Below are 57,671 nucleotides of genomic sequence, written 5' to 3'. Positions count from 1 at the left end.
AAAGTTTACTCTCACCCGCAAGCCCTAGCTCAGTGTCAATTGTGGTTGGCGGAGTTTATCCCACAGGCTCAGTTGATTCCGGCTAATTCAACGACGGAAGCGTTGCACTATCTAGAAGATAGCAGTATAGCGGCAATCTCTTCGCCAAGAGCCGCCGAACTCTACAAATTGCCAGTGCTAGCGAGCCCGATTAATGATTATCCCGACAATTACACTCGATTTTGGGTACTTGGCTCCGATGCAGGAAAATTAGGAAACTTCGCAGAATCCCACGAGTCATCAATGACATCCGGCGCCACACTAGCGGCTAACTCGCACCTAGATTCAACTTCGGCGAATTGTACTCACACGTCACTAGCTTTTAGCGTACCTGCTAATATGCCTGGAACACTGGTAAAACCTTTGCAAGTATTTGCCAGTCGGGGTATTAATTTAAGTCGCATTGAATCTCGGCCGACTAAGCGATCGCTCGGAGAATATATTTTCTTTATGGACGTGGAAGCCGATGTTTGTTCTACATTAGTGCGATCGGCACTAGAAGAGTTAAAAAAACACACGGAAACTTTAAAAATCTTTGGTTGCTACACTGTACTGTCAGTAGTATGATTGTATTAATACTTAGGGGGCTAGCGAGATGAATGCTGATGAACTTCTCAAGCGATATGCAGCCGGAGAAAGAGATTTTCACGAATGCAACTTAATAGGTGCTTCCCTGTCACAAGCTTCCCTCCTTCATATTTGCCTCGCCTGTGCCAACTTAAAAGACATAATCCTAGCTGAAGCAGACCTAAGTGGGGCTAACTTAATTGGTGCAAACCTCGAAAATGCTTGTCTGCTCATGGCGGATCTGAATGGGGCAGATCTCAGGGGATCGAAGCTAACTCGTGCCAGATTAACAGGGGCAGAGCTGATTAATGCAAACCTGGCAAATGCCAACTTGGGAGACACGAAAATGATTGGTGTCAACTTAACCGGGGCAAACTTGTATAAAGCCAACCTGATGGAAGCCAACCTCATAGATGCTTGCTTGGATGAAGCCAATCTTGAAGGAGCAAATCTCAGTGAGGTAAAACTGCGGGGAGCAAGTCTCAGAAGAGCCAACTTGAGAGGAGCATTTTTGTCTGAAAGTAACCTTCAGGATGCTGATTTGAGAGAAGCTGATTTGCGCGGTGCTAATTTTAGCGGGGCATTTTTGTGCGGAGCTAACCGCGAAGGCGCTAAGTTAGATGACACGACAAATTTAAGCGGGGCGATTCAGTTTTGCATCAGACAAGTCTGAAATCAGGCAATATATCCGCACACAGTCCGACAGCTAAGGACTAAAAAATATAGTATTCATTTGGCTGAAAGTGCAGTTAATTTGCTCCTGTACCTTAGAAAAATGAACCTGCATCTTGAGTATTTCTTTCTTAGAATTAGCTTCGGCAATCTTACTTTCCAAAGCTAGTAAGTTGCGGTTGAGAGTTTCTACTCGTACAGTTTGGTCGTCTAAATCAATCTTCACTTTTGCTACCTTATCCAACTCTATTTGCTTGCGAACCCAGGCTTGTCGAACAGAGTTCTCATCGCCTTTCTGAAGAGCTAGCAAAGCTCGCTGCTGCCATTGATTGGCTTGGGATTCCGCTTGATTGTACTGCCACTGAATGCGGAGTTGGGCTGAAATCGCGCTGCCAACAGCCTGACGGAGTTCTTTGAGAGGTTCCTGAATTTCTAAAATTAATAAATCCCAAAAATTCATCAGTTCGCTGGTAAAGCCTTCGCGTTCTACAGAGGCTACTAATGCTTCTAAGAGCAGCAAATTGGGTTCCATCTGCTGCACAGTTGTCTCAAATATTAACTGTGCTTCTGATAACTGCCGATCGCCTTTTTCTGAGACTTTACTGGCTGAGTTCTTTAAGATTTTTTGAGTTCTGTCTGCCGCTGTTTCTGAATCTAAGCTTGCAGGTACGAAGGCTTGTAATTTTTCGAGGGCGATCGCGCTTAGCTTTTCTCGCAGCAAATCGCAGGCCACCCGCTGCACGGGCCCTGTTTCGCTTTGACAAATTTTGATGACTATTTTTAAGCCTGCATCGCCGTAATTCAAGGCTTCCTTTAGCGCTGCAATCCGATGTTCGCTGACTGAACTAGACAGTCGGTGTCTGACTCCTGCTAGTCCGCCGAGTACCACACCGCCCACCGGAGGCGGCATTTGACCGCCTCTAACTGCATCGTATGGTTTCGGTTGGTCGAGATTTTCTAACACAAGCACTTATAGCAGTTGACAGTTGACGGTTGACAGTTGACAGTTATAGCACTGTCGGCTGCTAACATTTCCCAGCCCTTCCCTTTGCTTTTGGGAACAACAAGTTTAAAATCGGCGTTTTTGCGATCGCACAATGTTTGGGACTCTCGCCTCGGAAAGAGTTGTTATCCGAGGCAGAACTGAGGATGCTTCAGTTCTATGAAAATTGACTACTTGAGGGTATCTTTCAGTACAGTCCTTGCGGCCAAGTGATTGCGAGTGGAAGTTAAAATTTCGGTTTCGCGTTCCAATCTCGCAGCAGTATCTTGCAATTCTAAGAGAGTTTGCTGTTCTGTCGCTGCACCGTAGAGGTAGCTGGCTACCCAGTAGGATAGTTCTGTGGGCAAACTGGGAATGTCTTCGGGTAGGTCGATCGGCTGATCCATCAATTTGCTAGACAGGCGAACTACATCTCTCAGCAGTTGTTCGACTTCTTTGCCCAAAGATCGGAGATCTTGTTGCGGCGGTTCGTCTTCAATCCATTCTACTAAACCGACTAAATAGGGTTTTTCCCGAACGGCGTCGAGGACTCGGAACCGTTGCTGTCCGAGAGTCATGATTTTCATGCGATCGTCCGGGAGGCGCTGACAGTGAATGACTTCGGCGCAACAGCCAACGGCAGAGACTTTGTTTTGGTTCGGGTCCCACATGAGCACACCGAAACGGCGATCGCCCTCCAGAATCGTGTTCATCATAATTCGATAGCGAAACTCGAAAATTTGCAGCGGCAGGGGTCTACCTGGAAATAGAACCACTTCCGGCAAGGGAAATAAGGGGAGTTCGCGAACTGCTACAGAGGAGGAGGATGCCATTGTCGCTCAAAGGTGACGGTACTTGCGCTTCTTTTTCTTACTTTAACTGATTTGAGCAATTCCGGGGCAGGAGCGATCGGCGGAAAATGCAGTGCGGGCGATCGGGCAGTTTGTAGTGCAGTTTGTAGTGCGGACTTCAGTCCGCTGAGATTTTGCAGTTTGTAGTGCAGTTTGTAGTGCGGACTTCAGTCCGCTGAAATTTTACGGACTAAAGTCCGCACTACGAACTTACCTCAAACCTAATTTACCGCGCCCAAGGTACTTGAATTTCAATACCTACTTTTTCACCAAGGTCGATCGCACTATTAGCCAAATCAACAGCACCTGCAATCCCAACTCCGATCGCGGCCGCCCCTGCTGCAATACCTTTTAAACATTTCTTTAATCTCGGTCTATCCCATTGATCTTTCTGTTTATTAACTTCAGTTTCGACATCTTGAATATCGATAATTATATCATCTCGACTATCTTCAGGAAACTGCATTGCGGTTTCGCGCATTGATGAAATTAGTTTGAAAATTTCTGCCGTATCGGCGTTATTAATTTGAATGCCGCCAGATGCTGTTTGTTGGGCGCTGTCTTTGACTTCATTGGCGATAGCTACGCTGCCGATTTGTGCGCCGGAAAAGTTGTTATTTTGAGGAGAAGTTTGAGTCATTTTTTTACCGTCGATGCTGATATTCAGCATAACATTAGTAGCAGAATCTACAGGTTCAGGTTGCTTAATTCCAGAAATTCGCTCTGTTTCTTTCCATCGTTCCAAATTATCGGGGAAATCTGCCATTAAGCGGCGCACCTGAACCATTTGATAAGATTTTTCGCATTCGACTTCGTAGCGGTGGTTTGCCAAACGGCGGCGCAGCTTTTCAAAATCGTAGAGGTGAGGGTCTTGGCTGCCTTGGCATTGGTGACAATTGCAGGGGATGAATTCTTGGTATTTTAGGCGTTTATCGTAAGTAGCATGAATTTTCCAGAGTTCGTGGCGGATGCGGTCTAAAAGAGATTTTTTATGGTTGCCGGAAACTCGAATGCGGATTTCTCGTTGGTGGTAATTTTCGATAACTTCGGCTTTGGCGTAATTGTCGGCGAGGATGACTCCATCACGCCAGACAATATCCCCCTTACCCTTTGGTAAATCGGATTGAGGGCGGTAGATTAACAAGTGCATTTCTACGATGAAGCGGGTAATAATGCCTTTGGGCATGAAGTCGTATTCGTAGCGCAAAATCAGGTTATCGGTATCGTCCCAGTCGTAGTTGGGCGTTTCGAGGGGGAGAAGTTGCGGGGCGATGTATTGTCCGGGTTTGCAGGGGATTTCGTAACACAATTTGAAGTGTTTCATCAAGTGCAGCAGTTCGTCGTGCAAGTCTTGGTATTCTCTGTCGCGCCAGATTTGCTTGAGATTTTCTCGGGTGAAATACCCGCAGTTAGCGATGATTTCTGCGTTATCTGTGACTTCTCCATTGTCGGTGACTTTTTTGTTGCCGATGAGTTTGTAAACAGCGTTGGTTGCCAATTCGGGACGCAGGATGACTATGTTTTTGAGGATGGGGTCTTTTTGGAAGTGGAGGATAATACCCAAGTCGTGGAGGTATTTACTGAGACTCAGCATGGCGGGTTTATCCAACTTTTTGAAGCCTTGGCTAACGCAGATGTTGAAAAATTCACCGACTTCGATATGAGTTTGGCGTTGGGAATAGTTTTCCAAAACATAGCGGACATTTGCCCAGCGTTTAGGGATGGGCGTACTGATGTGGTCGAGGGTGGCGATGCGGTTTTGCAGGGCCCGTTGGAGGGCTTCAAGTCCGCGATTGGTGGCGAGATTGGTAGCGAAATCTTTTTCTAGGTTGGGAAAGTCCCGCCGCTGTTGGGAGAGGTTGATTTCGCAGCGGATGTCTTGTTTTTCGTTGTGGACGAGGAAGACGGGACTGCCGTTGCTGAGGAGTTCGATGATTCTCAGCCAGTAGCAGAGGTTGGGGTTTTGGCGGCGGTTATCGACGAGGAGGACGTACAGAGAACGTTCGGTGAGGAAAAATTGGTGGGTGGCGTGGTAGATTTCCTGTCCGCCAAAGTCCCAGAGGTGAACGCGGAAAGGTTTGCCGTTGGGTTGTGGGAATTCCCAGGATAGGACATCGATGCCTTCGGTGGTGGGTTCTCGTTCTTTGAGTTGGTAGTCGGGGTTGAGGAGTTTGTTTGCTAGGGTGGTTTTGCCTGCTTCGCCTTCGCCGACAATCAAAAGTTTGGCTTCGTTGAGTTCTTCGGTAGCATTGGGATCCCGAGTTTGGAAGTAGAAATCGAGAATGGTACGCAAATCGCCTGGTTGATAGAATTTTTCGCCTAGGATTTCGGGAGGAATGGGGAGCGGATTTCCTTGCAAGTAGAGTTGTTTCAGCTTTTCCATGTCGCGAATCGCCTCTGGGATGACGGTAATCTGATTATTACTGAGGGAAAGCTGTGTCAGATTGGACAGTTGGCCGAGGGCCTCTGGGATTTGTGTTATCTGATTGTCATTGAGGTAAAGCCCTGTTAGATTGGACAGTTGCCCGATCGCCTCTGGGATGACGGTAATCTGATTATCACTGAGGTAAAGCCCTGTCAGATTGGACAGTTGGCCGATTGCCTCTGGAATTTCGGTAATCTGATTCATACTGAGATCAAGCTGTGTCAGATTTGACAGTTGGCCGATCGCCTCTAGGATAACGGTAATCTGATTCTCCAAGAGGTCAAGCAATGACAGATTCGATAGTTGGGCGATCGCATCGGGGATGGAGCTAATCTGATTCTTATAGAGGTGAAGTAGTGTCAGATTCGACAGTTGACCGAGAGCCTCTGGAATTTCCCTAATCTGGTTGATACGGAGGTCAAGCTTTGTCAGATTGAATAGTTGCCCGAGGGCCTCCGGGATGACGGTAATCTGATTGAAATTGAGGTCTAGCTGTGTCAGATTCGACAGTTGGGCGATCGCCTCTGGGATGACGGTAATCTGATTGTTACTGAGGTTAAGTTCTCTCAGATTCGACAGTTGGGCGAGATCCTCTGGTATGACGGTAATCTGATTCTTAGATAAGTTAAGTATTTTTAAATTGGTTAATTGAAGAACAACATCAGGAAACTCAGTTAGTTTATTCCCAATAAATTGGCCTTTCTCCTCATCCAACTTCCCCAAAATCAAACGCTGAAGCTGCGTGCACTTGCCAATCTCCGGCGGCAATTCCTCCAACCCCAACCCCGCCAAATCCAGTTGAGTCAATTTTTCCGCCGCCGCTATGTCAATTCGCCGGACTGCTTCTTCTCGCGTCATACCCTTTGTTTCTCGGTAGTCTTCATATTATTACGCATCACAACCACAGCAACCCGCGCACGACAATCCAAGAAACCGGGTTTTTTGGAGTTTCTACGACTGTAACGAAATATTCTCGCAAAAACCCGGTTTCTAGCCACCCGCGCGTCACATATCAAATAAATTACCGCGCGTATTCTTGAACCACAAAAACCGGATGACTCAACCCACGCTGATTCTGCTTTTTGATCCGAATTAGACGATCGCACAGCGAATCAATCTCTTGCAGATAGGAATGAAGAATAGTAACTTGTCCCAAGTAATCTCGATCGTCTTTACAGACAATAATTCCTGCGTGGCGATAACCACCACGGTGTAGCGCCACAAAATCATCGCGATTGAAGCTAATTACCGCCCGATTTTGTGCAGTCGCAAAGCGCAGAACCTCGTCATCAGGAATTCCTTGATTTGATTGATCGGCATCATAAGAAGTTAAAACATCACTGTCAAGAGTACGCAAATGCTCGACCATTGCGATCGGGAAATTTTCATTGGAATAAAGCCTTACCCTTTCAATCATCGGTTTGATGAGACATAATAATACGATCGATTTCTTCGCGGTGGCGATCGTAATAACGCCAAGCATTCTCTAGATCGCGATCGTCCAAGACTGGATAATTCCGAAGTAATTCAGCCTCATCAGCCCCCTGTTGGTGAAGTGAAACGAGCGTCCAAACAGGAATGCGGGTGTTCCGAATCCGGGCATTTCCTCCACAGACTCCAGGTGTACTCTGAATCGCCCTAGCTAAGAGTTTTTCTTGGAACAACAAACTCTCTTCATGTGTCAGGGATTCAATGACTTGAATTAAGGAGTCAACCAACTGAATGTTCATAGCTGGTAATTGAAGGAATATCGAATAGCGATCGCTTAAACTATCATAGCAAATTTCTTCAAAAAGAAAACAATCTTATCAACCATAACATTACCAGCAAAACAGCTTACAACACCTCGATCGTCTTTTCAACTTTAGAACTGGTTTCTGACTATCCTTGCGTCCAGGGATAAAAAAAAGGAACAATGTATTTTTCCATTGTTCCTTCTCTTGTTATTTCCTAATCCATCAATCTACAGCTTGACTTCAATATCTACGCCGGCTGGCAAATCCAGTTTCATCAAAGCGTCAATTGTTTTAGCCGAGGGCTGGTGAATGTCGATGATGCGGCGGTGCGTGCGGGTTTCAAAGTGTTCGCGAGAATCTTTGTCTACGTGGGGCGATCGCAGCAAGCAATAAATCCGTCGTTTTGTCGGTAGGGGAATCGGGCCGATCGCAGTGGCTGCTGTCCGATTTGCTGTATCTACAATCTTTTCGCAGGATGCGTCGAGAATTCGGCGATCGAAAGCTTTGAGGCGAATGCGAATTTTTTGTTGTTGGATAGCTGCCATTTTGGTTTCTTTAATTTTCTAGGTTCTGTTTATTTTTTGTTCTTTGTTATTTGTTCTTTGTTACTTGTTATTTGTTCTTTGTTACTTGTTCTTTGTTCTTTGTTATCGAATATTTAATCAATAACTACCAACCAATAACTACTAACCACTAACTACTAACCAATAACTACTAACCAATAACTACTAACTACTCACTAAATAGCAGAAAAGCCTATTGACTTTTGTCGGCTTTTCTGCTATCACGGCTGTTAGCGGATTCCTACTTGAGGATTTTGGAAACAACGCCGGCGCCGACGGTGCGGCCGCCTTCACGGATTGCAAAGCGCATTCCTTGTTCGATCGCGATCGGGTGAATCAGATCGACAGTCATTTTGATCCGGTCACCTGGCATCACCATTTCAGCTTCCGAACCGTCATCAGCAGTGAACTGCATGATTGTACCGGTTACGTCAGTTGTACGGACGTAGAATTGAGGACGGTAGCCAGAGAAAAATGGCGTGTGACGGCCGCCTTCTTCCTTCTTCAGAATGTAAACTTCAGATTCAAACTGAGTGTGAGGACTGATGGATTTTGGCTTGGCAATTACCATGCCTCTTTCAATATCAGCCTTCAAAATACCCCGGAGAAGTAGACCCACGTTGTCGCCGGCCAAGCCTTCATCCAAGGACTTGGTGAACATTTCCACACCAGTCACTGTAGTGCTGCGAGTGTCCTTAAGACCAATCACTTCGACTGTTTCGCCGACTTTGACACTGCCGCGCTCAATCCGACCAGTAGCCACAGTACCCCGACCAGTAATCGAGAATACGTCTTCTACAGCCATCAAGAAAGGCTTGTCAATTTCGCGTTCTGGAGTAGGGATGTAAGCATCTACTTCTTCCATCAGCTTGTAAATCTTGTCAACCCACTCATTTTCGCCCTTGACAGTCTTCGGATTAGCAAGCATTGCTTCGAGAGCTTTCAAGCCCGAACCAGTCACGATGGGGATGTCATCGCCAGGAAAATCGTAAGAGCTCAAAAGTTCGCGAACTTCCAGTTCTACCAATTCCAAAAGTTCAGCGTCATCCACCATGTCTTCTTTGTTCAAGAAGACAACCAAGCTGGGAACGCCAACTTGCTTAGCTAGCAGGATGTGTTCGCGAGTTTGAGGCATGGGGCCGTCTGCCGCTGACACTACCAGGATGCCGCCGTCCATTTGAGCAGCACCGGTGATCATGTTTTTCACATAGTCAGCGTGTCCGGGGCAATCCACGTGGGCGTAGTGACGACCTGTGGTTTCGTATTCTACGTGAGCGGTATTAATCGTAATACCCCGTGCTTTTTCTTCGGGCGCAGCGTCGATATCGGCGTAGTTCTTAGCCTTTGCTTGACCCAGTGCAGATAGAGTCATCGTAATCGCCGCGGTCAAAGTTGTTTTGCCGTGGTCAACGTGACCGATTGTGCCGATGTTTACGTGGGGTTTAGTCCGTTCAAATTTTGCGCGTGCCATTCTCGATCTGTTCCTTGTTTTTTTTAGCGATTTTAGACTTGAGATTTTAGATTCTAGATTTTGGATTCAATCCAAAATCCAAAATCTAAAACCTTAAATCATTAGTTCCCTTTGTTCTTAGCGATAATGGCTTCAGCCACATTTCGCGGCACTTCTTCGTAATGGCTGAATTCCATTGTGAAGATGCCTCGACCTTGGGTTTTTGAGCGGATGTCAGTAGCGTAACCGAACATTTCTGCTAGTGGAACTTTTACAGAAACTTTGGCAATTCCCTGATCCGTCTCTTGACCTTCGATCTGACCCCGACGCGAGTTGAGGTCTCCGATGACGTTCCCGATGTAATCTTCGGGAACTTCAACCTCTACCTTCATCATAGGCTCTAGCAGCACTGGCGACGCCTTCATCACGGCTTCTTTGATTGCCATTGAACCGGCGATCTTAAATGCCATTTCTGAAGAGTCTACATCGTGGAAAGACCCGTCTACCATAGTAGCTCTGAGGTCGATCACGGGATATCCTGCTAGAATACCTGATTCGCAGGCTTCTTTCATCCCTTGTGCTGCCGGATTGATGTACTCTTTCGGTACAGTGCCACCGACAATTTTGGAGACAAATTCAAAGCCGGTTCCCTCTTCAGCAGGTTCTAGTTCGATCACCACGTGACCGTACTGACCTTTACCGCCGCTTTGGCGGATAAATTTGCCTTCGGCGCGGACGGCTTTGCGAACGGTTTCCCGGTAGGCTACTTGCGGCTGACCGACGTTGGCTTCTACTTTGAATTCGCGCAGCATCCTGTCTACCAAAATTTCCAAGTGCAGTTCGCCCATGCCGGCGATGACTGTCTGATTGGTTTCTGGGTCAACATTGACTCGGAAGGTGGGGTCTTCTTCCGAGAGGGACTGGAGGGCTTTGGAGAGCTTCTCCATGTCTTGTTTGGTTTTGGGTTCCACCGCCACCGAAATGACCGGTTCTGGAATAAACAGGGACTCCAGAATCACTTCCGAGCCTTCTTCACAGATGGTATCGCCTGTGAAGGTGTCTTTCAGACCCAAGGCTGCTCCCAAGTCTCCGGCGCGGAGTTCTTCTACGTCTATCCGATCGTCCGCTTTGAGTACAATTAGGCGAGAAACCCGCTCTTTTTTGTCTTTGGTGGAGTTGAGGACGTAGCTACCTTTTTTGAGGACACCGGAGTAAACGCGGAGGAAGGTCAGGCGACCGTAGGGGTCTGCCATGATTTTGAATGCCAGGGCTGACAGCGGGGCGTTGTCGTCGGCAAAGCGCTCTGCTGTCTCGCCGTTGGGTAGGAGTCCTTGAATTGGGGGAACTTCCAAGGGCGACGGCAGATAGTCGATGACTGCATCCAACAACAACTGAACGCCTTTGTTTTTGAATGCCGAACCGCATAGCATGGGGACGATCGTACCTTGGACAGTACCGTGGCGCAGGGCCAAACGGATTTCGTCTTCGGTTAGTTCTACACCTTCGAGGTATTTCTCGGTAAGGGCGTCGCTGGTTTCTGCTACGGATTCGATCAGCTTCGTGCGATATTGGGCGGCCAGCTCTTTGACTTCATCGGGGATTTCTACTTCCTCGATATCAGTGCCCGTGTTGTTCTTGTAGATATAGGCTTTCATTTGCACTATGTCTACAATTCCCCGGAAGTTTTCCTCACTGCCGATCGGGATTTGGATGGGTACAGCGTTCGCTCTCATCCGATCGCAAATTTGAGCATAGACTTTGTAGAAGTTCGCGCCCATTCGATCCATTTTGTTGACAAACACGATTCGCGGTACTTTATACCGATCGGCTTGCCGCCAAACTGTTTCCGATTGTGGTTGCACTCCGCCTACCGAGCAGAATACTGCGATCACTCCGTCAAGCACTCGCATGGAACGTTCTACTTCGATAGTGAAGTCTACGTGTCCGGGAGTGTCGATGATGTTGATTTTGTGCTCTTTCCAAGTGGTGGTGATAGCGGCAGCAGTAATCGTAATTCCCCGCTCTCGCTCTTGCGCCATCGTGTCCATAATTGTTGTTCCATCGTGCACTTCACCCATTTTGTGAACCATGCCAGAATAGAACAGAATTCTTTCTGTTGTTGTTGTTTTGCCCGCGTCAATGTGGGCGGCGATGCCGATGTTGCGAGTTTTTTCTAGCGGGACGATACGTACCACAGCTACCTCCTTAATCTTGTGTTGCTGTTATAATACTATTATACTACACAGTAACCTTATTTTGCACTCCCAATCGACTTACAACATAAGTTTATTGAGCTTATTGTTACATTTTAATATTGTTTGCAACATTTGTTTACAAAAATATTAAGGATGCGACATGGAGGATTCAGAGACAGGGTGAATTTTTACTTTGGGAGTTTTGAGTTTGCTTCACGAATGGCCGGCAGCATTGTCCCTGGAGAAGCAATCTCAATACTCAAAATTTACACTTTTTAATTGATCGCCCGATGCTTTTATGCTGCGCGATCGACCTTTTCTCCATGCCCTAGTTGGCAATTAGTAACGGTAGTGAGCAAAAGCCTTGTTAGCTTCTGCCATACGGTGTGTTTCTTCGCGCTTGCGAATTGCACTGCCGGTTTCGTTAGCTGCATCCATCAGTTCGTTAGCCAGCTTGGCAGCCATCGAGCGGCCTGTGCGGGCGCGGGCAAATCTGATCAGCCAACGGAGGGCGAGGGTAGTTCCGCGATCGGAACGTACTTCCATCGGCACTTGGTATGTAGCGCCACCTACCCGGCGGGCTTTGACTTCTACCAGGGGTGTAGCGTTTTTGACTGCTTTTTCAAACAAGTCTAACGGTTCGGCTCCTGTGCGTTCCTGGATGGTTTTGAGGGCGTCGTAGACTATGCTGGAGGCCACGGATTTTTTGCCGTGCTGCATGATCCGTCTCACCATCATGCTTACCAACCGGCTGTTGTAGGTTGGATCTGGCGGAACTGGACGTTTTTGAATAACTGTGCGGCGAGACATAGTTCTATTTGCGATTTTTGATTTTGATTGATTGAATTTGGAGTTTCTAGCTCAAATCTCGATCGACGATCGAAACTTATTTTTGCTTTTTAACTCTGGCGATCGGGCGAAATCCGCGTTATTTTTTCTCTTTAGGACGCTTGGCCCCGTACTTGGAACGACCTTGCTTGCGGTCTTTCACTCCGGCGGTGTCTAATGTACCGCGAATGATGTGGTATCTAACTCCGGGTAAATCTTTTACCCTACCGCCCCGGATCATTACTACCGAGTGTTCTTGCAAGTTGTGACCGATCCCGGGGATGTAGGCTGTCACTTCAAAACCAGAAGTCAGCCGTACCCGAGCCACTTTCCGCAGCGCCGAGTTGGGTTTTTTCGGGGTGGTCGTGTACACTCTGGTGCAAACTCCGCGGCGCTGGGGGCAACTCTTGAGAGCTGGCGATTTGGTTTTTTTCTGCGTTTGTTCCCGTGCTGAACGGATGAGTTGCTGAATAGTGGGCATGAGTTACGGCATTTCTAGCTTTTTGCTGAATATAGTGATTTGGCGGCATCCGCACTGAAAGTCCCTTCCCCTGTGGGGGGACGGGATAAATGAAAATAATTATGGGTAAGTGAGGATACCAGACTCTATATAGTACACGACTCGAGTTTTTTTGGCAAGAAATTTCCACGGCGGGCGAACTTTCTTGCTTGTTTGCTGGAAGTTGGGATGCGGCGATCGCCCGTCGTACCAATACATATGTGGCATTATATATTGAAGCCCAACTTTGAAGAGGGTCACAGCAGTGGTGCAAAATCGATCGCGATCGAAATATCGAACCACCATTTTTCCGAGACGCCCATCAACTCTACCGTGCGATCGCATCACAGCCGCTCGCATCACAGCCTCAGAGAGATCGACATCACATAAAGTTATATAAAATTACCTGATAATAAGCAATATACATTTAGTTGAGCGCAGATGAAAACCAAAACTTATATTCCTGAAAGTACAATTTCCGAACTTTACTTGAATATTTGGAAATCCGGTAAGATAGATCGGACGGTGTTCCACCAAATTCAATACGAAATTAATTCTGAAACTTTAAAAAGTTCAGACGAGCTAAAAATTGTTAGCAGACTGCTCTATGCAGTCCGACGGGGATGGCTTTTAGTCATGGACTAAGTGGCGTTTGGAGTGTTGATATTACCTCCAAAGGCAAGCGCCAACAACGCAGGTGAGTGAGTTTTGAGTTTTGAGTTAAAATCTCATCCATAAAATCATATATAAATTATATTATATAGAAGAGACTCAAATAAGACTCATCACACTTGACAGGCAATATTAAAGGAAAAGGACAGGGTATGTTTAATTCTACAGAACTGCTGATCGAGGCTTTCATCAAACAACTAGAGAACGGATACAGCCGCACTTACGGAGGCTACAAATCCGACTATGCCGACATTATTGCCTGGGTGGGGGCAATGGCGTTAGAAAACATTGCCAGCAGCGACGCTCTTTATCACAATACAGAACACGCCATTTGTATTACCTTGGTCGGTCAAGAAATTTTGCGGGGAAAACACATTCGCAAGGGCGGAGTCTCCTGTGAAAATTGGCTGCACTTCATCATTTCTTTGCTGTGCCAAGATATCGGATATGTCAAAGGAGTTTGCCGAGAAGACCAAGCATCAGCAGGATTGTATGCTACCGGAAAAGATGGCATGAGAATTGCACTTGCTCCTGGTGCAACAGCGGCTAGTTTATCTCCTTATCGAGTTGACAGAGCAAAACTATTCATTGACGAGCGCTTCGGCAACCACAAGCTAATTAATGCTGAGATAATTAAGCAGAACATAGAACAGACTCGTTTCTCGGTGCTTGACGGCAACATTGACGAAGATGCAGGTAATTATTCTAGTTTAGTTCGCGGTGCTGACTTAATAGGTCAGCTCAGCAACCCACAATATTTACAGAAAATTGGCGCGCTGTTTTACGAGTTGGAAGAAAGCGGTGCTACTAAAGTTTTGGGATACCGACATCCGGGCGACTTGCTGCAAAGCTACTCTAAGTTTTACTGGAGTGGAATTTATCCTCATATCAGCGAATCTCTCGGTTATTTGCAGTTGACGCAGGAAGGCAAACAGATTGTTGCTAGTTTGTACGCTAACGTATTTCGGATGGAACACCAACGTTTCGATTCAGAGGTTGCTTGAGTACAACTTAATTCATTAGTGACTTGGCAGTTGGCAGTAGTCATGAGTATTCGTAGGGTGTGTCGCTTGCGAACAATCCGTAAATTTAACCTATAATCTCATAGCGACGCACCTTGCACATTAGGTGGACGAAACAAACCCAGCAAATCTCTTGTTGATTTTTTTCAAAACGGTATAACTAACAAGAAATTATCAATTATCAATGACCAATAACCAATTCCCGTGGTTTATTTCATCCAACTTAACTAACCTTATCCTCAAGTTCTGAATGATATCTCGGACACGACCAATTGCTCGGCAACAAAGAAGGCCATCCCTCCCGCAAGGCTTCCAAACAAACAGCACGCACAGTTAATTGACAGTCTAGCAGTTCTACACCAGCTTTTTCAACTTGTTTCTTACCAATCTTTAAAATCGATTCATCGCTAAACTCAAAAGTCTTGTGACACTGAATGCAAACCAGGTGATGGTGGTGGTGCAATTCAGGCAAATTTAGTTCGTAGTGTTTGTGTCCTTCTGCTAATTCTAGTTCGCGCAAAATTCCAATTCTGGCTAATAAATGCAGTGTTCTATAAACAGTAGATAAGCCAATTCCTTCTCCTTGATTCTGTAAAGTTTTATATAACTCTTCGGCACTCAAATGATTGCCTTGCCGCAGATTTTGAAAGACGCTCAAAATAGTTTCTCGCTGGGGTGTCAAGCGGCAACCCCTCTGGTTTAGTTCGAGTTTAAGTGAGTTAGGACTGTATAAATTCATATTTGTGAAGGAAGAAGTTCGGCAACGGATTCTGTAATGGATTTAACGGATGTCAGGAAGTTCGGCAATGGATTCTGTAACGGATTTAACGGATGTTAGGAAGAAAGAATTTCGGCAGATGTAATTGGAGAATTAGTTGTCGGTATTTCTGTATAAGCTTTGTGAAGTCTGGAGCAATGTCGCTGACAGGAATTGGCAAAACAAGTTTTCGGTTCAAAGTCAGTACAGCCGATGGCATCTTCAGTACAGGCAACAGACGGCCGCACGGTACACTTGAGACGGTAGTCATTAGTAAAAAACTCGCAATCCGAACACGGAATTTGATGCAGTCGCCGAATTTGGTGGAATCCTTCTCGCAGCGCTACCGAAATACTGCACAAAAACAGAACCATCACAGTCCCGATACAGAAACAGCAAATAAAAACAGTCATAGGGTGATTTTCTCAACAGTACATACAAATCCAGAAATGAGCCAATTTAAGCAAGAAACAAAGTTCTAATTTCTTGCTTAAATTGGATTCAGATTCTATTTTGAACTCAGTTCACAACTCCTCGGAAAATTGCATCAATGCCAGCAAAATTATCTAGCAGCAAATAAGCAAGGAAAGCTCCGCTCGTACCTCCGAGCAAAAAACCGCCCCGGAATAAACTCCAATCTTCCGAGGTTTTGTGCCAGTAAAGAACTTTACCTGCTTCGATGTTCCGATTCTCGTAAATCGAGAGGCCCATTGCCAAAATCAAGACTAATGCCAGAGTTGCCAGCAATGCTGCCAGAGGTGCTAAACCTTTTTCTTGCAAAGGCAGCAATACTGCAAAAGCTCCTACCAGGAAATAGCCGTGAGCCAAGCTAACTTCTAATCCCCTAACTATGGGAGACAATCCCTTGCGGTAAATCGGCAAATTCCGCAAAAAAGTTACAGTCGTGTCAGAAAAACTTACGGTTGTCGTTGCACTTGCAACTGGAACCATAGCAGGAGTTGCCGTTACAAATTCGCCCGATCGAAAATCAAACCCCGCCGCTTTTGTACGAACGCGCAGGGCGTGCCAAATATGACCGGAAAGCGCCAAAATCGCTAACACAAAGTGGCTTGTTGCCAGCCAAGTCCGCGAAGAAACTAGTGTGGCTTCCGGGCCGGTTAAACCCACAGGGCCGTAGAAAATCTCTGGATAAACAGTGTCGTTTACTGTCACAAAGTAGGCAGTCAAAAAGCCCATGTAAGCCAAAGCGCCCAAACTGTAAGAAAGGTAAGCTTCTCCCGACCAAAACAACACTCGCTTGGCCCAAGCAAAAGGCTTGGTGAAGATATGCCAGAAACCGCCAATGATGCACAGCAAGCCAACATAAATGTGACCGCCGACAACATCTTCTAAGTTGTCAACTGCTGCCATTCCTTCCGGGCCGTGTACGGGCAAGAGATAGCTAAAGATGCGGGCGGGATTGAGGGTTGGTTCGCTAATTATCCGTACATCCGCGACGTGGGGATCGTAAAGACCTCCCCAAAATAAAGCTTTTGCGACTAGCAGCCAAGCACCAGCACCTAATAGTAATAGGTGAATGCCGATGATGCTGGTCATCTTATCTTTGTCTTCCCAGTCGTAGCCGAAGGAACCAAAGAAAGTGTTGTTTTGTGGCAATACTTTCGGGCCGAGCAAGGAATGGTAAAGGCCGCCGGCACCAAGAACTGCGGAGCTAATTAAATGCACAACTCCGATCGCAAAATAGGGATAGGTATCAACAATTTGACCGCCTTTTCCTACTCCCAAACCCAAAGTTGCCAAATGCGGCAGTAGGATTAAACCTTGGTCGTACATAGGCTGCTGCGGGTTGAAATTGGAAATTTCAAACAGGGTCATCGCCCCGGCCCAGAGTACAATCAAACCTGCGTGAGCGACGTGAGCTCCTAAAATACGTCCTGAAAATTCTGTGAAACGGGCGTTACCAGCCCACCAGCCGTACTCGCTTTCTGGCTTTTCCGGCTCTAGTTGTAAATTCGGTTCAGCTATTGCTTGCATTTTCGCTTTCCTCTAATTTCGGTGAATTGGAGTTGCCCAAAAAACCCGGTTTCTCGCAAAAGTTGTCGCTTTTTTCGAGAAATGTTGGTGCAGAAACCGGGTTTTTGACCCCCGCGCGTAAATTCTGATTAACTGGCCGCATTCGCTGCAACTTGGTTCGCGACTTCGCCTTTGCGGAAGTCAAATCCTGCTGATCGTAAAGCGTGCCAAATATGTCCTTGCAAAAAGAAGAAGGCTAACCAGAAGTGGGAATTTGCCAGCCAAGCGCGAGAAGTCAAAACTTCTCCGCTATCGAAATAGGGATATTGCTGGATGCCAATTTTTAAAGCTGGGCCGAAGAATTCAACTGGGTAAACCAGGGTATTGACTGAAACAAAGTAGGCGGCAATGAAGCCCATTAAAGCTAAAGCGCCGAGACTGTAAGAGAGATAAGCTTCTCCTGACCAGACGAACAGGTTTTCTGTCCAGGCAAAAGGCTTGGTGCGAATGTGCCACAACCCGCCGACTATGCAGAGAATTCCTACCCAGATATGGCCGCCGACAACATCTTCGAGGTTGTTAACAGAGGCAATCCAGTTTTTGCCGCCTGCACCGAACAGGTAGCCAAAAATCACAGTCGGGTTGAAAGTCGGTTCCGAAATAACGCGCACTTGCCCGATCGTGGTATCATACAAACCACCGAAATACATTGCTTTGGCCACCAACAAGAAGGCTCCAATACCTAACAAAACTAGGTGGATGCCTAAGATGGTGGTCATTTTGTCTTTGTCTTCCCATCTGTAGCCGAAGAAAGGAGTTTTTTCTTCGAGGGTGGCTGGCCCTTTGAGGGAGTGGAAGATGCCGCCGAAGCCGAGAAAGGCTGAGCTGATGAGGTGTACGACACCAATTTGAAAGTACGGATAAGTATCGACAATTTTGCCTCCGGCTCCGACACCTAAGCCGAGTCTGGCTAGGTTTGGTAGCAGAATCAAGCCTTGTTCGTACATGGGTAATTCTGGGTTGAATCGCGAAAGCTCAAACAGGCTATAGGCTCCCGCCCAGAGGACGATGAGGCCGGCTTGGGCGACGTGAGCGCCCAGCAAGCGACCGGAAAGGTTGATTAAGCGGGCGTTGCCGGCCCACCAGGGAAAGGTTTCTCCTTCGGCTGGGAAGGATTTTTTGGCCATGCTTGTCACGGCGAGTTACCTCTTGAGAACAGTGTCAATTGAGTCTTAAGCTTGTGGAGCTTATTGATATAGATAATCAACAATTTTGCTGGCTGAGTCAAGTCTTTTTGATAAAGTTTTTCATTAAGTTTGGTTTAGATATGTAACAAGGCTGCGGAAAAGACTGTTTTATAAGGGTTTCATGGAGTCGGAGGGATCGATAACCAGAGTTTTTCTGATTGGTATGGATTTAGCGATCGTGAAATATATCTAGATTTATTGATAAAGAATTTTACTAAGGTGTTGCAATTGACCAAAAACCTCCAGGGTACAAAGCCCTCGGTACAGGCATAGGGCTGTTTCATTCTTTGTAGGGGCAATCCCCCCGTGGTTGCCCTCGTGGGCGGGGGGTAGGCACGGGGCACTACCCTACAAAATTCTGGTTTTCCTGAGAATCAAACAGCCCAGCCGATACAAGTTCTTCCCTCTTTCCTCTTGCCTCTTCCTTCTTCCTTCTTCTTTCTTCCTTCCTTTCAAATCAAAAGCCTGAGAACACTTGCTCTCAGGCTTTTTTAGCTAGATTTTTAATTGCTCGTCGCATCTGGGGCGCTAGCTCAAGCAGAGGATTTGCTTTCCTCGGCGACTTGCTCGTTGCTCGGCAATTCCAGACAATAACCCGCGCCGTATACGGTTTTGATGTACCGAGGATGGCGGGGATCTGGTTCCATCTTGGTTCTCAGATGTCTGATGTGTACGCGAATTGTTTCGATGTCGTCGTCGGGGTCGTAGCCCCAGACTTCTTTGAGAATTTCGCTGGGAGAGACTGTCTGACCGTGGCGCTGGAGCAAGCAGTGCAGCAACTCGAACTCTAGGTGAGTCAGTTTGACGGTATTAACGTACCAAACAGCTTCAAACCTTTCGGGGACAAGAGTTAGCGGGCCGTAATTCAGGATTTCTGAGTGTTTGGCAGCTTGGGGGATGCGGTCTGTGCGCCTCAGCAAGGCTCGCACTCGCGCCAGCATTTCTTCTAGTTCAAAGGGTTTGGTCAGGTAATCGTCGGCGCCGGAGTTGAAGCCTTCTACTTTATCTTGAGTTTGACTTAAGGCTGTCAACATCAAGACGGGTATGTCGGCTGTGCGATCGTCACGCCGCAATCGCTGACACACTGTGAATCCGTCTACTCTAGGCAGCATCAGGTCTAGCATGATCAGGTCGGGGAGCATTTGTATTGCTAGTGCCTGACCTTTGATGCCGTCTTCTGCCTGGGTGACTTCGTAGCCAGCCATTTCTAGGTTGACGGCTACGAGTTCGGCGATCGCCGCGTCATCATCAATAACAAGTATCCGAGGCATCATCATTTATCTCACCGCTAACCAGATGGCGGAGGCTACAGCCTTCTGGGGGTTCCAGGTAACTTTAAGGAGCAATTTTTTAATTTTAAGCTGCATTAAGGATTATAAGGTTCATTAAGAACTTTTAGGGTTCTGTAAATATTCTTGTACTAATTATAAGCCCTCTTGAGCGCATATCAGAAAACTGTTCGCCAAAAATCTTCCTGGGAGTCGATTTTTTGCCGACAAGAACAGTTTCCGGTTTATTCTGGGTTTGCCTGGGACTTCAGGCAATGGCGCTAAGGGTAAGCTGCTGCGGGTGTCAGAGATTGTCTGTGGCGATCGACCCATATAGGGGAATTCGGATAGAGGATTTGGCGACTCGATAACGGGTCATTGAAATATACTGCTTAAATGCTGTAACACTTAAGCCCGGTTTTTGAGACATCTGTTAACCGCTCGTTGTTAACTTTTAAAATTTTGTTAGGTTTAGTTAAAAAATTTTCTTTTTTTTGAAGATTGCCACTTGCTTTTTGTCGCTATTGACGGTATTATTAAATAATAGAAATATAAGTATTTATCCAAAAAATAAACTATATTGCCATTATTAAATAGTATCATACATAATTCAAATAATCAATCCCCGAACCTGAAAATTGGAGGGGATTTTTTGATGGGAATTTTTTACCAGAAATAATTGGTTGAAAGCCTCTCGGTTTGGCGTATAAATTAAAATCAGACGATTCATTACTCCCCTACTCGGACTTCCAGGTAGAGGTTGCCCTCAAGCGGTCAACTGTCAACTGTCAATTGTCAACTGTCAACTGAATGAACATCGCCCTTGGAGCAGCCAAGCAAAGGATAAAAACTGCTAGCAAGGCTAAGGCTACTGAGGGCGAGCAGGCTGAGTATTTTTGGTAGGAAGAGTCGCTTGAGGGGTTAATTTTTGGAAGTAAAGACCGCCGACTGTTAGTAAGAATATTGTATAACCAACAGCTTGCAAAAGATAGATTCGATCGCGGTATCCAAAGAGCGCTTTGAGAATCACTCCCGGAAATTGTCGATCGGGCAAAACTCCGGCTGCATTCCACAGCATCGGGCCTAAAATACAGGAGTGGATTGGTGCCGTGCGATCGTAAAAAACACAAATTGCTGCATACTGGCTATCCGTCTGGGACAAAATGGCAGCGGAGGCGTCAAAATGTTTGAGTGCAGAGACTGCTAAACCGGCGACGATTAGCAATAATAAGATTCCCATAAATTTGAAAAACTGGCGGATATCTATTTTGACACCCCATTTAAAAATTAGGGAACCAATGATTGCAGCCCCAAGCAAACCGCCCACAGCACCTAAAGCTGGAGTTAAACCTTGTTGAAATTGAGCGCTGATAAATATAACTGTTTCAAAACCTTCGCGAAGTACGGCGATAAAAATTAAGCCGAATACGCCCCAGCCAGCATTCGTGTTTGATTTTAAAGCTGCGGTAAGTGCGCCTTCAACTTCGGCTTTGAGAAAGCGGGCTTGCTGAGTCATCCAAATTAGCATCCAGCTTAGCATGGCGATCGCAAAAATTCCCAATACGCCTTCTAATAGCTGTTTAATTACGGGTGCATAAGGCTGATTTGATGTTGATAGTGCTGCGAGCAATCCATTGAATAAAACACCGACAAAACCGCTAGCAGCAATGCCTGCTGCGATACCTGCATAAACCCAAGAATTGAGGTGAGTTTGGTCGGCTTTTTTCAAGCAAGCTAGGACAATTCCGACGACTAAGGCGGCTTCTACGCCTTCACGGAGAGTAATTACAAAGGTTGGGATGGCTTCAGTAAAGTTCATTATATGGTTATTGGTTATTGGTTATTAGTTATTGGTTATTAGTTATTGGTTATTAGTTATTGGTTATTAGTTATTTGCAGTACCGTGAGCGGAGTCGAAGGGTTATTGGTGATTAGTCAAATAGTCATAGGTTATTCAGAAGCTGCTATCTATCGCAATCAATAACAACTAACAATCAATAGTCCGGACAGTTTTCAATGACCAAGGGTAGAATGGGGGTTCTGGGCTCCAGCCTCTGTGAAATATTAACGGTAGAATGAGGCTTTGGGTCGCTGCTCAAAAAACAGTCCGGGGTATTGAACAATAGCAAGGTGCGTCGCTCCGAGATCATCTATTTTTTTAAGGGATTCAAGGTAGCCACGCACCCTACCCTTAATGACTAATGACTAATGACTAATGACTAAATCAACTATAATCCCGCAGCATTTTTTTTAGTTCCACTTGGTGCAATTCTTCTTGTCCAATTAGGGTGCGGGCGTATTCTTCGAGATAAACGCTGGAGTCTGTGACGACTTCAAGTAAGGATTTATACTTTTTGAGCGCTTTTTTCTCGTGATTTAAACTTTCTTCCAACAAGTCTTTGATGGAGTGTTTGTATGTTTCTTCGATGGGGGCAATTTTTTGGCTGGGATGTCCGTCTAAACCTGTTAAAATTTCTCCGGCTTGTTGGGCGTGGAGTAGGGATTCGGTTGCTTGTGCTTGAAAAAACTGCACGATGGGAATTCGGTTTGGCCCTGTCACCATGAGTGCATAGTGGGTGTAGCGCACTACTCCTGCTAGTTCCCATTCCATGATGGTGCATAGCAGTTCTTGGGTTTTTTTCTCGTCAAGTTCTTTCATTTGTTGTCTGAGAGGTAGAATGCTTAACAGGGTGGTGTTTATAATATCACATTTTAGTTAACAAGCAAAAGTAAGGTGCAAATTATGCACCTTACGGGATGGATGTTGTATCTGAGTTAGGGGTTAACTTCTAAGGTTCCAGTAGGTGCAAATACTACTGTCAATTTAGCTACGGGTATTGCACTGCTGCTGGTAGTTTGGGCAGATTTGAGCAGATTTGGCAGGGGGGTTTCTTGGGTGTAATCCTTGGCTGGTTGGTTGAGGGGCTCGAAGTTGCCGATCGCCCCGTCTTGACTTGCAGTGACTCGATAGACTAGATTTTGAGTGAATGTGGGGTTAGCTTGCCAAGTCTGATTGATGCGATCGTACACTTTTAGAGCTAACTCATCTAGTTTGGTGCGATCGGTAATTTCCGCTGTCTGATTAGTGACCTCAACCGCCTGAACTTCCTGCTTGCCCGCTGACACAGGCAATGCTTGGACAGTCTTATCTGTAGGGCTACTTGCAATAGCCGTTTCAGGAGACTTATTTGTGAAAGGTGCAATTTCAGGAGACTTTTCAGGCAGTTTTTTTGTGCTATCAACCACTAAAGCCGAAGGTGCTGGGCTACTGGCAATAGCTGGTTCCGCTACCTTAGCAACAATGCTAGCATCTGCCACCTTCTTCGCGGGTTCTTTGCCCTCAATTGTCAAAGATTTGACATAAATACCGCGAAACTTTTCCATTTGGGTGACGCGCCACATAGCAATGGGATAAGTCACGCATACAAGAGTAAAAAGTCCTACACCAACCCAAACGAATTTGTGCATCTCCCTCGCCGGGAGTGGCTTACTTTTTGTTTCCATCATCAAACCTCGTATTACTTAAGTTAACGGCAAATAGGGGAACAAAGGATGCCAAGACATAGCTGTGGAAGCCATTAACAAAGCAAACATCCAGAAAAATATGGTGCGACTTTTAACACTTTTATTCTTCCAAATTGCATACAGTATTGGCCAACTGACTAGCCAACCGATAAGCAACATAGTTTCCTTACCGGTATAGCTGCCGATATTGCCCCACATTTCGTTACCAGTCTTGCTTCCGGGAATCCAAGTGCCGAGATTCCAAAGCATTTCGTTTATCTCTTTGGATGTGTCCCCTAAGTGGTGACTCACCATCATTGTGAAACAACCAATGCCAGCACTAATTAATGCAGCAGCAGCCGGGCCAGAATTACTCGGCGGAGTTGCTGCTCCCTCAGCTAATCCTTGTGGAAATTCTTTGAGATTGCTCCAGATTTTGCCGTAAATAGGTTCATTGGTCGCTGATTTGTCGCGGGATAACTGTCGAGTCATTTCAGGATTTCCTAGATTGAGTTGTTAGTTGCTAGTCATTAGTTAATCTAAAAACTAACTAAAGAGCGTGAATTTTAGCAACACCAAGTCCGGTAACCATGCCGCCCATTGCAAAAAACATGATTCCCATCAAAGCTACAGAAGTAGCTGCTAAAACGGGGCGATTTTTTTTCTCTAAAATTGAGTCGCCGTAGTACCACAAAATCCAGGTGCAAGCTGCTGCTAATGGCAAAGTAAATAGCACGGTAAATTCGTGGTATTCCATCAAAACATACTGGACTAAAGGCGAGTTTGATTTCAGCCAAGCGCGAGCTCCACCGAAATCTGCACCTGCTCGATAGCGCATATATGATAAGTTGCCGGTAGCAATGGCTAAAAAACTCAAAAGAGTTGACCAAAAGGCTAATGTACGCATTTGTGGCAAGATTTTACCGACTCCCCGTAGCAAGGGAAATGCTAAGTGTCCGGTATAAGCCATGACTACTAATGCCAACATTGAACCCATGCCGTGAATGGTTCCCATCCATCGCTGCCAAGGGCTGGGATGGAGTACGTTAACGAAAGGCATAAACAGAAATAAACCAGCGGATAAAATGCTCAGCCCGTAGACAGAAACTTGAGCAATATCTAATTGTCTGGGAAATTCAGATGGAACTAAATCGGTAGTTGATTTTTCGATTGAATTTTGCACCGCTATCGGGCCTCATTGAGTTTGGATTGTTCGGGAACGTATTTGAGAATAGTTGCATTAGTATTTTGAGTTTCTTGAGAATACAAGCCGTGCGGAGGAGTCGATCGCACATTCACGCGATCGATCGCCTTAAAATACTGCTAAAAGGACATTAACTAGCAATAGAATCCGGCTTTTTAGTTTTTAGAGCACCCAAAACTTTTAGTTTTACTAGCTAATGAGCATTTTTGCTGCTTCTTTTAAAAAGCTAGTAATGCAACTTATTCTCAAAAACAGATAATAAAACCAATTATTGACTTTCAGTCTTTTGTTAATTTTATTTTAAGATTTATATAAAAGCCTTACTGTTCAGGGATTTTACTACCCAGTCGATCGAGAATTATTGATAATAGTTATCAAAAAGCCGATAATACGTGGCTTCTGAAACCAAAATCGGCAAAAATCCCCCCAGAGGGGATTGTAAAGTTTTGTAAAAAAGAGTTGACTAAAAGGTTGAGAGTTCTCATGTTTTGGAGATATCGATGCACATACCTGATGGTTTTCTTTCACCGCCCGTAGCAATTGCCACGGGCATAGCAAGCGCAGCAGTTATTGCAGTTGCCCTAAATCGAACCCGCGCCAGTCTTGGGTTGCGACAAGCTCCAGTCATGGGTTTAACCACGGCTTTTGTGTTTGCCGCCCAGATGATTAACTTTCCTGTAGCAGGTGGCACCAGCGGGCACTTGTTGGGAGGCGCGCTAGCTTCCGTGGTTTTGGGTAGCCCTTGGGCGGCAACTCTGGCGATGAGTACGGTTTTTATAATTCAGAGCGTCTTGTTTGCGGATGGGGGCATCACCGCACTGGGAGCGAATATTTTTAATATGGGGCTAGTCGGAATTTGGGTGGGTTGGTGGCTGTTGCAGCCATTGCAGCAACTATTGGGAGGTTCCAGAAATCGCTTGCCGCTAGCTGCGGGGATTGCGGCCGCTCTCAGTGTTGTGTCCGCTTCGATTTGTGTGGCTATTGAATTGGCAATTTCTGGTACAGTACCGCTGAATATCGCATTGCCAGCAATGGTAGGCATACATATTTTAATTGGCATTGGTGAAGGGCTAATTACAGGCGGCGTTTTAACTTATCTCGTGAAAGTACGGCCGGATTTGTTACCAGGAGAACAGCCACAATTACAGAAATGGCTAGTGCCAGTAATTGGAGTTTTATTAATTAGTGGCGTGCTTTCTCTGTTCGCTTCAAGTTGGCCTGATGGGTTAGAAGCGGTAGCAGAACAATACGGTTTTAAAGATAAAGAAGCTGTGGCGATTGAGATTCCAACTCCTCTAGCTGGTTACGGTGTTAAAGGATTAGAAGAACAACCAATAGGTACTAGCATTGCTGGAGTTTTAGGCTCTGCTATTTGTTTCGGTACGGCTTTTGGGATTGCTCAGTTGGTGAAATCTAAAGATGCTTAAATTATCAATACCTTTTCGATTGCGACTGTCTCTCACGATTGTGATTGGGATTGGTTTTATGAAAATGGGTGCTTGGCTGTGGCTGGGCATCTATGGGGCGATCGCACTTTTTTGGTCACTTTGGCTGAAAGCACCGCTGCGAACCCTGCTGCAACTATTAGGAGCAGAATTAATTTTCCTCTCCTTATTAGTGCTACCCCAAGGTTGGGAACGAGCGAGTTTTCTGTTGCTGCGTTCCCTCATTTGCCTGCTAATTATGAACAGTTTTCTGCTAACTTTGCCGCCCCACAGTTTCGGAATTGCCCTGAAAGGATTGCCCCTACCAGCAGGCTTACAAGAGATTGTGCTTTTAGCTGGACAATACTTAGAAATATTGCTCGCAGAAGTCAACCGGATGAAACGATCCGCTCAACTGCGAGGTTTGTCGGGTAGCGTAGGATGGCTGAGATACGCCAGTGCTTCAATGATAGGAGCTCTTTATTTGCGAAGTCTCGATCGCGCCGAGAGAGTCCACGCAGCCATGCTAATTCGCGGCTACAAAGGAACTTTACCCACCGAGTCAAAATCAACATCAAAAGAGCGATTCTGGCTCACAGTCACGATTTTAACCGCAGTCGGATTAACAATAGCTTCTTATGGGAATTGGGCATAGGGCATTGGGAATTGATTAATTCGTGCATCTATATTTTAACTTTTTACCTTTTACCTTCTCAATTCCTCTCTCTGCGCTCTCTGCGCCCTCTGCGGTTAAAAACTCTTAATCCGAAAATCGAGGTAAACAAAAATTGACTAATCTCAAAATGACGCCAACAATCGAAGTGCAAGACTTAGTATTCGGATATCCGCAGCAAAAACCTGTATTGCAAGGAATTTCCTTCACCTTACAACCGGGAGAAAGAGTTGCTCTACTTGGTTTAACAGGTGCTGGCAAAAGCACTTTACTGGAAAATTTAATCGGCTTGAAAATGCCTCAATCTGGCGAGGTTAGAGTGCAGGGAATTAAGCTAGAACAGGCAACTTTATCGGAAGCGCGGAGGCAGATTGGGTTTTGCTTTCAAGATGCTAACGATCAGCTATTTATGCCAACTATTTTAGAGGATGTGATGTTCGGGCCGCGCAATTATGGGGTATCTTTGGAGATGGCGCGCGATCGGGCTTTAAGCTTATTAGACGAATTCCGTTTGGTAGAATTTGCTAACCGTTCGGCCCACGAGCTTTCTGGGGGTCAAAGAAGGTTAGCAGCATTAGCGGCTATTTTAGCATTAGAGCCGGCAATTTTAATTTTAGACGAGCCAACAAATGGACTAGATCCATCGTGGCGTAGGCATTTGGCTAAGGTTTTGTCGCAATTGCCGATCGAGGTAATTTTGATCGCTTCCCACGATTTGAACTGGATTGGGAAAACGACTCAAAGGGCGTTAATCTTGGCTGATGGTCAGATTCGGGTGGATGAACAAACTCAAGAATTGCTCAAAGATCGATCGACTCTTGAATATTACAATTTACCGCCAGATTGGTAATTAGTCATTGGTTCGTAGTGAGGACTTCAGTCCTTCAGGAATGCGGACTAAAGTCCTCACTACGAACCTGTAATCGATAGATAATATTTAGCTTCGATTAAAGCTGGAATTTGCGAACAGTTTCGTTGTACAGATGAATAGCTAAATCCCGAAGAACTTCTTCATTCTCAATATGACTTCCTAGCTTCTGTTTCGCTGAGTTGATGCACATTTGCATTAAGTCGGCGGAACTTTCGACGTAAAGCGCGATCGCCCTTTGCTGTTGTTCAAAACCAATCTCGACTTCTCCGAGCATTTGTACCGATTGACAATTAGCAGATTGGTCTAAATTTGCCCCAATTCTTTCCTGTTTTCTCCTTTGCACTTCCTCGGAAAAACCAGAAGCAATTATCCCAGCCGGCAGTGCAAAAATTCCTATACCTAAAAATGCTAACATTGCTCCTAACAATTTACCTAAAGGAGTGATAGGATAAATATCGCCGTAGCCGACAGTCGTCAATGTCACAACTCCCCACCACATTGAATCGAGGATACTTCCAAAAGCTTTTGGATGCGCTTCGTATTCAACAAAATACATGACGCTAGATGCAAATATTAACAGAATGAAAACGGCAAATGCAGTGGCGATTAACTCCTCTTTTTTTGCATACAATACTGCTCCTAGAGTTCTTACAGACTCTGAATAACGGCTCATTTTTAGCAAGCGCAACAAACGGAGGAGTCGAATTAAATTAACGAAGCTTAAATTCGGAAACAATAGCAAGGCGTAAAATGGCAAAATTGAGATTAAATCGATTATGCTTAGCGGTGTCAGACTGTATCTAAATCTTCCCCAAAGTGGGTGGCTGTATCTGCGATCTACTGTACATACCCACAACCTCAAAACATATTCTATTGTAAACACTAAGGATGAAATAATTTCGATGTGTTCCAACAATACTTTGTGTTCGTGCAACAAGTGAGGCGAAGTAGAAGCAATAAAAGCTGCGACGTTGATCAAAATCAAACAGGTGATAAAAATGTCATCTGCTAAGCTGTAGAAATTGCTGCTTTCTGAGGATTCTAAGATTTCATGAATTATTGTTTTGAGTTGTTTTCGCATCTGAGTTTCTCCTAAATAATTAGTAAGTGAAGGCTCGTGCTTTACTATAGTTTAAGCAGTTTTTTTTCTAACGTCACCAGGATTTGCGATCGGGCTAAAAATCGGGTTGCTTCAGAAATGCTATCGTCACGAAACCCCATATTTCTCAGGGAAGCCAAGTTTTTTGAGGGAATGGGGTGGTGGTAAGGAAAGAGAGTTAATCTGGAAGGAATCGCCAACTATTACTGGATTTGCAGGCAAAAATCATGAAGGTAGCCGTATTCAGCACCAAATCCTACGATCGCACTTTTCTGACAGCAGCCAACGCCGACAAACACGAGTTGGTGTTTTTTGAACCGCGCCTGAACTTGGAAACTAGCGTTCTGACTGCTGGATTTCCGGCAGTCTGCGCCTTCGTTAACGACTCTTTGGACGCAAAAACGCTCCGGGCGATCGCCCAAAATGGCGTTCGGTTGTTGGCTTTGCGATCGGCCGGATTCAATCACGTCGATTTAGCAGCAGCCCGCGATTTAGGCTTAACTCTTGTCCGAGTTCCCGCTTATTCTCCCTACGCCGTCGCCGAACACGCAGTCGCAATGATTTTGTCCCTCAACCGCAAAATCCACCGGGCCTACAACCGAGTCCGCGAAGGCAATTTTGCCCTAGACGGCTTGTTGGGATTTGACCTCCACGGTAAAACGGTGGGAATCGTCGGAACTGGCAAAATAGGCGCGCTAACTGCCAAAATTCTGCACGGATTCGGCTGTCGCTTGCTGGGATACGATGTTTCCCCAAACCCTGATTGCTTAGCCTTGGGGATGGAATACGTGGCGCTGGCCCAACTGTTCGCCAACTCTGATATTGTCAGCCTCCACTGTCCGCTGATACCAGAAACTTATCATTTAATCGGTGCAGAGGCGATCGGGCAAATGAAACCGGGGATGATGTTGATCAATACCAGTCGCGGTCAGTTGATCGACACTAAAGCTGTTACCAAAGGACTGAAGTCTGGTAGAATTGGCTACCTCGGCTTAGATGTTTACGAACAAGAGACGGATCTGTTTTTTGAGGATTTGTCAAATCAGGTGATTCAAGACGACGTATTTCAGCGCTTGCTGACTTTCCCCAACGTCCTGATTACCGGACATCAAGCTTTTTTCACCGAGGAAGCGTTGCAAAATATCGCTGAAACCACGATCGGCAATATCACCGATTTTGAACAAGGACGCACTTGTGCCAATCAAATCGACCTCAGGGAAGTCAAAAAATGAGTCAAAAGAGCGATTTGTCAACAGTGGCAATTGTTTAGAATCAACACATATCGTTATTTTTGCTTGCAATTGGTGAAGCTCTGCCTTAATCTCATCAATTAGCCCCAGTAGCATTAATGCTGTGCTAATTGCCGGATAATCATACTGGCAGTAACTCAAAGCGTGCAATTTTACTTGACAACGGAGGAACTATCCCATGACCCAAGCTAACTTTTCTGACGACACGCAAACTATCACTGAAGTTGTGACAGTAGACCTAGTGAGTGACCAGCCGGGGGTCATTACTACAATGACCTCAGAAACTCCAGGGAGCCACTCCCAAGATATTAAAGATCAAATTCTCACAATTTTGTCCGAGCTTCCAGCTTATCTCTCAACCTTTTTTGTTGAATATCAAAAACCTCTGGTAACTATTGGTTTAATCCTGGCAGGCGCTATTAGTATTAAGGTAACGCTGGGAGTTTTAGATGCTCTTAATGATGTCCCTTTGGTAGCTCCCTTTTTTGAGTTGATTGGTATCGGATATACGGGTTGGTTTGTCTACCGCTATTTGCTCAATGCTACTAGCCGCAAAGAGTTGTTAACGGAAATTGATTCTTTAAAAGAACAAGTTGTCGGTCGAGATTCTTAGACGAAGTCATCAGTCATTAGTCATCAGTGCATTAGTCAGTGGTTATTTGTGAGGGTATACCAATAACCGATAACAAGTAACCAGCAACCAATGCCCAATCCCTCCGCTACGCTCCGCCCAATGCCCAATGCCCACTATCAATTAGGATGGCAAACTTGTTGCAAAGTGGCGGTAAAGTCAGGGTAGGAAATGGCAGCGGCTTCGGCCCGGTGAATGTTAGTAACGCCTGTGGCGCTGAGGGCTGCGATCGCCAAACTCATCGCTATTCTGTGATCGGTGTAGCTGTCAACATCCGCGCCAGTTAACGGAGTTCCCCCGGTAATTTCCAAACCGTCTGGTAACTCGGTAATTTTGGCTCCCATGCGGTTGAGTTCCGCAGCAGTCACGGCCAGCCGATCGCTCTCTTTGACTCGCAACTCGGCCGCATCTCGAATGATGGTAGTACCCGACGCAAAGGCTGCGGCTACTGCCAAAATCGGGATTTCGTCAATCAGTCGGGGAATTAAGTCGCCAGCAATGGTGCATCCCCGCAACTGTGGGGAAAAGCGAACCAAGATATCTGCTACCGGTTCCCCCGCAGCATCTCGCTGATTTTGCAGTTCAATGTCGGCGCCCATCATTTCCAAAGCTTCCAAAATACCTGTACGAGTTGGGTTGACGCCGACGTTTTCGACTACGAGTTCGGAACCTGGGACGATCGCCCCAGCAACTAGCCAAAATGCCGCCGAACTAATATCTCCCGGTACAATTACATTCTGTCCTTGCAGTTGCGCTCCGCCACTGACTGTCACGCTACAAGTTTCTGGATCGACGGTTAATTTAGCTCCAAACGCCCGCAGCATCCGCTCGCTGTGATCCCGCGAAAGAGAGGGTTCTGTGACTGTAGTATCTCCATGGGCCATCAAACCGGCTAGCAAAATGCAGGATTTAACTTGAGCTGAGGCGATCGGAGAATGGTAGTGAATCCCCTTTAATTGCTGTCCGAGTATCCCTAAAGGAGCTAAAGAATTGCTCTTTCTACCCCAAATTTGCGCGCCCATTTGTTGCAGCGGCTTAATTACCCGTGACATGGGGCGCGATCGCAAAGAACTGTCACCCGTTACCGCATAAAAATGCCCCGGATGAGAGGCTAAAATTCCCAACATCAACCGCATCGTCGTGCCGGAATTACCCGCGTCCAAGACTTCCAGAGGCTCCTGTAACTCACCAATTCCAACGCCCCGGACAGTTACCCGTTCCTCGTTGAGTTCCGAAACGGAGGCTCCCAGAAGGGAGAAACATTTAGCAGTGCTGCGGGGGTCTTCTCCTAGCAGCAGTCCCTCAATTGTAGTTTCACCGCGGGCGATCGCACCCAACATCAAAGCGCGGTGAGAAATCGACTTATCGCCCGGAACTCGAATTCTGCCTCGCAGCGACAAGCCCGAGGCAGGTTTTTGAATGCTTAAAGTTTGACTTTCGCTCTGGGGCGAAGTAGTTATAATGGCAGCTTGCATGAGATAGACTAGGATGGGACGGCGTTAGCTATCCTAACCTTTTCCCAGTCCTAAGTCATACCATTTTAGATTTTAGATTTTAAATTTTAGATTGGGGAATGACAGACTGCATAAGGGTTGGGAGCAGGTGGATACAGTTCCATTATTTGCTAAAACTGCGATCGGCTACAGGGGAGAGGAGATACCACTGCATGGATTTTACCTTGATTTCACAATTACAGTCCGTATATCTGCTGAGATTTCAGGTTCAGCTCTGAGTTATCGATCGGATAATTGACTTTGGACTGAAAAAATTTATATTTCTGACTGCGAGTTGTAGATTTTGTATGTTTTTTAATCAAAAGTTCCGGAATTTGGAGCCGAGAAAATCTAGAATCTAAAATCAAAACTCTAAAATCTCAAATCTCAAACTGCCCGAACCACAATAACTCGTACACTTTTATTTATGCTGACGCACCATCGCAAGCCCGTAAGTTTATCGCTGGTATCCACAGATTTACCTTTGTGGTCAGTTGTTGAAACCGCTGGTACCCTGTATCAAAAAGACCGCGATCGCTTTCACTTGTTGTTGCACGAACCAGCAATACTCGATCGCCAAGTTGCCGACGAATCCGACGACTCTGCCGAGCAAGTCGCTATATTGCCCACAACTACAAAACCCCGGTTGCTGTGGCTGGAAGTTTCGCCCTATCGAGTGATTATGACGATGCAAGGAAACGGCAAGTACAGTTACCGCCACTGCTGGGAACGCGGAATGTACGGCTTGAGCCGTTATTGGCTTCAGGGCGAATCGCTGGCGACTCCCGAACAGTTGCGCCTCCGAAACTTCACCCGCAACTTGACCCTGACAGGAAAGCCGGAACCGGAACACCTGCGGTTAGAATATGAGTTGTGGTCGGAAAAAGTACAACTCGGTTCCTATATTTTGAATCTAGAAATTCATCATTGAATTTGGTCATTGGTCATTGGTCATTGGTCATTGGTCATTGGTTGTGATGTAGGCGATCGCCAAAAACAATAACATCTTGCTGGATATTATAATTGATTTTCTGGTTGTTTTTGTAATTACCTATTTAGCGATCGCTCTTACAATAATTAATCAGTTTGGCAGTCAAAACATCTTGACTTTTGGCTGCTTGATTTGCCCGCTGTCCGGCTTGGATAATATCTGCTTGAGCTGTTTTGATTTGCTCTCGACCTTCTATACTTGTAGAAGCCCGATTTCCTGCCTCAAGAGCTTTACCTATATCGCCGAGTCCTTGACCCATGTCCCGGAAATATTTAACCGACGGCCCCTGAATTTCTTTGAGGGTTGCATCTGTGATTCGCAAAGCTTCAATTTCTTTAGCTGTCTGGTTCAAATCTTTAGCTAAGTTCTTGCTCGTTGCAGCATCGTAGGTGCCGTTCTTAAAATTGATGAGAGCGCTGCCTTTGGTGACAATTGCAATAAGTTTGGTACACTGGACAGTTCGGTTATCGCCGCTGCAACTAATCGTCAGCGTACAGCAAGCAAAAACTACGAACAGGATGGCAATCTGTTTGCGAAAAAAGTACATGAATCCTCGGTTGCAAAAAGTAAATTATAGGATGTTGTAGTAGAGTGTTTCAGTCGATTTTCCATTTTTAGATTTGAGATTTACTCCTCGATCTGAATCTGGGGGCTTTAACTGGGGTCTAAAATTGGAAGCAATCCCTTGACAGGAGTACGTCGGACGGTATCCGTTTTTTGGCAAGGGCGATCGAGATATCCAGTGTCAAAACACTCCTGCGGCTTTCAGACACGCTCTGCTAAACTAAACTACGTAGCCGTTTAGGAACTATGGTCAAAAACAGCAATAACCAACAGAAGGGCAGCATTTGGGGATATCTTACCCTGCTTTTGCCTATTTGCTTGACGGCGGTTGCCAGTTTCGAGTCGGGAACGATGTTTTGGGCGATCGCCACCACAGCGGGCATTGCTTGGGCTTACAAGCTTTACCAGCAGCAGCAAAAACACAGACTCGCTCATTTAGACTCGGTTTTCTACAGGTTGATCAAGGAAAATCAAGGGCGAGTTACGGCCTTGGATTTGGCGATGAATGCGAAACTCCCCGGAGACAAGGTTCAAGAATATCTCGACGAACGGGCTCTTGAGTTTGCCGCCGATTTTCAAGTAACCGAAGAAGGCGGAATTTTGTATTATTTTCAAATAGCTCCAACTGTCACTCAAAGCGAAATACCTAATGCAACAGTAGCTGTTCAAGAGCCTCCCACAAATCGGGAAAAAGCACAAGATAAAAAACCAAATTTATTTCCGATTGCTCAAACCAAGACTCCTCAAAAGCCCAAAATCTCTTTTACCCAAACGGAACTTTCCCGCAGGTTCAAGGTTCATGCAAGTACGATCGGCAAATGGAAAGTTAAGCCAGAGTTTGCTCAGTGGAGTAGCGAAAAAGACCCGGAGGCGATCGCCTGGGAATATTCTACAGACAACAAGCGATTTTATCCCAAAGATTGAGAAGAAGGTAGAAGGAAGAAGGTAGAGGGAAGAAGGTAGAGGGAAGAAGGTAGAGGGAAGAAGGTAGAATACACCAAGAAAAAAGGTTTGTAGTGAGGACTTCAGTCCTTTCTTGGATGAGGACTGAAGTCCTCACTACGAACCTATTTAATTGTTGTGGTCACCGCAGACATGATATAAAATCGTGTTTAATAGAGTTTGCCCGATAAATATTCGGTAAATTCGATCGCCATATCTGTTGATTTTTTCTCCTATGTCCACACCAAACTTGCGAGTAGTCGCACGCCTCGTAGCCTTTCCCGACAAAGTAGCAGAACTTAAATCTCTACTGCTGAGCATTATGGAGCCAACTCGGCAAGAAGAAGGCTGCATCAAATACGAACTTCTCCAAAATAAAGTTGATCCTACAGATTTTACCTTCGTTGAAGAGTGGGAAAGTGCAGCTTTGCTCGAACAGCATCTCGCTTCTACTCACATTCAAGCCGCAGTCAAGAAATTAGACGGTTTAGCAGTTGCACCTCCAGATATTCGCCGCTATGAATTGCTAGCTTAATTGGTTTTTAGGTTGAGTTAAATTAATGTCTGCGGTGGTTTTATTGTTATCATGGAAACAGGTACGTAGTTGGGCTTTAGCCCTCTTTCATAATATTAGGAAAGAGCGCTGAAGCGCAACTACATACCTTGATTAAAGAGAAATAGGTACGTTGTTGGACTTTAGCCCTCTTTCCTAATATTATAAAGAGCGCTGAAGCGCAACTACATACCTTAAGCATGACAATCAAACTAGCCTGCATAACCTTAATAAAGGTGGAAGAAGATCTCAAGTTAAAATTGTAGCAATTTCCGAGATTTTTATGATAGTAGCAACAGTCAAACAGTTATTTACTTATCCAATTAAAGGACTAACACCGCAAGCAATGTCGGAGTTTGCTTTAACGAAAGGACACGGTATTAAGGGCGATCGCGCTTTTGCGCTGCTATTTACAGATTATCTTGAAGGTGCAAAGATGCCCGCCGATAGCGCGTCTTGGATTAGCAAAAAATATTTGGCGGTTCAAAACGATTGGCCTCTGCTAGCAGCTTTGGAATGCCATTATCAACCGGAAACGGCTGTTTTAACAGTCAAGCGTCAAGGAGTTGCAGTATTATCGGCAGAAACGAACACAGCAGCGGGGCGCGATCGCATCAGCACTTTTTTTACCGACTATCTGGCGGCGATTCAACCAACAAAAGAAGCGAGACACCCGCAGCTTGCACCTTTGCGGTTAATCGGTAACAGTAGTGGGGAAACTCGTTATCCCGATCGAGAACCGGTACATATTTCTCTTCTCAGTCAAGCTACACTCGATCGATTAACCGAAGTCGCCCAGCAAAATATAGATGTAGGCAGATTTCGCCCAAACGTTGTGCTAGAGGGCATTTCAGCTTGGTCGGAATTTGAGTTAATCGGAAAAAAGTTTCAATTAGGTGCGGCACGGATCGAAGTTACAGCACGAATTGGTCGCTGTGTCAACGTAGAAGTAAATCCACAAACGGGCGATCGAGATATAGCCCTACTCAGTTTACTGCAACAAGAATTCGGTCACGCACAAACAGGAGTTTTAGCCAAAATCCTCAACAGCGGTACAGTTAGCATCGGCGATAAATTGAATTCCTAGAAAACCGGGCGGTTGAAACCGCGTCTATACAGACAAAACCCGCCTCCGCGGGTTGAAGAAAACGGGGTGGCTTCAACCGTCGTTTGATCTTCTCTTCATTCCGCGGAGGCGGAATTCGTTTGTGTAGGTGCGGTTTCAACCGCCGTCTACAACTTCCTCCGAAATCCGCACCTTATTACCAATCAACTTCAGAAAACTCACTCCAAAATGTTGAATTTCCAAAAAATTAGCATAAGCAGGAGTTGACTTATAAACTCTAAAAGTCCGCATAATTCCCAAAGTTGCCGCACTTTCCAGCGGGCCAACAAAGCTAGTATCTCTGTCCAAAAAATGAGACTGCTTAGCCCAGTGAGCCATCTGTTCCGCACTCAAAAAATAGCAACCGGAATGAGGATTCAAAGTCCGCTCAAAAGAGATTGGCTGTTCCATAATTTTTCCTACTAACTGCGGCTGCTCCTCCACATTTTGAAATTTAGCAGTAGCTCCGGCCACTAAATCACCATCAATATATGCTTTAAAAACAGCCCCTTGAGGCGATACTTCATAGCGATTGGGTTGCAACAAATTTCCATGTCCACCATGATGCGTAAACCAATTTAATTTACTAAAAAACCACGGATCGTGGAGAACTAAATCATCTTCCAAATAACAGAAGTAATCGTATTTGTTAAGGCAAGAACGCAAAACAGCCTGACACTCAAACCCCAACAGCAGCGGTTCGCATTTAGTAGCGTGGTGCATAAAAGACCTCGGCTGGACAGGCAGTTGAGGCAAAAGGTGATAACCTTGAGTAGTGCAAACAACAATATCGATTTCGTGCTTTTGAGATTTATTGGCTGGGATAGTGGCACATTCACTAATGTCAATCATGCACTGAGATTGGCCATACAAAGCTTGCAGCGAAGTCACGCAAGCAGTTAAAGCATTGATGCGCGGTTGGGGATCGTTTCGTTGGGAAGCGTGTTTCCCGTCACCGCTAGGATTGTAGAAGTGAGCAATAGTGAATAGGATTCGCATTTGTGTGTATCAACAATTAAAAATTAAACAATAAAACGGAAGACTGGGCGGTTGAAACCGCGTCTATACAGACAAAACCTGCCTCCGCAGGTTGAAGAGCAATCGGTTCCAACCTTAGGTCAAATCTTCATTCTTGAGTCTGCGGAGGCAGACATTGTTTGTGTAGACGCGGTTTCAACCGCCGTCTTATCTGCTCCCAACCGTATTGTACAAAAACCCCTATCAATCTTACCGCATTCAGTCTGCAAACAACTCGGGCAATCGCGATCGCAACTCAGCATTTAAACGCGGCAACTCGTCCCGCATTTGCAAGTACCAGTCTCGGCGCTGCCGGTAGTGTCCGCACAGCAAGCGGTTGTCGCGCACCCATTCGTAAGCATTCGCGGCTATTTCTTGGCGCATAGAAGTATCTGAAATCAGCGAATTTAGCTTGATTTCAAACTCTTTGTCGTGTTTGTAAATCAATCCGGTTTCACCTTCGACTATCGAATGTTCGTAGACGGTTGGACTCGCCAGTACCGCTACTCCTCGCGCCGCACATTCAATGAATTTCAAGTCAGATTTCATTTCGTTAACCGGGTTGGCAACGAGCGGCAGCAAAGCTATATCGCAACTGTACATGATTTCTTGATACCGTTCGTAAGTGCAAAATGATTCAAATTCCTTTTGCTGTATTTCTAAGGAATCAAAAAATCTGCGGTCGTGGATAACTTTAACTCTAATTCGGTGTTTGTGTGCAACTAAAACTCGATTCAGTGCTGCCATAATTGGCTGCCAATCATTTTCGCGGTTGAGCGCGCCAAAAAATATTGTGACTGCATGTTCTGCTGGATAGATTCGCGGCGGTGGTAGATAGGCTAGTTGATTGGGAAATACGGCAACATTATGATTGTAGTGACGCAAAATTTTGGCTAGCGGTTCTGTTGTAGTTTGAACGCAGTGACAGCCGCGATAGCTGAGGTAATTATTGTCTGCGTATTCGCGGCGGCGGACGGGATTGTCGTCAATTTCGGCTACTATTAAATAGTCTTGTTTTAGTAGTTCTTTGAGTTTGGGAATGTAAGCCGGATATTGCATGATTGTCCGTTGCCAGACGAAGACTTTTTCTTCTCCCGGAAACTCGGTAATTAATGCTGCTGTTTTCACTCCCGATACGGTGCGGACACCGGGAATTGTGGCGCTAAATTTGTCCGGTTCCAGAACTCGCACGCGATCGCACCCTGTAGGAGCCATAATAATGGTTTGGATCAGCAGTCTGCGGGGCTGTACGGTCGATTTGGTCGATCGCACAATATAATATTCAGCACCAGTTTCCGTAGCAAAATCGCTGGATTTTAGCTCTAAAGCCTTCACCATTGGATGCAGCAATTGTTGGAATTGGGCAAAATTTTCGGTTTTGTGTCCCTTCCCTTGCAATTCGTAAACCTGCAATCCGGCTCCAGCAAATAATGATTTAATACTTTCCAGGGTAAACCAGTGCTGCATCTTGCTGTCGGGATTTTCCCAATGTCCCCGCAACAGATTGACAATGCGCCGCCAGTATTGAACGTTGGGAATTGTGGCGAAAACTTGCCCCTCCGGCTTGAGCAAAGCACTGTACTGCTGTAGTATCTCCCAGGGGTTTTTGAGATAGGGTAACAAGTCGCCAAAAATCAAGCAATCGACAGTTTCGGGTTCGATGTCGAGACTGGCGATCGCAATTTCTTCAATATCGGCTACCGCCACCCAGTTTAGCCGATCGACTGCAATTTTCGCTTTTTCGCGATCGCGTTCAATGCCAATATACTGACAGTGGGGATTGATCAGCTTGTAGTGTTCGCCCCTAGAACCAGTACCGCAGCCAATTTCAACAATGACTTTAGCATCCGGCGGTAGCAGCTTGAAGAGGTCGTGGTTGGCGCGATCGATCACTTTCTCTAAAATTCCTGATTAGTTTGCCGTAAAATAAAGCAGAGCAATCCATGTCAACAGACCAGCAGACGAAAGTTAGCATGGCGATGCCAGTATACAATGGCGATCGGCACATTTGTCAAGCACCAAATTTTCAGTTACCAACTCTTTCTCTTCCCTCTCTTCTCTCACTCTGCGTACTCTGCGGTTCAATTAAACCTTATTCACCAATCGTGTAAAGATTGATATATAGCGGTTCTCAAAAAATGAGGTATGACTGACAGCTTATATAACCACTTAGAATAAGAGGGCCCAAGCCCAACAACGTACCCCAAAAATAAACACAGCACTGTACTAAATACATTATAAATTATGAATCCTAATCTAGGAATAAACATTGCCGGCTACATCAACGGCGAATTTGGCATAGGAGAAGGAGTAAGAGCCAACATCAGAGCCGCCGAAGCCGCCGGAATCACCTTGGCTATCAACAATTTTACCCGCAGTCCCCACCGTAAAAAAGACACCACATATCAAAACTTTAGTCCAGACAATCCCCATCCGGTAAATTTAATTCAAGTCAACGCCGACGAAGTTGACACTTTTATCAAAGATAGAAGTTCCAGCTATTTTGCAAATAAATACAATATCGGCTTTTGGGCCTGGGAACTTCCCGGCTTTCCCCCTCAATGGCAGGCAGCATTTAACCACTTTCACGAAATCTGGACTTACAGCAATTCTTGTGCCGAAGCAATTTCTCAAGTTTCGCCAATTCCCGTCATCAAAATTATGCCCAGTATGTTTTTACCTGCACCTTCCCTCAGCAGAGAAGAACTGCATTTACCTAAAGATAAATTTATTTTTCTGTTTGTCTTCGACTTTTGCAGCCGCATCGAACGCAAAAATCCTTTGGCAGTTATCCAAGCATTTAAAACAGCTTTTGGTGACGATGACCGCGTATTATTGGTAATCAAATCTTCCAACTCAGACAAAAATCTTAAAGATTTAGAATTGTTGAATTTTGCCATAGATGATTCTGCAAATATCAGACATCAAGACGGGTATTTATCCAAAGATGAAATCAACGGTTTGCTTTATAATTCCGATTGTTACGTGTCGCTGCACCGCTGCGAAGGATTCGGCTTGACAATGGCTGAAGCGATGTTTTACGGCAAGCCTGTAATTGCCACCGGTTATTCATCAAATACAGAATTTATGAATGTCGGTAATAGCTTTTTAGTGAAGTATAAGTTGGTTCCAATCGAGGAAGATTGCGGGCCTTATAAAAAAGGCAATGTTTGGGCCGAACCGGATGTCGGACACGCTGCTGATTTAATGGGCTATGTTTTTAATAATTACCAAGAATCTCAAAAAATTGGAGTTGTAGCTGCTGCGGAAATTCAGACTTTACTCAACCCGGAAGTTACAGGAAGTAAAATTAGGAAACGTCTCGAATATATTGCCGAGATTACCGATAATTTTCAAAATTTGCCTCTGTCAAGAACTGCCAAAGCAGAGTCTGCAAAAATTAAGCATGAATTCCCACAGTCAAACCAACAAACTCAATCAAAAGTAGAACTGGAAAGCTGGCAGCCTTTGGTGAGCATTTGCATTCCGACGTACAACGGAGAAGCATTTATTGAAGAAACAATCAAAAGCGCGATCGCCCAAACTTACCCTAATATAGAACTGATTGTATCCGACGACGGCTCCACAGACCGCACAATTGCGATCGCCCAATCCTTCCAATCGCAAACATCCGCCGACTTCCGCATCATCCTGCACCGCAACTACGGCTTATCCCAAAACTGGAACTTCTGCATCTCTCAAGCCAAAGGTGAATACATCAAATTTCTGTTTCAAGACGACTTGCTGGCACCAGAATGTATCGCCAAAATGGTCGCCCTCGCCCAACAAAACCCAGACATAGGTATGATTTTCTCCCCCCGCGGCATCACCATCGCTGAAGATGAATCTCACCCAATTTTGCGGAAAGCTTCCCAATCAATCAAAGATTTGCACAAAAGTTGGTCGAATTTAAAATCAATTCAGCCCGGAAAAGACTTGCTAGCAGATGCTAACTGCTTGAACAACCCCATCAACAAAATTGGCGAACCGAGTACCGTCTTAATTGCCGCCCGAGTTTTTGGCGAAATCGGATTGTTTGATTCAGGATTATCTCAGTATGTAGACTTAGATATGTGGTGGCGGATCATGGGAAACTATCACGTCGGGTTTGTAGACGAAAAACTGTCGTCACTGCGGATTCATCCCGAACAACAAACCTGGAAAAACTTCGCTGCTGGGGAAAATCATAAAGATGTCGTCAGATTTTACAAGAAACTTCTAAATAGTCCTGATTACAGTTTCCTGAATCAACAAATCAAACAGACAATCCGGCAAAAGTTGGCATCGAGAACCCAGCCTAATATATCTGACTTGTCAGCACTGGTTGAAAAGTACAAAAAATTGCCATCAAACCAGTCAATTTTGCTCCAAATGCGGCAACGCCGCCAACAACTAGCTGAAGCTTGGCTAAATTGTCCCGTCGATAAAATAGAAAGTGCTTACTCGCAAGCAGCGGGGAAAGCTCATAAATTGCTACTAGAGGGCCACCTCAAACATGAACTTTTAACCGAGTCGGAACAAAGTTTTGTCCGCCAGTTATACTCGAAACTTGGCTCAGCAGGGACAATTGCCGATAAGATGCCATATTGTCTGGCAGCTATGCTGTACCGCGAGGCTTATCAGTTGCCGTTAGAGTATAAAGATTCAGCGATTCCCCAGTGGTTTTTTGATGATTTTCTGAAATTTCTATTTCAGTCTCCGAATTGTTTTCAACAAATGGGAGATGTTGAAAGATATTCTGAATATTTCCAGGATTTGATCGAGTATGTTGCTGCGAATATCGCCCGTTTTCCGGATGCGGGAGTTTGGTCTTATGTGGCCGCATTTATTGCGAAGAATGTTAGCTTCAAAGCTTTGTACTTGAGCGATGCAAATTTGCTGAATGTCTTGAGCCAGCGAGCTGATATTCTAGAATTTTATTTAGAAAAAATTGGCTGTGAAATAAACTGGGATTTTGCTCCAAGAGTATCGAAGCCAATTAAAGTTAGATTGGGGATTTTGCTCGACAAAATTAGTGCGGAATCGGAAACTTGGGCTGCTATTCCGAGTTTTGAATATTTAGATAGAGATAAATTTGAAGTTATCGCGTACAGTTTTCAGGTAGAAGACGAGCAACTGGGGAAATATTGCGAAAGTTGCGCTGACAAGCTGGTGCGACTGCCGGCAAATTTGCCGCAGCAGGTGCAAGAAATTCGATCGCACGATTTAGATATTCTGCTAATTAGCACCAATATCGCCGACACTTCCGGGCCCAGCGCGCTGTTGTGCTTGCACCGACTGGCGCGGGTGCAAATTGCTACCGCTGCATCCACTCCCGCCACTACCGCAGCCCGCAATATCGATTGTTTGATTGTCGGAGATTTGGCATTGCCGGCAGATGCAGCAGAGTATCGCGAAAAATTAATTACCTTAGAAGGCTCGGGAGTTTGTTTCAGCTATCCTGTAGAGTTAGCTCCTGCCACCGTTGAACCGACTCGCAGCAGTTGGGGAGCCACCAACCAATCTGTAGTGTTCATGTCCTGTGCTCGGGCTGGGACAATTATCCCAGAATTGCGAGAAACTTGGGCAAAAATTATTGCCGGCGTACCGAATTCTATTTTAGTTTTGTATCCCTTTCGTTCCCGCGCTGAAAACTATCCGACCGTACCTTTTTACCACCAAATTCGATCGACCTTCGGGGAATTTGGAATTGACAAAAAGCGGCTAGTTGTGATACGAGCGCTATCAAATCGTGCAGATTGCATAAAATGTCTGGAATTGGCTGATATATATTTAGACTCCTATCCATACAGCGATGCCGGCCCCTTTGCAGAACCGCTGTTGGCCGGGTTGCCTGTAGTGGCAAGAAAAGGGCAAAAAACTCGATCGGGACAATTTGCAGCAGTCCTCGAAGAACTACAACTTCCGGAACTGGTAGCACATAGCGAGAACTCTTATATAGAACTGAGTACAGCACTGGGAACAAACCCAGAAATGCGCCGGCGCTATCGGGATCGAATCCAGCAAACAATGGCGGCCAACCCCAAAATTCTTGACAGTCGCGCTTACTCCCATCAAATAGGCAAACTATTTGAAAGGAACCCCGTCTGGATGCAAAGCGTCAAGAATTAGACAGCAATAGCGCTAGGTTTCTTAACGCTCTGCTATCATCGGGAGATTGAGGGGTTAGTGGTTGTCGCTCTTTTCCTGCCACAGCTAAATTAAAAGGGGAAGCGCAAGTCAGTTGGAGATTAAAAAATGACAGGACTTTTTCAAATAGGCGATAAATTACTGCAAGCTCAGGATATGCCATCGCTCCTGAAGCGTTACCAGTTGATGCCCCAATTCTTGCGGGGTGTAATCATCGACCAAGCGATCGCATCCTTTAGTTGCAGCGACGAAGAACGCCAATCAGCAGTCGAGAACTTTCTGGTACAGCACCAACTGACAGCCCCCGACGCCAGAGAAGCTTGGCTGCGGAGTCAAAATATGACAGAAGAAGAACTTCAAGAGATGGCCGTCAGGCCCTTGCTGATCGAAAAATTTAAGCAAGAGACTTGGAGACCTAAAGTAGATAATTATTTTTTAACCCGCAAAGCCAGTCTAGACCACGTAGTCTATTCCCTGGTACGCACCAAAAATCCAGCACTGGCAAACGAACTTTACTTCCGCATCCTCGAAGGGGAACAAACCTTTGCTGAAGTAGCTCGCGACTTCTCAGAAGGCCCAGAGTCAAAGTCGGGCGGCCTGTTGGGCCCAGTACCCCTCAGTCAGCCTCACCCGGCAATTAGTAAACTTTTATCAGTCAGCCAGCCAAATCAACTCTGGACGCCGCGTCCTCTGGCAGAATGGATGGTAATTATTCGACTAGAAAAGTTCATGCCGGCCCAGCTCGACGAATCGATGCGGCTGCACCTGATTAACGAACTCTTTGAAAGCTGGCTCGCCGAACAAATATCGCAAATAGGCCCGCTACAGCCCCTCTCTTCCGTGTCTTCAATATCATGACTTCTTCCGCTGTTTCCCTCACCCAAATTCAGGATTTCTTAGCTCAAACACCTCCCTTTGACCGACTGTCAGAGACGGATCTAACAGCCTTGGTGGCTAAATGCCAACTCCTGGGCTACCGGACGGGGCAACCCCTGTTTGAACGCGAAAAAATGCCGACTCAGGTGGCAATTATCTATCAAGGTCAGGCCCGGCTGCTGGGCTTTGACCAGCGATCGCAACGCCACGTCAGTTTGCGGTTGGTGCAGTCGCAGGAAATTCTCGGCTGGGCTGGCTTGCTCAGAGGAGTTCCCTGCGAAACTGCGATCGCCTCTACAGATGTAATCGCGATCGTCCTACCTGCTGAAGAGTTCCTGAGCATACTGGAAAAACAGCCAACATTTGGAGAAGCTTTTCACGCTCACTCATCCTTGAGCGAAGTGTTTGAGCTGTTGAGCCTGGAATTGCAGCGCCAAGCCGACGGCACTTCGGATCTCAAGGAGCTAACTCGGCAAGCTTGGGAAGACGCGACAGTTGTCAACGTCCCAAAAGGTAACAAAAAAACTCAAGACCTCGCTAACGAACTAGATGCCGATCGAATTTGGCTAGTCAGCAGCGGCGTCTTGGGCGAGTTTCCCACCGGCAGTCGCTTCTCTGTTGAAAATGCAGCCAAATCCTTAAAAGTAGAAGGCAGCGCCGGCGCCCGCTTGGTCGGCTTCCGGGAACCCTCAGCATCACCAACAGAGCTAGAAGATCCCTTAACTGACCCGACAGCCACAGGAACAGGAGGCTTAGGGAAAAAGCCACCCATCATTTTTGGCGATGTACCCCCCGCCCCCGAGCGCCCCCCAAACCCAATCCCAACACCAGAGGCGGGGAAATATCCAGTTTTCCGCGCCAAAGGGCAAATAGATGCCCCGCTAGCTTGCTTCCAAATGTTGAGCAAGTATTTCGGCATCAAATTTCGTCGGGATATCATCCGCAAAGTTCTAGAAAATCAGTTAAAAACCGCTGGTGTTATCAATCTGCAAGCCTGCGGGGCGATCGCCCAAAGCATCGGCCTGACGCCTCAATTGGCGCAAGTCCCAGCAGATGCGATCAACCGGATCAAAGCTCCGGTCATGATTAAATTCCTAGATAGCTTTGCCATTGTTTACAGCATCACCGAGCAAGAATTGGTACTAGCCAGCCCAGAAAAGGGGCTGATGCGGATGCGGGTACCTCAGTTTAGAGAAGACTGGGGCGAACAGGGAGAAGTCCTGCTGCTGCAAGCGCCACAAGTCGAACAAAAAGAGCAGTTCAGCTTCTGGTGGTTTGTGCCGGCGCTGATGGAACACAAAACAGTATTTATTGAGGTATTGCTCGCCTCGTTTTTTGTGCAACTATTTGGTCTTGCCAACCCTTTAATCAGCCAAGTAATTATTGATAAAGTATTAGGTCAGCGCAGCATCGACACCTTGGATATTTTGGGTGCGTTTCTGTTAGGTGTTGCCCTGTTTGAAGGATTGCTCAACGGTTTACGAACCTTCTTATTTGTAGATACTTCCAACCGCATCGATGTCAAATTGAGTGCGGAGGTAATCGACCACTTGCTCCGACTGCCCCAGAATTACTTTGACAACCGGCGCGTCGGAGATCTGGTCTACAAATTCAGCATGATGGGCCAGATTCGGGAATTCATGACAGGTACCGCTTTAACAGTGGTTCTTGATGCAGTATTTTCGGTGGTTTACGTCGCCGTGATGCTTTCCTACAGCGTGAAGCTAACCTTCGTATCTTTGGCAGTCGTACCAGTGCTGGCGCTGATGATTGTTCTGATCAATCCGCTGGTACTGCGCCTGATCAAACAAAGAAATATGCGTTTTGCTGACTCTCAATCCTATCTAGTGGAAGTAGTCAGCGGAATTCAAACTGTTAAGGCTCAAAATATTGAATTGAAATCCCGCTGGGAGTGGTCTAGCCGTTACGCAAAATATATTACAGCCAGTTTTAAAACAATTCTGACCGGGACTACGGCAGGTACGATTAGCAGCTTTTTAAACCAGGTGGGTAACTTAGCTCAGTTGTGGGTGGGAGCTTATTTGGTACTTAGCAATGACATTACTTTGGGTCAGTTGATTGCTTTCCGAATTATTTCCGGTAACGTGACTGGTTCGCTCCTCAGGTTTGTGAGCGTGTGGCAGAGTTTCCAAGAGGTCTCGATGTCGATCGATATGCTCAAGGATATCATCGATAAACCCACGGAAACCAGCGAGGAAGACCGGAGCAATATCCCGCTGCCGGCAATTCAAGGGCAGGTTTCCTATGAAGAGGTTTCCTTCCGATTCCTGGAGAGTGGAGCCCTGCAATTGGCGAATGTGAACTTGGATTTTCCCGCTGGCAGTTTTGTGGGAATTGTGGGGGGAAGCGGTTCCGGAAAAAGTACGGCGATGAAGCTGTTGCAGCGTCTTTATCCGCCACTGTCGGGCCGCATTTTTATTGACGGCTATGACATTTCCAAAGTGGAATTATATTCGCTCCGCGCTCAGCTTGGGGTGGTGTTGCAAGATACTTTGCTGTTTAACTGTACAGTCCAAGAAAATATTGCTCTGAGCAATCCTGATGCGAGTACGGATGAAATTGTGCGAGCAGCGAAATTAGCCGTAGCTCACGATTTTATCATGGGCTTGCCCGCTGGTTACAATACGGTGGTGGGAGAACGCGGTTCATCGCTTTCTGGGGGTCAACGGCAGCGTTTGGCGATCGCCCGGACGATTTTGCAAAACCCGAAACTGCTGATTTTGGACGAAGCTACAAGCGCCCTGGACTACCATTCCGAACGCCAAGTTTGCAATAACTTAGCCGAAGCGTTCGCCGGCCGCACGGTGTTTTTCATCACTCACCGCCTGACTACAATCCAAAATGCTGATGTCATTATTATGATGGATCAAGGTTCTGTAGTCGAGCAGGGAACGCATAAAGAATTAATGGCTCTTAAAGGGCGTTACTACTGTCTCTTCCAACAACAAGAGTCATCGAACACCTAATGATGGGGCATGGGGCATCGTTCAACAGTTGACAGTTGACAGTTGACAGTTGACAGTTTGAGAGCGACCTCTATCCTTAAGGAAGAGGATTGGAGTAATGAATCGTCTGATTGGAGTAATGAATCGTCTGATTTTAATTTCTCCCTCAAAGGGTTCCGGCTTTCAACCAATTCTTTCTGGTAATACTTAGTGGTTAGCGATCGCTTGTTAATAGCTTTTATAATAATAAATGCTCAATGCCCAATCCCTCCGCTACGCTCCGCCCAATGCCCAATGCCCAATGCCCAAATAACAAATAACAACTAACAACTAACAACTAACACCTAACAAATGGCTATGAAATCGGTAATCCTTTCTGAACAAGCAGTCATTCTGGAAAAACCAGCGATTTGGTCGCGCTTGTTTTTGTGGATGATCATGCTGATGACCACTTCTGCCGTAGTTTGGGCTTATTTTGCTAGCGTAGAGCAAGCTGTCCCCGCTGTCGGCCAATTGGAACTCAAAGATGGTGCTAGAGACATCCAAGCGCCTGCTACGGGCGCTGTGGTGAGGCTGCACGTCGAAAATGGCGATCGGGTGGAAAAAAACCAGCCCCTGCTCACTTTCAACCCCCTCGCACCCAGTGCAGATTTAACATCAATTAAGAAAACTAAAGAAGCGCTGGAAAAGGAAAATAAATTTTACGAAGATGTCGTCAGCGGCAAAGTTCAAGGCCCTATTCCTTCCAACCTAGAATCGACAATCAAAGACAGACAGAGCCTCGCAGCACAAAATCAAGTGCTGCAAGCTTTGATTGACGAGCTATACCTTAACCGGGGAGCCAGCGGAAATTTTGATGCAGCCCAGCAAGGACTGTATGTTAATTATCGATCGGAATATCTGTCTCGGGTAGCCGCCGCCCAAGGACAAGTTCAGGAGTTGGACAAACAACTCAAGCAAGCCGAGAATGCTGAGAAAGCCGCCGGCGATCAAATGACGGTAGCGCAGCAACAATTGGGTTTTGCTCAGAACCAATTAAATTACTCTCAGCAGCAGTTAGCCTCTTCCCAAGAGCAAGTCAAATCAGCTCTAGCTCAAAAAGAGTTGGCCGAAGAACAGTTAGCCAAATCTCAACAAGTATTGAAGTCAAATCAAGGCATTTTGGGCAGATTAGGCCCGCTGGTGGAGCAAGGAGCGATCGCTGAACTACAAAGAGAAAAGCAGGAACAAGATGTTTTCAGAGGGCAAGGCGACGTTCTGAAACAGCAAGATCAAATCAAGCAGCGCGAGGGTGAAATCAACGCCCGTAGAGGCGAAATCAATACCCGCAGAGGTGAGATCAATACCCGCCGAGGCGAAATTAACGCGCGTCAAGGTGACATCCAAAAAATAACCGCTGAAGTACAGCGCCAGCAAGGAGAGCAAGCGCGCATTCAAGAGTCGATCGCCCGCGCCCAAGAACAGTTGAAAAATACCAAGGATGCCTGGGCAAAAGAACTTTACACCAAAATTGCTGAAAACCAGAAACAAATTGCCAGCAGCGATTCTCAACTCAGCCGCTTCAAAGTGGAAAACTTGAAAAAGCTGTCCGAAGTCAATGCTCAGCTAGAAAAGGCCCAGCAAGTCCGCGATACTCAAATTATGAAGGCTCCCGTATCCGGCGTTATCTTCGATTTGAAACCTTCTAAGAAGGAGAATGCGAAGTTGGATCTAGCTAAAGATCCGATATGCCAATCCATAATTAACTCAGTGGTGAAACCTGGAGAACCGCGCCCCAAACGCTGCGAAGAAGCTTATTACGAAGCGCAGCAAACAGAGAAGCTGCTCAAGGTTTTGGATGATGAAAACGGCTTGCAAGCAGTTGTTTACCTGGAAAACAGCAACGTAGCTCTCGTTTTGGATGGTATGAAACAGAAGCGACAAAAATTAGAAAAATATCACGGCAAACAATTAGATGGAGAAAAAATTGACTGCGAAGTAGGTAAAAGCTGCCTGTGTCCTGAGAAGGAAGTTAATAGAGAGAAATTGGGTCTGACGCACTACGAATGCGTGCCTGTGGAGATAAATGTTGAAGCTTTTCCTGCCTTGGAATTTGGTACTGCTCAGGGTGAAGTGAAAGAGATTAGCAGCGATGCTGAACCTCCTACTGAACTTCGGAAATACTACGCTTTCAAAACCAAAATTAAGCTCAAAAATCAAAAGTTTGTCTTGAACAAGGGCAAGTCAAATGAACAGGAAGTTAACTTGCAGTCGGGAATGGCCGTAAGTTCTAATATCAATATCGGCAAGCGGACTGTTTTGCAGATGTTTATCAACCGATTTACTGGCAAACTGGATACGTTCAAGACTGTTAAGTAATTGGCTGAACAGAATTGAAGAGGACTAAAGTCCTCACTACAAACTTGATGACTGGTTTGTAGTGAGGACTTTAGTCCTAATTAGCCCGGTTCGTAGTGATGACTTTAATCTAATTCCCCCAAATTATGAGGACTGAAGTCCTCACTACAAACTGGATGACTGGTTTGTAGTAAGGACTTTAGTCCTAATTAGCCTGATTCGTAGTGAGGAATTTAATCATAATTCCCCCAAATTATGAGGACTGAAGTCCTCACTACAAACTGGATGACTGGTTTGTAGTAAGGACTTTAGTCCTAATTAGCCTAATTCGTAGCGAGGAATTTAATCCTAATTCCCCCAAATTATCAGGACTGAAGTCCTCACTACAAACTGGATGACTGGTTTGTAGTAAGGACTTTAGTCCTAATTAGCCTGATTCGTAGCGAGGAATTTAATCCTAATTCCCCCAAATTATCAGGACTGAAGTCCTCACTACAAACTGGATGACTGGTTTGTAGTAAGGACTTTAGTCCTAATTAGCCTGATTCGTAGTGAGGAATTTAATCCTAATTCCCCCAAATTATCAGGACTGAAGTCCTCACTACAAACATGATGAGAATGATTTAACGATATTAATATAAAATAGTGATGGCAATTGGTGCGATCGCACATTCATGAAAAAATTTATCTTATTTACGCTATATCTACTTCCAGTCGTCCTTTTAATCGGATTTGTAGCCACTTTTAGCGTTAACGTGCCCATTGATGACGAGTGGAGGTTGGCTAGCCTGTTTGAGAAAATCGCTCAGGGAAGTGTAACCTTTAACGATTTTTGGGCTTTGCACAGCAACCACCGCATAGTCTTTCCGAAATTAATTATTGCTGTGCTGGTTTTTGCTTCCAGATGGAATATCAATTATCAGTTGTGTCTCAGCATCGGTTTGGCTGGGATAACTTTTATGACTCTGTACAAGTTATCCTCGATACCGGTTAAGAATGTTGGGGATAATTTATGGCATTTAGCTAATATTTTAACTTGTATTTTACTTTTCTCCCTGGTTCAACATGAAAACTGGCTTTGGGGATTTCAATTAGCTTGGTTTTTCGTAAATCTGTGTTTTATAGCGGCGGTGTATGCGCTGGTTGCAACTCACAAATTATTGCCTAATATTAGGATTTCTATTGCTGCTGTATTCTGTTTTATTGCTAGTTTTTCTTTGGCTCAAGGTTTGCTATCTTGGTTGGCGGCGGTTCCGGCTGTGGTGGATTTGGAGGGAAATCGAGTACAGAAAAAAAGCAGATTAATTCTATGGATATTACTGTTTGCAGCAACTTGTGCTATTTACTCCATTGATTATCATCCTAGCCGTAAAACAAGTATTATTGCATTGTTGAATAAGCCGCTGGTGGTAATTGATTATTTTTTGAGTTTGTTGGGTTCACCAATTGTTAGATTTCCGGGAATTTCGGCATTTGTAGGATTGGTAGTATTTGCAATTTTCGGATTTTTTGTATGGTATTTTGGGAAGAATATTTTATCAACAGATTTGGGATTGGGTGGGGACGGGCAAGATGCCGATCCCACAATTGATTTAGGATTGCGATCTCAGGCTTTGCCTTGGCTGTCAATAGGTTTGTTTTCGGTTTTGTCGGCTTTGTTTATTACGGCTGGTAGGGCTAATTTTGGGGCAATTCAGGCGATCGAATCTTCAAGATATACGACTAATTCGATTTTACTGTTAATTGTTTTGGTTCAGTTAGGACAATTGTTTATTCGAGAAACAAAATCTCTGTTGAAATTCAACTATAAATTTATTTATAGAGGAGTTTTATTGCTATTAATTGGGATAATTATTGTTAATTCTCAGAATGCGATCGCCCAAACTAGCTCTGCACTCCTTTACAAGCAAGGCGCTCGAGATTGTTTGCAGTTAATTAACTACCTGGAACCGTCGGATTTTTTTAAGAATTCGCCAGAAAGCTGTTTGAGGGTGCTGAGCAAAAAAACTTGGCTGGTGAGAGATGGTGCTGCTATTCTCGATAAATTTGGTTGGAGAAAGTTCGCGAAAAATGTAGAGTTTATTGCTAATACCAAGAAAGTTTACGGCTATTTAGACAAACCTCCAACGGGCGATAAATTATTGAAAGCTGCTGGTTGGGCGGTTTTGCCAGACAACAGGAAACAGCCGAATATTGTACTGCTATCTGTCGGCGATAACAAATCTTTTTTTGCTAACGCTTATGTAAATTTGGACAGCCCCGATATTGCTAAGACTTTGAAATCGCAGTTGTACAACAATGCGAGGTGGGCGGTTGATGTGTCTGGTGGCGATTTGGCGATCGGCCAAACCGAAATCAAAGCTTGGGTGTATAATCCTGTTGACAACCAGTTTGTCCAGTTGCGCGGAGGATGAGGAGTAAGTTACCCCACCGCTGAAGCGGGGGGCTTTTGGTAGCCCTGGACATCGCAACTAAGCGTGTCCGAGCCTCTAAGCCGACTTACAACGGCTCCAAGATTGGCAATATTAAACGAACCATTTACATCAGCGTCACCATGCCAGCCACAGTTGCCACACTTAAATCGCTTATCGCTTCTGGACCCGATATGGTTGCACACGTGGCAAGTTTGGCTGGTGTAGGCAGGGTTAACTGTCACCAACAGGGCGCCGTAATTCAAACTCTTGTAGTTCAGAAACATCCTCAGTTGGAAGAACGCCCAACTATTAGATCGGCGGCGTTCGGTTTTGTTTCTGGGTTGCTGATTGGTGCGTTCCCTGATACCCGTCAAATCCTCAATTGCAATAATGGCATTGTGTTGAAGGGCAGACAGAACAATTACTTTGCTGATGTTATGGTTCAACCATTGTTGAAAGCGCCGCTCACGTCCCGACAGCCGTTGCAAAATCTGTCTCGCCCGACGACGAGTCGATCTTGTGCCCTTCGAGGCTTTTGCTTGAAGCGATGCTCTAACCTTAGAGAACCTATCCCTGACCTGCTGAATTTGCTTACCGTCCCATTTATCACCCTCGCTTGTTACCGCAATATCACGCCGCCCAAAGTCAACACCAATCACTCGATCGGAATGAATCGGCTCTGGCGTTTCGTCTTTGAGTTGAATATGAATGTAGTAGCGTCCGTCCCTGTGCTTGCACAATTGAGCGCTGGTAGGAACTCGACCTTTGAGCTTGCCTCGCTGGTAGTTTCCCAAATCCAATTTGATATGCTCACGTCCGTTAAGCAGAGTCAAACTAACCGTCCAATCCTTTTCTCTAAAGCCAAAGATTCGGGCATCATAATCAGCGCTAGTTGCTTTGAACGCTTGCACAGGTTTGTTTTTCAGCTTGGCGGTTTTACGATTTGCGCCAACCCTGGCACAGACGCGCACAGCCTGATTTGCGCTCAATCCAAACTGTTTTCTCAATTCTTGGTAGGTCAAGCTTTGAATCGTCGTTTTGCTGGTCACGCCACCTTTAACAACCTGATTGACCCAGTTGCAACCATCCGCAAACGCCTTCAACAAAGCATCTGTTTTAGAAGCTTGCTCAGGCGTTGGTTGGAGTTTGCAAACTAACGTCAATACTTGTTCCACAATTCAAAAAATTTGACAATTGATATGTCTAATTATACAGCAAGATTACGAGCCATTCCTGGAGATTGCATGGCGATTGAGGGGGCATCGAACCCCCTCAATCGCCGCTCCTATCCCTCCCCATGTCTGAAGCCAGGGGCTTCTCGGAGGTTTTGGTGAAAATTTCGGTGGTTATACCAGCCCACAATGAAGAGGGCTGTTTGGAAGGTACTGTGCGGGCTTTAGCCCAGACGCTTGATTTAGAAGGGATCGAGCACGAAATTTTGATTGTGAATGACAATAGTACGGATAAAACCGTTGACATTTGCCAGGAATTGTCAGAGACTTTTGCGACAGTTAGATACGTCAACAATCAACCTCCCAACGGTTTCGGATTTGCCGTGCGCCGGGGATTGGCGGAATTTGAAGGCGATGCTGTGGCGATTGTGATGGCGGATGCTTCCGACGATCCCGTAGATTTGGTAGCAGGATACCGCCAATTGCAAGCAGGATATGACTGCGTTTTTGGTTCCAGATTTATCAAAGGCGGGTTTGTCGTTGATTATCCAATTCACAAGTTAGGAATTAATCGCTTAGCAAACTGGTTTGTCAAAAGTATTTTCGGCTTGCGTTACAACGATGTCACGAATGCTTTTAAACTATATCGCAGAGAAGTGATTGAAGGCATACAACCGATTTTGAGCCATCATTTTAATTTGACTGTCGAACTTCCGTTGAAAGCAATTGTCCGGGGTTTTTCCTATACGGTGATTCCTCTGAGGTGGTACAATCGGACTGCTGGTATTTCTAAGCTGAAAATAAAAGAGATGGGAAGCCGCTATTTGTTTATTGTCTTGTATGTCTGGCTGGAAAAACATCTCTCTCGCGGTGACTACCACCGAACAAGAAAGATGAATGAGTTGAAATTAGATTTGTTGCAAAAGTCAAGGACTGAAGTCCTTACTACGAACGAATAAGGACTGAAGTCCTTACTACGAACCATATTTTAGCAAGAAATTTAGTTAATGCCTGAGAGAATTTTAATTGTGGGCGGTGCGGGTTTTATCGGCAGTTGTTTGGCAATTGGCCTGAAGAAACTTCACCCGGAATGGCAAATAATTTGTTTGGATAACCTGCGCCGCCGGGGTTCGGAATTGAATATTCCCAGACTTAAAAGTTGCGGGATTCAGTTTGTTTATGGGGATATTCGCACGGCGGCTGATTTAGATCCAGTTGCACTCAATGCAGATTGTATTCTAGATTGCGCTGCGGAGCCTTCTGTGCTGGCGGGTTTTAGTTCGCCTCAGTATGTTTTGCAGACGAATTTGCTGGGTACTGTGAATGTTTTGGAGTTGGCGAGACAGACTGGTGCGAGTTTGCTGTTTTTGTCTACGAGTCGCGTTTATCCGATCGCCTCTGTCAAGTCTATCAAGTTATTGGAGTTGGATGATAGATTTGCGATCGCCCCAGAACAAACATTACCCGGTATCTCCGAGTTAGGCATTTCCGAAGACTTCCCCCTCAAAGGAGCTCGCTCGCTTTACGGAGCAACTAAATTAGCTTCGGAATTGCTGATTGAGGAGTACAGGGAAGCATACAACGTGCAGGCAATTATCAACCGCTGCGGGTTAATTACCGGTGCTTGGCAAATGGGTAAAGTCGATCAGGGAGTTTGCGGTTTGTGGGTAGCCGCACATTATTTTCAGAAGTCACTCAATTATATCGGTTTTGGTGGCAGTGGTAAGCAAGTTAGAGATTTGCTGCACGTTGAAGATTTGTTGAGATTAGTCAATTATCAGTTAGAACATTTTGCTGAATTTGACGGTGAAGTCTTTAATGTTGGTGGTGGTTTGAGTAACAGTCTGTCTTTAGTTGAGACAACTGATTTGTGCCGCAAGATTTCGGGTAAATCAATTCCCATTCATCCGGTTTTAGAGGAACGGGCGGGGGATATTCCGATTTTTATTACCGATTCTTCTAGGGTGATGGAGAAGACTGGATGGCAGCCTGCGATCGGCCCGGAAGCTGCTTTGCAGGATATTTATGACTGGATTGCTGCTAATGAGGTGGTTTTGAGTTCAATATTGTAGGAAGTTTTTAAATGGCAGATTGCTAATAGTAAGGTGCGTCGCTACGAGAATTTTCGCCACTATTTGAGTGGTTGGAAGCGACGCACCCTACCGCGAAATTTCATCTCCATCTACAATTCCCACTATTATCTTCAATAAACATTCTAAATCGTCAGGTACTTTCAACAAATTGATATATTCCCCGTACATTATAGATCAAATTTCCCAGCTTAGAAGATGAGGAATTGCCACTGTTTAACAAAATTCAGCATTTATCCCCAAACTTCTGTCAAATCCAAGACAAAACCAGGCAACACATCTTCGCCGGACAAAGTTGCAGGATTGTCCAGCAATTCTACTTCTTGGTTCTGTCTGTAAATCTCCACTTTTCTGTTGTTTCTATCTATCAACCAACCCAACCGCACCTGGTTTTCCATGTATTCTTGCATTTTATCTTGCAGCGGTTTGATTCTGTCACTTTTAGAACGGAGTTCCACGACAAAATCTGGGCTTAACGGAATAAAACCTTCTTTTTGTTCTGGGCTGAGTGCATCCCACCTTTCTTGACGAACCCAAGCTGCATCGGGAGAGCGATCGGCTCCATTGGGCAGGTGAAAACCAGTAGAAGAATTAAATGCTTTACCGAGTCTAGTCCGCCGATTCCACAGCCAGATTTGCCCTTCTATATCCAGATTTCGATATCCTGTTTCGCCTCCGGTTGGTGGATTCACGATTAATTCTCCTGTTGCTGTGCGTTCTAATTGTAACTCTCGATTAGCCATTGCCAATTCAACGAATTGTTCGCGGGTAACGGTGAGCGTTAGTGCTGGTGGAATATTGAGTGCAATGGCAGCGGATGAGTTGGTTTGTACCATGATTTTGTCCTAAAATTGATGCTGTTTTAGCAAATTAATCCTCATCTCACAAAGCCCAAAATATAGGACAATTTGCAATTTTTATTATAACAATTCAAAGTTCGTAGGTGACAGCCATCGCTCCAATCGGCAACAGCCATCACCATCAATTTCTACTCAGCAAAATAGCGAGTCAAAATCCGCATGATTTCACCGCTAATCGGCGAGGGGAGAGGTGGACTCCATTCCTCAACCTTGGCAAAACCCAAGATTTGCAGGATATCTACGATCCAGTTGACGCCCTTGGGAGTGCCACACAGCAGCAAGCGGACGGGTTTTTTGTCGGGGGGTGCGTTGGGAATTTCTTCGCGCAGTAGTTCGGGAACGGACTTTGGTGTTGGTATCATAGATATATCTCCTAATGAGTTATCTCCTAATAGGGTTATCTCGTGAATGTGGGAGCCCAAACCCCTGCCGCGTCTCGATTGCAGTCTGAAACGGCGGGGGTTTGGTTTTTGTCGGAATCGAGTAACATCTTTTGTTACTAAGTAAAATGGTGCCATTCCTTGTAACACCATGTCAATAGGTAACGTCAAAAAGTAGAATGTTATCTAAAGTAGTTATGGAAAAAACACAAACGTGGCAGCAAAAAATCTTACACGAGTAACAACTTACGTCAATCCTGAAATAGCCAAAGCATTAGAAGAATGGGCCGAGAAAGATGAGCGATCCGTATCTTGGCTGGCTGGGAAGCTGATTGAAAAAGGTGTTAAAGAGTATCAAAGTCAAGAACAGCAACAAGCATCTACACCGGAGGTGAAAGAATGAATCCAACAGCTATTAACACTCTGTGAGTTGGTTAAAGATTGGATCGAAGTTAAAATGTGAGTCAATTTAAGAGAGAAAAACCTAATGGGCGGGAAGCGTAAGCTTGAGTTGATAGCTGTGTATGTAACAAAGGAAAAAAAGGAGGCTCTTGAGGAATGGGCTACTTCTGAAGAACGTTCTGTTTCATGGATTGTTAGCAAGGCGATCGACAAAGCTTTGGAAAACCGTCAACAGCAGGAAACCGAGGCAAAACAGAATACACAGCAGTGAAGTGCGTCATTCAAGCCCTCGCCCTGCGATCGCACTTCACTGAAAATTTCATTGCTATTCATTACCAAAATTAGGCTTGTCAACCATGCACACTATTGGTGCTTTTGCGATTATTGACAACGGCGGCAAGGTACTGCTGTGCCATCGCACCGATAGGGATGCTTGGAACTTGCCTGGTGGTAGGGTTGAGGCGGCGGAAACTCCGTGGGCTGCGGTTGTCCGTGAGGTGGAAGAGGAGGTTGGTTTGCTGGTTAAGGTGATAGGCGCGATCGCGATTTATGCTATACCAGTGCGATCGGACTTGGTGTTTACATTCCGCTGTGAAGTCGTCGGAGGTAGCCCGCACACCACGGAAGAAGCAGACGAAATCCAGTGGTATCTGCCCTCGGAGTTGCCGGTTAACACGTTTTCCAATCATGTGGAACGCATCCATGACGCCTACGCTGGGCACAGCGCGGTTTTGCTGAAGACGCAGGACTAATCTTTTGGTTAAAGATTTGGTAAAAGCGGCGTTGAAGGGCGATCGCTCTTATCTCGAACAGGATTTGCGGAAACTAATGTGAGGATGCTGATGTTAGATCCCACATTCCGCACCCCCAACTGGCACATAGGGGGATTGAGGGAGTAAAAGTGAATCATCCGAGACAAAAATGAGTAGAAATACTCAACTATCTCGGTCACTCAGCATTACCCAGTAGTCCATTCT

General features: G+C 45.6%; 53 protein-coding genes and 1 pseudogene (1 of these 54 running past the window's edge). 24 read left to right on the top strand and 30 right to left on the bottom strand.

From position 1 onward, the window contains the following. Together pheA and QZW82_RS23480 are read left to right on the top strand one after the other, a co-directional pair. Positions 1-606 carry the 3' portion of a prephenate dehydratase gene (pheA, locus tag QZW82_RS23485; protein ID WP_293153630.1) on the top strand. It extends 321 nt beyond the left edge of the window, so the window shows 606 of its 927 coding nt (coding positions 322-927); the start codon falls outside the window, past its left edge; the stop codon is at positions 604-606. Between the two features lie 28 nt (positions 607-634). Continuing rightward, entirely contained in the window at positions 635-1,279 is a 645-nt protein-coding gene (locus QZW82_RS23480; protein WP_293153627.1) for a pentapeptide repeat-containing protein, read from the top strand. A 33-nt stretch (positions 1,280-1,312) separates the two neighbouring features. On the opposite strand, the gene QZW82_RS23475 is transcribed toward QZW82_RS23480, so the two are convergent. The 10 genes from QZW82_RS23475 to rpsL form a co-directional block, all read right to left on the bottom strand. Then, positions 1,313-2,248, bottom strand: coding sequence for a PspA/IM30 family protein (locus QZW82_RS23475; RefSeq protein ID WP_293153624.1), 936 nt, complete (start codon positions 2,246-2,248; stop codon positions 1,313-1,315). 203 nt (positions 2,249-2,451) lie between these two features. Beyond that, positions 2,452-3,093 carry an LON peptidase substrate-binding domain-containing protein gene (locus QZW82_RS23470; protein WP_293153621.1) on the bottom strand — a complete coding sequence of 214 codons (642 nt, stop codon included), beginning with the start codon at positions 3,091-3,093 and terminating at the stop codon, positions 2,452-2,454. Positions 3,094-3,337: 244 nt separating this feature from the next. Continuing rightward, entirely contained in the window at positions 3,338-6,394 is a 3,057-nt protein-coding gene (locus QZW82_RS23465) for a COR domain-containing protein (protein ID WP_293153618.1), read from the bottom strand. Positions 6,395-6,557: 163 nt separating this feature from the next. Further along, positions 6,558-7,019 carry a DUF5615 family PIN-like protein gene (locus QZW82_RS23460; protein WP_293153615.1) on the bottom strand — a complete coding sequence of 154 codons (462 nt, stop codon included), beginning with the start codon at positions 7,017-7,019 and terminating at the stop codon, positions 6,558-6,560. Continuing rightward, on the bottom strand, positions 6,946-7,266 hold the full coding sequence (locus QZW82_RS23455; RefSeq protein ID WP_293153612.1) for a DUF433 domain-containing protein: 321 nt from the start codon (positions 7,264-7,266) through the stop codon (positions 6,946-6,948). Before QZW82_RS23455 ends, QZW82_RS23460 begins: the two co-directional genes overlap by 74 nt. A gap of 233 nt (positions 7,267-7,499) precedes the next feature. After that, positions 7,500-7,808 carry a 30S ribosomal protein S10 gene (gene rpsJ, locus QZW82_RS23450; RefSeq protein ID WP_202798556.1) on the bottom strand — a complete coding sequence of 103 codons (309 nt, stop codon included), beginning with the start codon at positions 7,806-7,808 and terminating at the stop codon, positions 7,500-7,502. 268 nt (positions 7,809-8,076) lie between these two features. Continuing rightward, positions 8,077-9,306, bottom strand: coding sequence for an elongation factor Tu (gene tuf, locus QZW82_RS23445; protein ID WP_293153609.1), 1,230 nt, complete (start codon positions 9,304-9,306; stop codon positions 8,077-8,079). A gap of 101 nt (positions 9,307-9,407) precedes the next feature. Next, on the bottom strand, positions 9,408-11,480 hold the full coding sequence (gene fusA / locus QZW82_RS23440) for an elongation factor G (RefSeq protein WP_293122105.1): 2,073 nt from the start codon (positions 11,478-11,480) through the stop codon (positions 9,408-9,410). A gap of 339 nt (positions 11,481-11,819) precedes the next feature. Then, positions 11,820-12,290, bottom strand: a complete 471-nt coding sequence (rpsG, locus tag QZW82_RS23435; RefSeq protein WP_006632196.1) for a 30S ribosomal protein S7 — start codon at positions 12,288-12,290, stop codon at positions 11,820-11,822. A 118-nt stretch (positions 12,291-12,408) separates the two neighbouring features. Next, positions 12,409-12,789 (bottom strand): 30S ribosomal protein S12, encoded by a 381-nt coding sequence (rpsL, locus tag QZW82_RS23430; protein ID WP_006632197.1) that lies wholly within the window; start codon positions 12,787-12,789, stop codon positions 12,409-12,411. A 192-nt stretch (positions 12,790-12,981) separates the two neighbouring features. On the opposite strand from rpsL, the gene QZW82_RS23425 reads away from it, so the two are divergent. The 3 genes from QZW82_RS23425 to QZW82_RS23415 all read left to right on the top strand — a co-directional run bounded on the left by QZW82_RS23425 (position 12,982) and on the right by QZW82_RS23415 (position 14,483). Beyond that, on the top strand, positions 12,982-13,197 hold the full coding sequence (locus QZW82_RS23425; protein WP_293153607.1) for a hypothetical protein: 216 nt from the start codon (positions 12,982-12,984) through the stop codon (positions 13,195-13,197). 51 nt (positions 13,198-13,248) lie between these two features. Further along, positions 13,249-13,452 (top strand): hypothetical protein, encoded by a 204-nt coding sequence (locus QZW82_RS23420; RefSeq protein ID WP_293153605.1) that lies wholly within the window; start codon positions 13,249-13,251, stop codon positions 13,450-13,452. Between the two features lie 179 nt (positions 13,453-13,631). Continuing rightward, complete coding sequence (locus tag QZW82_RS23415; RefSeq protein ID WP_293153603.1) at positions 13,632-14,483, top strand: Npun_R2479 family HD domain-containing metalloprotein; 852 nt, start codon at positions 13,632-13,634, stop codon at positions 14,481-14,483. A 241-nt stretch (positions 14,484-14,724) separates the two neighbouring features. On the opposite strand, the gene QZW82_RS23410 is transcribed toward QZW82_RS23415, so the two are convergent. From QZW82_RS23410 to QZW82_RS23360, 11 genes and pseudogenes are all read right to left on the bottom strand, one after another. Continuing rightward, positions 14,725-15,240 carry a transcriptional repressor gene (locus QZW82_RS23410; RefSeq protein ID WP_293153601.1) on the bottom strand — a complete coding sequence of 172 codons (516 nt, stop codon included), beginning with the start codon at positions 15,238-15,240 and terminating at the stop codon, positions 14,725-14,727. Positions 15,241-15,335: 95 nt separating this feature from the next. Further along, positions 15,336-15,671 (bottom strand): hypothetical protein, encoded by a 336-nt coding sequence (locus QZW82_RS23405; protein WP_293153599.1) that lies wholly within the window; start codon positions 15,669-15,671, stop codon positions 15,336-15,338. A gap of 106 nt (positions 15,672-15,777) precedes the next feature. After that, positions 15,778-16,209 (bottom strand): photosystem I reaction center subunit XI, encoded by a 432-nt coding sequence (locus tag QZW82_RS23400; RefSeq protein ID WP_293153653.1) that lies wholly within the window; start codon positions 16,207-16,209, stop codon positions 15,778-15,780. Positions 16,210-16,245: 36 nt separating this feature from the next. Further along, positions 16,246-17,253, bottom strand: a pseudogene (locus QZW82_RS23395) (chlorophyll a/b binding light-harvesting protein); the annotation flags it as partial. A 128-nt stretch (positions 17,254-17,381) separates the two neighbouring features. After that, positions 17,382-18,419 carry a chlorophyll a/b binding light-harvesting protein gene (locus QZW82_RS23390; protein WP_293153596.1) on the bottom strand — a complete coding sequence of 346 codons (1,038 nt, stop codon included), beginning with the start codon at positions 18,417-18,419 and terminating at the stop codon, positions 17,382-17,384. A gap of 593 nt (positions 18,420-19,012) precedes the next feature. Then, positions 19,013-19,750, bottom strand: a complete 738-nt coding sequence (locus QZW82_RS23385) for a response regulator transcription factor (RefSeq protein ID WP_293153650.1) — start codon at positions 19,748-19,750, stop codon at positions 19,013-19,015. An 865-nt stretch (positions 19,751-20,615) separates the two neighbouring features. After that, positions 20,616-21,566, bottom strand: a complete 951-nt coding sequence (locus QZW82_RS23380; protein WP_293153593.1) for an FTR1 family protein — start codon at positions 21,564-21,566, stop codon at positions 20,616-20,618. Positions 21,567-21,971: 405 nt separating this feature from the next. Continuing rightward, positions 21,972-22,406 carry a ferritin-like domain-containing protein gene (locus tag QZW82_RS23375; protein ID WP_293153590.1) on the bottom strand — a complete coding sequence of 145 codons (435 nt, stop codon included), beginning with the start codon at positions 22,404-22,406 and terminating at the stop codon, positions 21,972-21,974. Positions 22,407-22,522: 116 nt separating this feature from the next. Continuing rightward, positions 22,523-23,215 carry a hypothetical protein gene (locus QZW82_RS23370; RefSeq protein WP_293153587.1) on the bottom strand — a complete coding sequence of 231 codons (693 nt, stop codon included), beginning with the start codon at positions 23,213-23,215 and terminating at the stop codon, positions 22,523-22,525. Positions 23,216-23,269: 54 nt separating this feature from the next. Beyond that, positions 23,270-23,743, bottom strand: a complete 474-nt coding sequence (locus QZW82_RS23365; RefSeq protein WP_293153584.1) for a hypothetical protein — start codon at positions 23,741-23,743, stop codon at positions 23,270-23,272. A gap of 58 nt (positions 23,744-23,801) precedes the next feature. Beyond that, entirely contained in the window at positions 23,802-24,434 is a 633-nt protein-coding gene (locus QZW82_RS23360) for a hypothetical protein (protein ID WP_293153581.1), read from the bottom strand. A gap of 521 nt (positions 24,435-24,955) precedes the next feature. Between QZW82_RS23360 and QZW82_RS23355 the strand changes: the two genes are divergently transcribed. The 3 genes from QZW82_RS23355 to QZW82_RS23345 all read left to right on the top strand — a co-directional run bounded on the left by QZW82_RS23355 (position 24,956) and on the right by QZW82_RS23345 (position 27,402). Next, positions 24,956-25,882, top strand: a complete 927-nt coding sequence (locus QZW82_RS23355) for an energy-coupling factor ABC transporter permease (protein ID WP_293153578.1) — start codon at positions 24,956-24,958, stop codon at positions 25,880-25,882. After that, the gene (locus QZW82_RS23350; RefSeq protein ID WP_293153575.1) at positions 25,875-26,534 is read left to right on the top strand and encodes an energy-coupling factor transporter transmembrane protein EcfT; all 660 of its coding nucleotides are present in this window, start codon (positions 25,875-25,877) and stop codon (positions 26,532-26,534) included. The genes QZW82_RS23355 and QZW82_RS23350 overlap by 8 nt, the downstream gene beginning before the upstream one ends. Before the next feature lie 148 nt (positions 26,535-26,682). Further along, the gene (locus tag QZW82_RS23345) at positions 26,683-27,402 is read left to right on the top strand and encodes an energy-coupling factor ABC transporter ATP-binding protein (protein ID WP_293153572.1); all 720 of its coding nucleotides are present in this window, start codon (positions 26,683-26,685) and stop codon (positions 27,400-27,402) included. Between the two features lie 97 nt (positions 27,403-27,499). Here the strand turns inward: QZW82_RS23345 and QZW82_RS23340 are convergent, their stop codons facing one another. Beyond that, complete coding sequence (locus QZW82_RS23340) at positions 27,500-28,504, bottom strand: ion transporter (RefSeq protein ID WP_293153569.1); 1,005 nt, start codon at positions 28,502-28,504, stop codon at positions 27,500-27,502. Positions 28,505-28,749: 245 nt separating this feature from the next. On the opposite strand from QZW82_RS23340, the gene QZW82_RS23335 reads away from it, so the two are divergent. Together QZW82_RS23335 and QZW82_RS23330 are read left to right on the top strand one after the other, a co-directional pair. Then, positions 28,750-29,754 carry a 2-hydroxyacid dehydrogenase gene (locus QZW82_RS23335; protein WP_293153566.1) on the top strand — a complete coding sequence of 335 codons (1,005 nt, stop codon included), beginning with the start codon at positions 28,750-28,752 and terminating at the stop codon, positions 29,752-29,754. Between the two features lie 196 nt (positions 29,755-29,950). Then, complete coding sequence (locus QZW82_RS23330; RefSeq protein ID WP_293153563.1) at positions 29,951-30,385, top strand: CAAD domain-containing protein; 435 nt, start codon at positions 29,951-29,953, stop codon at positions 30,383-30,385. 137 nt (positions 30,386-30,522) lie between these two features. Here the strand turns inward: QZW82_RS23330 and aroA are convergent, their stop codons facing one another. Beyond that, a complete protein-coding gene (gene aroA / locus QZW82_RS23325) occupies positions 30,523-31,878 on the bottom strand; it encodes a 3-phosphoshikimate 1-carboxyvinyltransferase (RefSeq protein WP_293153560.1) in 1,356 nt (451 codons plus the stop codon). 445 nt (positions 31,879-32,323) lie between these two features. Here aroA and QZW82_RS23320 point away from each other — a divergent pair, with 445 nt between their 5' ends. Then, positions 32,324-32,827 carry a hypothetical protein gene (locus tag QZW82_RS23320; RefSeq protein ID WP_293153557.1) on the top strand — a complete coding sequence of 168 codons (504 nt, stop codon included), beginning with the start codon at positions 32,324-32,326 and terminating at the stop codon, positions 32,825-32,827. A gap of 124 nt (positions 32,828-32,951) precedes the next feature. On the opposite strand, the gene QZW82_RS23315 is transcribed toward QZW82_RS23320, so the two are convergent. Then, positions 32,952-33,434, bottom strand: coding sequence for a hypothetical protein (locus QZW82_RS23315; RefSeq protein WP_293153554.1), 483 nt, complete (start codon positions 33,432-33,434; stop codon positions 32,952-32,954). Between the two features lie 263 nt (positions 33,435-33,697). On the opposite strand from QZW82_RS23315, the gene QZW82_RS23310 reads away from it, so the two are divergent. The 3 genes from QZW82_RS23310 (at position 33,698) to QZW82_RS23300 (ending at position 36,033) form a co-directional block, all read left to right on the top strand. Then, positions 33,698-34,375, top strand: coding sequence for a hypothetical protein (locus QZW82_RS23310; protein ID WP_293153551.1), 678 nt, complete (start codon positions 33,698-33,700; stop codon positions 34,373-34,375). 253 nt (positions 34,376-34,628) lie between these two features. After that, positions 34,629-34,928, top strand: a complete 300-nt coding sequence (locus tag QZW82_RS23305; protein ID WP_293153548.1) for a putative quinol monooxygenase — start codon at positions 34,629-34,631, stop codon at positions 34,926-34,928. Between the two features lie 301 nt (positions 34,929-35,229). Further along, complete coding sequence (locus QZW82_RS23300) at positions 35,230-36,033, top strand: MOSC domain-containing protein (RefSeq protein WP_293153545.1); 804 nt, start codon at positions 35,230-35,232, stop codon at positions 36,031-36,033. 135 nt (positions 36,034-36,168) lie between these two features. On the opposite strand, the gene QZW82_RS23295 is transcribed toward QZW82_RS23300, so the two are convergent. Continuing rightward, positions 36,169-37,050: a calcium-binding protein gene (locus QZW82_RS23295; RefSeq protein ID WP_293153543.1), complete on the bottom strand. Its 882-nt coding sequence runs from the start codon at positions 37,048-37,050 to the stop codon at positions 36,169-36,171. Between the two features lie 237 nt (positions 37,051-37,287). Next, positions 37,288-38,961: a methyltransferase domain-containing protein gene (locus tag QZW82_RS23290; RefSeq protein ID WP_293153541.1), complete on the bottom strand. Its 1,674-nt coding sequence runs from the start codon at positions 38,959-38,961 to the stop codon at positions 37,288-37,290. A gap of 351 nt (positions 38,962-39,312) precedes the next feature. Between QZW82_RS23290 and QZW82_RS23285 the strand changes: the two genes are divergently transcribed. The 5 genes from QZW82_RS23285 (at position 39,313) to QZW82_RS23265 (ending at position 51,790) form a co-directional block, all read left to right on the top strand. Continuing rightward, a complete protein-coding gene (locus QZW82_RS23285; RefSeq protein WP_293153539.1) occupies positions 39,313-43,179 on the top strand; it encodes a glycosyltransferase in 3,867 nt (1,288 codons plus the stop codon). 126 nt (positions 43,180-43,305) lie between these two features. Continuing rightward, entirely contained in the window at positions 43,306-44,055 is a 750-nt protein-coding gene (locus QZW82_RS23280) for a peptidylprolyl isomerase (protein ID WP_293153537.1), read from the top strand. After that, positions 44,052-47,060, top strand: coding sequence for a peptidase domain-containing ABC transporter (locus QZW82_RS23275; RefSeq protein WP_293153534.1), 3,009 nt, complete (start codon positions 44,052-44,054; stop codon positions 47,058-47,060). The genes QZW82_RS23280 and QZW82_RS23275 overlap by 4 nt, the downstream gene beginning before the upstream one ends. 336 nt (positions 47,061-47,396) lie before the next feature. After that, complete coding sequence (locus QZW82_RS23270) at positions 47,397-49,397, top strand: chromosome partitioning protein ParA (RefSeq protein ID WP_293153531.1); 2,001 nt, start codon at positions 47,397-47,399, stop codon at positions 49,395-49,397. Between the two features lie 653 nt (positions 49,398-50,050). Further along, the gene (locus QZW82_RS23265; RefSeq protein ID WP_293153528.1) at positions 50,051-51,790 is read left to right on the top strand and encodes a hypothetical protein; all 1,740 of its coding nucleotides are present in this window, start codon (positions 50,051-50,053) and stop codon (positions 51,788-51,790) included. Between the two features lie 8 nt (positions 51,791-51,798). Here the strand turns inward: QZW82_RS23265 and QZW82_RS23260 are convergent, their stop codons facing one another. Then, entirely contained in the window at positions 51,799-52,965 is a 1,167-nt protein-coding gene (locus QZW82_RS23260; RefSeq protein ID WP_293153525.1) for a transposase, read from the bottom strand. Between the two features lie 122 nt (positions 52,966-53,087). Between QZW82_RS23260 and QZW82_RS23255 the strand changes: the two genes are divergently transcribed. Further along, positions 53,088-53,921, top strand: a complete 834-nt coding sequence (locus QZW82_RS23255; RefSeq protein WP_293153522.1) for a glycosyltransferase family 2 protein — start codon at positions 53,088-53,090, stop codon at positions 53,919-53,921. A gap of 48 nt (positions 53,922-53,969) precedes the next feature. Further along, positions 53,970-55,034 (top strand): NAD-dependent epimerase/dehydratase family protein, encoded by a 1,065-nt coding sequence (locus tag QZW82_RS23250; RefSeq protein ID WP_293153519.1) that lies wholly within the window; start codon positions 53,970-53,972, stop codon positions 55,032-55,034. 251 nt (positions 55,035-55,285) lie between these two features. Here the strand turns inward: QZW82_RS23250 and QZW82_RS23245 are convergent, their stop codons facing one another. Together QZW82_RS23245 and QZW82_RS23240 are read right to left on the bottom strand one after the other, a co-directional pair. Continuing rightward, entirely contained in the window at positions 55,286-55,888 is a 603-nt protein-coding gene (locus QZW82_RS23245) for a Uma2 family endonuclease (protein ID WP_293153516.1), read from the bottom strand. 152 nt (positions 55,889-56,040) lie between these two features. Continuing rightward, a complete protein-coding gene (locus QZW82_RS23240) occupies positions 56,041-56,274 on the bottom strand; it encodes a hypothetical protein (RefSeq protein ID WP_293153513.1) in 234 nt (77 codons plus the stop codon). A gap of 232 nt (positions 56,275-56,506) precedes the next feature. On the opposite strand from QZW82_RS23240, the gene QZW82_RS23235 reads away from it, so the two are divergent. The 3 genes from QZW82_RS23235 to QZW82_RS23225 all read left to right on the top strand — a co-directional run bounded on the left by QZW82_RS23235 (position 56,507) and on the right by QZW82_RS23225 (position 57,446). Continuing rightward, positions 56,507-56,695, top strand: a complete 189-nt coding sequence (locus QZW82_RS23235; protein WP_293153510.1) for a CopG family transcriptional regulator — start codon at positions 56,507-56,509, stop codon at positions 56,693-56,695. Between the two features lie 84 nt (positions 56,696-56,779). Further along, the gene (locus QZW82_RS23230) at positions 56,780-56,965 is read left to right on the top strand and encodes a CopG family transcriptional regulator (RefSeq protein ID WP_293153508.1); all 186 of its coding nucleotides are present in this window, start codon (positions 56,780-56,782) and stop codon (positions 56,963-56,965) included. 85 nt (positions 56,966-57,050) lie between these two features. Further along, a complete protein-coding gene (locus QZW82_RS23225; RefSeq protein WP_293153506.1) occupies positions 57,051-57,446 on the top strand; it encodes an NUDIX domain-containing protein in 396 nt (131 codons plus the stop codon). Positions 57,447-57,454: 8 nt separating this feature from the next. Here the strand turns inward: QZW82_RS23225 and QZW82_RS23220 are convergent, their stop codons facing one another. Beyond that, complete coding sequence (locus QZW82_RS23220) at positions 57,455-57,646, bottom strand: hypothetical protein (protein ID WP_293153503.1); 192 nt, start codon at positions 57,644-57,646, stop codon at positions 57,455-57,457. Positions 57,647-57,671: the final 25 nt, after the last annotated feature.

The sequence above is a fragment of the Microcoleus sp. bin48.metabat.b7b8b9.023 genome (genome assembly GCF_013299185.1).
Lineage (GTDB): Bacteria > Cyanobacteriota > Cyanobacteriia > Cyanobacteriales > Microcoleaceae > Microcoleus.
Note: the sequence above shows the minus strand (reverse complement) of the source record. Positions and strands in the feature narration are given on the sequence as shown.

Coding starts and splice junctions, on each gene's coding strand:
- QZW82_RS23335 (WP_293153566.1), top strand. CDS start 28,750: ATGAAGGTAGCCGTATTCAGCACCAAATCCTACGATCGCACTTTTCTG.
- QZW82_RS23305 (WP_293153548.1), top strand. CDS start 34,629: ATGTCCACACCAAACTTGCGAGTAGTCGCACGCCTCGTAGCCTTTCCC.
- QZW82_RS23385 (WP_293153650.1), bottom strand. CDS start 19,750: ATGCCTCGGATACTTGTTATTGATGATGACGCGGCGATCGCCGAACTC.
- QZW82_RS23265 (WP_293153528.1), top strand. CDS start 50,051: ATGAAAAAATTTATCTTATTTACGCTATATCTACTTCCAGTCGTCCTT.
- QZW82_RS23320 (WP_293153557.1), top strand. CDS start 32,324: ATGCTGACGCACCATCGCAAGCCCGTAAGTTTATCGCTGGTATCCACA.
- QZW82_RS23280 (WP_293153537.1), top strand. CDS start 43,306: ATGACAGGACTTTTTCAAATAGGCGATAAATTACTGCAAGCTCAGGAT.
- QZW82_RS23405 (WP_293153599.1), bottom strand. CDS start 15,671: ATGACTGTTTTTATTTGCTGTTTCTGTATCGGGACTGTGATGGTTCTG.
- QZW82_RS23245 (WP_293153516.1), bottom strand. CDS start 55,888: ATGGTACAAACCAACTCATCCGCTGCCATTGCACTCAATATTCCACCA.
- QZW82_RS23415 (WP_293153603.1), top strand. CDS start 13,632: ATGTTTAATTCTACAGAACTGCTGATCGAGGCTTTCATCAAACAACTA.
- QZW82_RS23470 (WP_293153621.1), bottom strand. CDS start 3,093: ATGGCATCCTCCTCCTCTGTAGCAGTTCGCGAACTCCCCTTATTTCCC.
- QZW82_RS23310 (WP_293153551.1), top strand. CDS start 33,698: ATGGTCAAAAACAGCAATAACCAACAGAAGGGCAGCATTTGGGGATAT.
- QZW82_RS23460 (WP_293153615.1), bottom strand. CDS start 7,019: ATGCTTGGCGTTATTACGATCGCCACCGCGAAGAAATCGATCGTATTA.
- QZW82_RS23240 (WP_293153513.1), bottom strand. CDS start 56,274: ATGATACCAACACCAAAGTCCGTTCCCGAACTACTGCGCGAAGAAATT.
- QZW82_RS23255 (WP_293153522.1), top strand. CDS start 53,088: ATGTCTGAAGCCAGGGGCTTCTCGGAGGTTTTGGTGAAAATTTCGGTG.
- rpsL (WP_006632197.1), bottom strand. CDS start 12,789: ATGCCCACTATTCAGCAACTCATCCGTTCAGCACGGGAACAAACGCAG.
- QZW82_RS23275 (WP_293153534.1), top strand. CDS start 44,052: ATGACTTCTTCCGCTGTTTCCCTCACCCAAATTCAGGATTTCTTAGCT.
- QZW82_RS23285 (WP_293153539.1), top strand. CDS start 39,313: ATGAATCCTAATCTAGGAATAAACATTGCCGGCTACATCAACGGCGAA.
- aroA (WP_293153560.1), bottom strand. CDS start 31,878: ATGCAAGCTGCCATTATAACTACTTCGCCCCAGAGCGAAAGTCAAACT.
- QZW82_RS23355 (WP_293153578.1), top strand. CDS start 24,956: ATGCACATACCTGATGGTTTTCTTTCACCGCCCGTAGCAATTGCCACG.
- QZW82_RS23295 (WP_293153543.1), bottom strand. CDS start 37,050: ATGCGAATCCTATTCACTATTGCTCACTTCTACAATCCTAGCGGTGAC.
- QZW82_RS23380 (WP_293153593.1), bottom strand. CDS start 21,566: ATGAACTTTACTGAAGCCATCCCAACCTTTGTAATTACTCTCCGTGAA.
- QZW82_RS23340 (WP_293153569.1), bottom strand. CDS start 28,504: ATGCGAAAACAACTCAAAACAATAATTCATGAAATCTTAGAATCCTCA.
- tuf (WP_293153609.1), bottom strand. CDS start 9,306: ATGGCACGCGCAAAATTTGAACGGACTAAACCCCACGTAAACATCGGC.
- QZW82_RS23330 (WP_293153563.1), top strand. CDS start 29,951: ATGACCCAAGCTAACTTTTCTGACGACACGCAAACTATCACTGAAGTT.
- QZW82_RS23410 (WP_293153601.1), bottom strand. CDS start 15,240: ATGAATTTATACAGTCCTAACTCACTTAAACTCGAACTAAACCAGAGG.
- QZW82_RS23455 (WP_293153612.1), bottom strand. CDS start 7,266: ATGAACATTCAGTTGGTTGACTCCTTAATTCAAGTCATTGAATCCCTG.
- QZW82_RS23370 (WP_293153587.1), bottom strand. CDS start 23,215: ATGCACAAATTCGTTTGGGTTGGTGTAGGACTTTTTACTCTTGTATGC.
- QZW82_RS23420 (WP_293153605.1), top strand. CDS start 13,249: ATGAAAACCAAAACTTATATTCCTGAAAGTACAATTTCCGAACTTTAC.
- QZW82_RS23375 (WP_293153590.1), bottom strand. CDS start 22,406: ATGAAAGAACTTGACGAGAAAAAAACCCAAGAACTGCTATGCACCATC.
- QZW82_RS23250 (WP_293153519.1), top strand. CDS start 53,970: ATGCCTGAGAGAATTTTAATTGTGGGCGGTGCGGGTTTTATCGGCAGT.
- QZW82_RS23300 (WP_293153545.1), top strand. CDS start 35,230: ATGATAGTAGCAACAGTCAAACAGTTATTTACTTATCCAATTAAAGGA.
- QZW82_RS23270 (WP_293153531.1), top strand. CDS start 47,397: ATGAAATCGGTAATCCTTTCTGAACAAGCAGTCATTCTGGAAAAACCA.
- QZW82_RS23365 (WP_293153584.1), bottom strand. CDS start 23,743: ATGACTCGACAGTTATCCCGCGACAAATCAGCGACCAATGAACCTATT.
- rpsG (WP_006632196.1), bottom strand. CDS start 12,290: ATGTCTCGCCGCACAGTTATTCAAAAACGTCCAGTTCCGCCAGATCCA.
- QZW82_RS23225 (WP_293153506.1), top strand. CDS start 57,051: ATGCACACTATTGGTGCTTTTGCGATTATTGACAACGGCGGCAAGGTA.
- QZW82_RS23465 (WP_293153618.1), bottom strand. CDS start 6,394: ATGACGCGAGAAGAAGCAGTCCGGCGAATTGACATAGCGGCGGCGGAA.
- QZW82_RS23230 (WP_293153508.1), top strand. CDS start 56,780: ATGGGCGGGAAGCGTAAGCTTGAGTTGATAGCTGTGTATGTAACAAAG.
- QZW82_RS23390 (WP_293153596.1), bottom strand. CDS start 18,419: ATGGCCAAAAAATCCTTCCCAGCCGAAGGAGAAACCTTTCCCTGGTGG.
- QZW82_RS23315 (WP_293153554.1), bottom strand. CDS start 33,434: ATGTACTTTTTTCGCAAACAGATTGCCATCCTGTTCGTAGTTTTTGCT.
- QZW82_RS23350 (WP_293153575.1), top strand. CDS start 25,875: ATGCTTAAATTATCAATACCTTTTCGATTGCGACTGTCTCTCACGATT.
- QZW82_RS23480 (WP_293153627.1), top strand. CDS start 635: ATGAATGCTGATGAACTTCTCAAGCGATATGCAGCCGGAGAAAGAGAT.
- QZW82_RS23400 (WP_293153653.1), bottom strand. CDS start 16,209: ATGGTTCCAGTTGCAAGTGCAACGACAACCGTAAGTTTTTCTGACACG.
- QZW82_RS23345 (WP_293153572.1), top strand. CDS start 26,683: ATGACGCCAACAATCGAAGTGCAAGACTTAGTATTCGGATATCCGCAG.